37 protein-coding genes, 2 tRNA genes and 1 other annotated feature (2 of these 40 only partly in view) are annotated in these 57,671 nt (G+C 41.1%); of the genes, 27 read left to right on the top strand and 12 right to left on the bottom strand.

Features of this window, described 5'->3' with window-relative positions; genetic code table 11:
* The 8 genes from AC21OG_RS11705 to AC21OG_RS11670 all read right to left on the bottom strand — a co-directional run.
* Positions 1 to 354, bottom strand: the start of a protein-coding gene (locus tag AC21OG_RS11705; protein ID WP_487378483.1) for a hypothetical protein. The gene continues 390 nt to the left of window position 1, outside the view; the window shows 354 of its 744 coding nt (coding positions 1–354); its start codon is at positions 352 to 354; the stop codon falls past the left edge of the window.
* Between the two features lie 32 nt (positions 355 to 386).
* Entirely contained in the window at positions 387 to 3,314 is a 2,928-nt protein-coding gene (locus tag AC21OG_RS11700) for a contractile injection system protein, VgrG/Pvc8 family (protein WP_491185045.1), read from the bottom strand.
* A gap of 717 nt (positions 3,315 to 4,031) precedes the next feature.
* Positions 4,032 to 5,147, bottom strand: coding sequence for a DUF2931 family protein (locus AC21OG_RS11695; RefSeq protein WP_487378441.1), 1,116 nt, complete (start codon positions 5,145 to 5,147; stop codon positions 4,032 to 4,034).
* A gap of 48 nt (positions 5,148 to 5,195) precedes the next feature.
* Positions 5,196 to 5,597, bottom strand: a complete 402-nt coding sequence (locus tag AC21OG_RS11690; protein WP_487378440.1) for a hypothetical protein — start codon at positions 5,595 to 5,597, stop codon at positions 5,196 to 5,198.
* 284 nt (positions 5,598 to 5,881) lie between these two features.
* A complete protein-coding gene (locus AC21OG_RS11685; RefSeq protein WP_487378439.1) occupies positions 5,882 to 6,925 on the bottom strand; it encodes a DUF2931 family protein in 1,044 nt (347 codons plus the stop codon).
* 209 nt (positions 6,926 to 7,134) lie between these two features.
* Positions 7,135 to 7,557 carry a hypothetical protein gene (locus tag AC21OG_RS11680; protein WP_487378438.1) on the bottom strand — a complete coding sequence of 141 codons (423 nt, stop codon included), beginning with the start codon at positions 7,555 to 7,557 and terminating at the stop codon, positions 7,135 to 7,137.
* 17 nt (positions 7,558 to 7,574) lie between these two features.
* Positions 7,575 to 9,329, bottom strand: a complete 1,755-nt coding sequence (locus AC21OG_RS11675) for a T6SS phospholipase effector Tle1-like catalytic domain-containing protein (protein ID WP_487378437.1) — start codon at positions 9,327 to 9,329, stop codon at positions 7,575 to 7,577.
* Positions 9,329 to 12,142 carry a contractile injection system protein, VgrG/Pvc8 family gene (locus AC21OG_RS11670; protein WP_491185044.1) on the bottom strand — a complete coding sequence of 938 codons (2,814 nt, stop codon included), beginning with the start codon at positions 12,140 to 12,142 and terminating at the stop codon, positions 9,329 to 9,331. The genes AC21OG_RS11675 and AC21OG_RS11670 overlap by 1 nt, the downstream gene beginning before the upstream one ends.
* A 228-nt stretch (positions 12,143 to 12,370) precedes the next feature.
* Between AC21OG_RS11670 and AC21OG_RS11665 the strand changes: the two genes are divergently transcribed.
* From AC21OG_RS11665 to AC21OG_RS11595, 15 genes are all read left to right on the top strand, one after another.
* Positions 12,371 to 12,940 (top strand): hypothetical protein, encoded by a 570-nt coding sequence (locus tag AC21OG_RS11665; protein WP_487378432.1) that lies wholly within the window; start codon positions 12,371 to 12,373, stop codon positions 12,938 to 12,940.
* Between the two features lie 102 nt (positions 12,941 to 13,042).
* Positions 13,043 to 13,738, top strand: coding sequence for a tetratricopeptide repeat protein (locus tag AC21OG_RS11660; RefSeq protein ID WP_491185043.1), 696 nt, complete (start codon positions 13,043 to 13,045; stop codon positions 13,736 to 13,738).
* Between the two features lie 145 nt (positions 13,739 to 13,883).
* Complete coding sequence (gene tssB / locus AC21OG_RS11655) at positions 13,884 to 14,393, top strand: type VI secretion system contractile sheath small subunit (protein WP_487378430.1); 510 nt, start codon at positions 13,884 to 13,886, stop codon at positions 14,391 to 14,393.
* Positions 14,394 to 14,396: 3 nt separating this feature from the next.
* A complete protein-coding gene (gene tssC, locus AC21OG_RS11650) occupies positions 14,397 to 15,878 on the top strand; it encodes a type VI secretion system contractile sheath large subunit (protein ID WP_486548001.1) in 1,482 nt (493 codons plus the stop codon).
* Positions 15,879 to 15,916: 38 nt separating this feature from the next.
* Positions 15,917 to 16,420, top strand: coding sequence for an Hcp family type VI secretion system effector (locus tag AC21OG_RS11645; protein ID WP_486548002.1), 504 nt, complete (start codon positions 15,917 to 15,919; stop codon positions 16,418 to 16,420).
* A 225-nt stretch (positions 16,421 to 16,645) separates the two neighbouring features.
* Positions 16,646 to 17,128 (top strand): type VI secretion system baseplate subunit TssE, encoded by a 483-nt coding sequence (gene tssE / locus AC21OG_RS11640; RefSeq protein ID WP_486548003.1) that lies wholly within the window; start codon positions 16,646 to 16,648, stop codon positions 17,126 to 17,128.
* A 35-nt stretch (positions 17,129 to 17,163) separates the two neighbouring features.
* Entirely contained in the window at positions 17,164 to 19,002 is a 1,839-nt protein-coding gene (gene tssF, locus AC21OG_RS11635; protein WP_487378429.1) for a type VI secretion system baseplate subunit TssF, read from the top strand.
* Positions 18,966 to 19,994 carry a type VI secretion system baseplate subunit TssG gene (gene tssG, locus AC21OG_RS11630; RefSeq protein ID WP_487378428.1) on the top strand — a complete coding sequence of 343 codons (1,029 nt, stop codon included), beginning with the start codon at positions 18,966 to 18,968 and terminating at the stop codon, positions 19,992 to 19,994. Before tssF ends, tssG begins: the two co-directional genes overlap by 37 nt.
* Positions 19,995 to 20,152: 158 nt before the next feature.
* Positions 20,153 to 22,990, top strand: a complete 2,838-nt coding sequence (gene tssH, locus AC21OG_RS11625) for a type VI secretion system ATPase TssH (protein WP_487378427.1) — start codon at positions 20,153 to 20,155, stop codon at positions 22,988 to 22,990.
* On the top strand, positions 22,980 to 24,116 hold the full coding sequence (tssA, locus tag AC21OG_RS11620; protein WP_487378426.1) for a type VI secretion system protein TssA: 1,137 nt from the start codon (positions 22,980 to 22,982) through the stop codon (positions 24,114 to 24,116). The genes tssH and tssA overlap by 11 nt, the downstream gene beginning before the upstream one ends.
* A gap of 68 nt (positions 24,117 to 24,184) precedes the next feature.
* A complete protein-coding gene (locus tag AC21OG_RS11615) occupies positions 24,185 to 26,845 on the top strand; it encodes a contractile injection system protein, VgrG/Pvc8 family (RefSeq protein WP_487378425.1) in 2,661 nt (886 codons plus the stop codon).
* Positions 26,845 to 27,879 (top strand): hypothetical protein, encoded by a 1,035-nt coding sequence (locus AC21OG_RS11610; RefSeq protein ID WP_487378424.1) that lies wholly within the window; start codon positions 26,845 to 26,847, stop codon positions 27,877 to 27,879. The genes AC21OG_RS11615 and AC21OG_RS11610 overlap by 1 nt, the downstream gene beginning before the upstream one ends.
* A gap of 47 nt (positions 27,880 to 27,926) precedes the next feature.
* The gene (locus AC21OG_RS11605; RefSeq protein ID WP_487378423.1) at positions 27,927 to 31,193 is read left to right on the top strand and encodes a toxin VasX; all 3,267 of its coding nucleotides are present in this window, start codon (positions 27,927 to 27,929) and stop codon (positions 31,191 to 31,193) included.
* Positions 31,194 to 31,244: 51 nt separating this feature from the next.
* Entirely contained in the window at positions 31,245 to 32,330 is a 1,086-nt protein-coding gene (locus tag AC21OG_RS11600) for a hypothetical protein (protein WP_487378422.1), read from the top strand.
* Between the two features lie 129 nt (positions 32,331 to 32,459).
* On the top strand, positions 32,460 to 32,738 hold the full coding sequence (locus AC21OG_RS11595; protein ID WP_487378421.1) for a type VI secretion system Vgr family protein: 279 nt from the start codon (positions 32,460 to 32,462) through the stop codon (positions 32,736 to 32,738).
* 132 nt (positions 32,739 to 32,870) lie between these two features.
* Here the strand turns inward: AC21OG_RS11595 and AC21OG_RS11590 are convergent, their stop codons facing one another.
* The gene (locus AC21OG_RS11590) at positions 32,871 to 33,053 is read right to left on the bottom strand and encodes a hypothetical protein (RefSeq protein WP_487378420.1); all 183 of its coding nucleotides are present in this window, start codon (positions 33,051 to 33,053) and stop codon (positions 32,871 to 32,873) included.
* Between AC21OG_RS11590 and AC21OG_RS11585 the strand changes: the two genes are divergently transcribed.
* Positions 33,030 to 34,121, top strand: a complete 1,092-nt coding sequence (locus AC21OG_RS11585) for a DUF2345 domain-containing protein (RefSeq protein WP_487378435.1) — start codon at positions 33,030 to 33,032, stop codon at positions 34,119 to 34,121. The two genes, AC21OG_RS11590 and AC21OG_RS11585, sit on opposite strands and share 24 nt — an antisense overlap.
* Positions 34,122 to 34,157: 36 nt before the next feature.
* On the opposite strand, the gene AC21OG_RS11580 is transcribed toward AC21OG_RS11585, so the two are convergent.
* Positions 34,158 to 35,377 (bottom strand): IS3 family transposase gene (locus AC21OG_RS11580; RefSeq protein ID WP_487376832.1). Its coding sequence is split into 2 segments (ribosomal slippage): positions 34,158 to 35,101 and positions 35,101 to 35,377, totalling 1,221 coding nucleotides; the frame shifts between segments, so codons are not numbered across the junction.
* Positions 34,986 to 35,102, bottom strand: a sequence feature (AL1L pseudoknot). It overlaps the preceding gene by 117 nt.
* A gap of 572 nt (positions 35,378 to 35,949) precedes the next feature.
* Here AC21OG_RS11580 and AC21OG_RS11575 point away from each other — a divergent pair.
* Both AC21OG_RS11575 and hchA read left to right on the top strand, forming a co-directional pair.
* Positions 35,950 to 36,387 (top strand): MarR family winged helix-turn-helix transcriptional regulator, encoded by a 438-nt coding sequence (locus tag AC21OG_RS11575; protein ID WP_486547896.1) that lies wholly within the window; start codon positions 35,950 to 35,952, stop codon positions 36,385 to 36,387.
* Positions 36,388 to 36,440: 53 nt separating this feature from the next.
* Positions 36,441 to 37,304, top strand: coding sequence for a glyoxalase III HchA (hchA, locus tag AC21OG_RS11570; RefSeq protein ID WP_487376830.1), 864 nt, complete (start codon positions 36,441 to 36,443; stop codon positions 37,302 to 37,304).
* Between the two features lie 202 nt (positions 37,305 to 37,506).
* Here hchA and AC21OG_RS11565 read toward each other — a convergent pair.
* Positions 37,507 to 37,583, bottom strand: a tRNA-Asp gene (locus AC21OG_RS11565).
* A 52-nt stretch (positions 37,584 to 37,635) separates the two neighbouring features.
* Positions 37,636 to 37,711 (bottom strand) — tRNA-Val (locus tag AC21OG_RS11560).
* 258 nt (positions 37,712 to 37,969) lie between these two features.
* Here AC21OG_RS11560 and ftsY point away from each other — a divergent pair.
* The 9 genes from ftsY to AC21OG_RS11515 form a co-directional block, all read left to right on the top strand.
* Positions 37,970 to 39,181: a signal recognition particle-docking protein FtsY gene (gene ftsY, locus AC21OG_RS11555; RefSeq protein WP_487376828.1), complete on the top strand. Its 1,212-nt coding sequence runs from the start codon at positions 37,970 to 37,972 to the stop codon at positions 39,179 to 39,181.
* A gap of 168 nt (positions 39,182 to 39,349) precedes the next feature.
* Entirely contained in the window at positions 39,350 to 39,916 is a 567-nt protein-coding gene (locus AC21OG_RS11550; protein ID WP_487376827.1) for a methylated-DNA--[protein]-cysteine S-methyltransferase, read from the top strand.
* Between the two features lie 28 nt (positions 39,917 to 39,944).
* The gene (locus AC21OG_RS11545) at positions 39,945 to 40,823 is read left to right on the top strand and encodes a hypothetical protein (protein ID WP_487376825.1); all 879 of its coding nucleotides are present in this window, start codon (positions 39,945 to 39,947) and stop codon (positions 40,821 to 40,823) included.
* Positions 40,824 to 41,454: 631 nt separating this feature from the next.
* A complete protein-coding gene (locus AC21OG_RS11540) occupies positions 41,455 to 42,204 on the top strand; it encodes a 2Fe-2S iron-sulfur cluster-binding protein (protein ID WP_487376823.1) in 750 nt (249 codons plus the stop codon).
* On the top strand, positions 42,201 to 43,193 hold the full coding sequence (locus tag AC21OG_RS11535) for an FAD binding domain-containing protein (protein ID WP_487376821.1): 993 nt from the start codon (positions 42,201 to 42,203) through the stop codon (positions 43,191 to 43,193). The genes AC21OG_RS11540 and AC21OG_RS11535 overlap by 4 nt, the downstream gene beginning before the upstream one ends.
* Before the next feature lie 2 nt (positions 43,194 to 43,195).
* Entirely contained in the window at positions 43,196 to 45,706 is a 2,511-nt protein-coding gene (locus tag AC21OG_RS11530) for a molybdopterin cofactor-binding domain-containing protein (protein WP_487376819.1), read from the top strand.
* A gap of 150 nt (positions 45,707 to 45,856) precedes the next feature.
* Positions 45,857 to 47,344, top strand: coding sequence for an XdhC family protein (locus tag AC21OG_RS11525; protein WP_487376817.1), 1,488 nt, complete (start codon positions 45,857 to 45,859; stop codon positions 47,342 to 47,344).
* A gap of 3 nt (positions 47,345 to 47,347) precedes the next feature.
* Complete coding sequence (locus AC21OG_RS11520) at positions 47,348 to 48,145, top strand: NTP transferase domain-containing protein (protein ID WP_487376816.1); 798 nt, start codon at positions 47,348 to 47,350, stop codon at positions 48,143 to 48,145.
* A gap of 624 nt (positions 48,146 to 48,769) precedes the next feature.
* Positions 48,770 to 57,671, top strand: the 5' portion of a protein-coding gene (locus tag AC21OG_RS11515) for an immunoglobulin-like domain-containing protein (RefSeq protein ID WP_487376815.1). Its footprint extends 11,630 nt past the window's final position; 8,902 of the gene's 20,532 nt are visible here — the first part of the coding sequence; the start codon lies at positions 48,770 to 48,772; the stop codon falls past the right edge of the window.

Here is a 57,671-nt window from a genome sequence, read left to right as displayed (position 1 = left end):
TTTAGGATTATTACCTTCTATAGTTGGTAACTTCTCGTTAACCAGTTCAAATGGATAAGTGGTAAACTTCCCATCACCATACTCATAATCTATATATCTAAAAGGAACTTCATTGACCGCCAGTTTTTTATTTAGTTTATCGGTATAGCTCATTGAGTTTGTTTCATAGGTGTGGTCTGAAGATTTATATACATCTTCATTCGTATTAGGAATCATCTTGAGCTGAACTACCGGTATACTATCCCTATAACTTTGATAATCCTCTAGGTTTGTGGTTTGAGCTACACTAAATACTGGTTTAGTCATTAGGCATATTGAAATAAAGCATAGCTTTTTTTTATCTAACAAGTACATAAGTCATCCTTTAGAATTATTATATTATACTTTTAACAGCAGAAGTCGTCTTCATCTAGTGCATTATTATCGTTACGATCTTCAAATAGGTCTTCAATAGAGTAATTATCGCACTCTATCTGATCGGAGATATCCAATACTTTAATTTTGCCCTTAGAATTAACATTGCCAAGCAACTTTAACTCAACATCCTCAGCATTATCCCCAAAGACTCTAGCTGTTTGTCCATTCTCATCAAGAACTCCTTCAAACTCAGTGCCTTTGCTATGATTAATCAGTTTATAACTAACCCCTTGGTTTAGTAGCTCCTTAGGAATTAGTTTTTTTAGATCAAACGCTTTACTAAATAATCCCGATTTAGGTAACGACAGTACAGGCGCTAAAGTCTTAGCCCCAGCAACCAGCCCCTTCTTAACCGCCTGAATCTTAATCGTGCCTGGGCACACAAACTTAACCCCGCTCTCATCAATCGTTAACGACGCCCCGCCGCTAGTTTGTACCTTAATACGAGTCGGAGAGGCTACATGCACCTCACCAGACTCACTGCCTATCATCAACCCTTGTTGAGAATGCAGCTGCAGCTCACCGCCTTGCGCCTGTATCGCCAGCGGCTTAGTATTAGCACTCACATGAAAGCCTGACTTAGATGCTTGACCAGACACACCTGCAAGAGACGTTAACGTATCGCCAAGTAGCCGATAGTCACCGCCCACCATATCTGACTGAGTTAACCCAGACTGTCTCACCACACTCTTAGCCGTAAACAGCGTGTTTTGGCCTGATGCCAACAGACTGTCTTTGCTCACCAGCATCACATCAGGCGCACCAAGCGTCTCCACACCGAGCGTCTCATCCATGATCTGTGCTGACTGCTTAAACGCCTCAATCTGTTTATCTATATCTTGCCGGGACTGCAAATGGCCTTGCTTCGCCTCACTATAACTATCAGACAAGCTATAGCCTATATCCAGCTGCCTGACGCCGGCATCATTGACCCAAGCCGACTCATGACGGCTTTGAGAATGGCGTATTCCAAACGTCGATAACAAAACACCACCATCCCCTGACAGCTGTAAACCTTTATCACTTGCCACCTCAAACCCAGCACCGCGAATACTAGACTGATGATTACCAAAGCGGTGACGCAGCACCCCAAGCTCTATCACATGCTCACTTGGGGAGAACACACCCTTATCACTTGATGTCGGGGTACTGGCATTGGCTTTGTCCTGCGTATTGACTGACCACTGAAGCCCAAGCTTATGTGGCGTATCATCAAACAGCAGATTGGTTTCAGAATCACTATCCAGCCCAAACTGACTGATACCTGATATCCATCCACTGTGTGCATCATCCTCATTAATTTGAGAATGACCCAACCCCCCGCCATGCCAACGAGGGGAGGCGCCTTGCATCAGATTATAACGATGCGCCGCGCCGCTATCTTGATACGTCACATCCCGCTCATCCACATCTCCCATGCCAATACCCTCATAGAGGCTACGAGTAATCACCGGACTGTCGATATCGCCATACCAATGGCTCAGCAGCACCGCTTGCCCAAGCCTTGGGGCAAACTGCCAGCCATGTGATGCCCCTGTCGACAGCTGTAGAGATCGAAGGGGCGGGGTGTGTTTGTCATCATGATCACTGATGCCTGCCCACACAGGGGTGGTGATGACTTTATGTTGTCCGTCATCACTAATTTGTGAGTCATAGCTTGGGTCACTGGTGTCGCCACTACGTGCTTGAGTAAGACCGCTATAGGTATAGGCGGCAAAAGATAATGGGCTTGGGTAGCGGGTATAAGGGATGTCAGATGCAATCAGCTTAGCTTCTACCCATACGCCAGAGTCAGCAGCGAGCTGACATTGATCAGCGGATACCGATTGCCGCATCAGCCAAGTATGTATTGAGTGTTGGTTATGATAAGAGACACTGTCACTAGCAGGCTCTATGCCAATTAAGGTTGAGGCAAGGCAGTAAGCGGATAAGGCGTGAATAGTGGGCAAGCGGGTGATATCCACTATGTTTGCAACATGCAGTCCACGCATCGCACCTGCGGCAAGATAGTACTCACGGTGGGCGTTGTTAGCAGCAACCCACTGTTTGGCTAGTCTGGTCGCAGTATCACTACTGCCCACACGGGAGGGAGCGGCAATAAGTAGGGTTGTGTCTGCTGTGGTGAGAGGGGAATCATCCGTGGCGATACCTTCATAGAGGGTATCACTATCTAAGCCATCACTACGCACGATGACTTGCTGACTACCCAGCTGTTTATGCATTGGGTGTAGCTGGCTTATGGTGTCTTGTCCTGACTGTACGGAGGCTTGGGCGTAGCTGTAGTAACAGGTGTCCCCTAAGCTGTCATCAGGGGTGAGTAGATGCCAACTGCCAAGCTGTTGTAAAGAGTCGCCTGGTTGCCATAGGGTGTTGATACCGATATCGGCAAGTAGGCATGTAATAAAGTCCCAGTCACTGATGTCAGCTTGGGTGCGCAGGCTAAGCGGCTGAGTAAAGAGGGGGTGCTCAAGTAGGGTATCTGTCGGTTGCCAGTCAATGTCATAATCGGTCAGGATGGTGGTTATGATATCTAAGGGCGACTGGTTGATGAAGGTACGGGTGTGACACGATTGGGTCAGTAGCCAGTCAGGGCTGACGACATCAAGCTGGTAGAAGTGTAGGGGGCCGTTTGAGTGTTGGTAGTGAATGGCTTGGAGGATGCCTGTGCGGATTGTGGGCTCACGCTGTGCATCTAAGGTGGTCAGACATAGGCTGTTGCCCAGTTGCGATCGACAATCATCGGCGGTTAGAAGGTAGGTGCTATAGACAAGGATATGAGCGTGATGCGGCTGGTTAAGGGTAGATTGCCAGATAAAGGCTAGGGGATAAAGGGCAGTTTGGGGTAGGTGGTCCGTGTCTATAGTCAGTTGATGCAGACGATTGGTTTGCAGTGGCATGGGTGCGATGTCCGGTTGGGGCCGTTGTAAAAAAGTGCCAATAGCATTAATTTTTTAATTTAGCATAATACACTGTTTAACTGTACAGGATAATGGGGTAAAACGACAGTTCTTTTGAGCATAACATTAAATGAATTTGTTTTCACTCAACTGTACATCATAGTGGGCAGAATTTTAGCTTGTGGTGTAGTGAAGCGAAACCCAATTGCTTCGGTTATTTAACGTGTCATTTTGTTTTAGAGATGGAAGATATTTCTGTTTGGGCTGCTGATAATGAGATTGATAAAGACCTATGGTCTAGGTAGATTTATCCTATTTTGCATGAAGACGACTATTTGGAGTCTTTAGAGTTAGGATTACATCAAGTGATTCGGCGTTCGCAAGGATTGAGTTTTGAGTAGCTATTCACGCTTTTCGCTACTATCTGTCCGCCATCATAGGGCAGTGGTAATGGCTTGCGATGTCACTTGCTTCGCGCGCCATCTCAAGCCTGACCACAGCAGCCTATGATGCCGTACAGTATATCCGCTGCAATCGTGGCTAAACCGCATCACACGTTAACCACTGTGCGGGAAGTAAACATTTGAATAAAGTCTCTGTTCAATATCCGTTAGGTTTTACGTTTAAAGGATTATGTTTTATGGTTTGATCACCATGATTCAGACAACCTCTTACGATAATTTTTAAAAATAAAAGATAATAGGATAAACAGGTGCTTTACTTAAACCATAAGTATTCATCATCTTTTAATTCACGATAATCACTGTCGTAGAGGGGGAGCATTTGTTGCTCATCACCATTTGTAAGGTAGGCAATAGGCTCACCATTTTTTATATCCAGTACCATAGAGGCTGAGGTTGGGTTTTTATTAAAGAAACTATCAAATATGTTATAGATCTCAACATCGCCATCGGGCTGTTCTAATTGGTCAGGATGATTTTTAGTTAAAATAAAGTTTGCACGATAACGTTTGCCATCTTTCTTAAAGTATACCCGATACCACGCAGGGACTGCTTTTTTATCAGAAGGCGAAAATGAATCAAGTTCTGGCTGAACGATAAATTGCTTCTCGCCATTAATAAGAAATTCAGTATAGCCTTTGATATCCAAAGAAGAATTTAAATGCCAAGGAAACTTATTAGTATTAAAGTTTTTCCAGCGGTTGACTGGTATGTCATTGTTTTTGATTTGTTCTTTGACATAGTCTGGTGTTTTTTCGATAAAACCAGACAAATACTTCTCTTCACTTAATCCCTCAGGATCAAAGTGATTTGCCTCTGCAAAGTATTCCCATGGGATGTCTACCTCTTTGGCCTGAAACTGAGCAACCTCTTTCTTTTGCGCCCACTCTAGCCGCATAGATACAAATCCACCGGGGGATAGAGCAAAATTAATTTCTTTAAATTTCTCAGAATAAAGCTTGTCTGCAGTATCCATGCTAAGCTTTCTGTCAAATTCTTTTAATATCGCCTCTTTCGGAATTCTAGCCCTGACGTGGTAGTATTTACCCTCGATAGGAGATAACCATGTCAGGTTCACGCCATCCGGCAGATATGACCCACCGCCTGCTTGCGCTCCTGCAGAGCGCCATCCACCACCGGCATATCCTGAAAAGCCTATTCTTGAGCCATTGTCATACATCCAAAATGATTCGCCTGCGACCAACTCGGCAGGGTAATGACGCGGAGCAAATATATAAGTTTCCCAAGGGGTTTTATTGTCTTTCATAAGTTTCTCTTTGATAGATTGTATCGGTCCTTTAGAGCTAAGACATGCCGATAGGACGATGGCGATAAGCGAGACAATAGCTAACTTTGTTATATTTATATTCATATTCAGTGCTCTTTCATGTAGGCGATAAGCAATACTTTGACTTATGGCTTATTTGTCTTTAGGTACTCGCGGCACACCCGTACTACAGTCAAACTTCCTTGTACCAGCAGGCAGATTGTGCTTTCGCCAATATTTACGAATCTGAGGTGTGGTAAGCGAATTACCTTCACAATCTTTGGGTAAATAGGCTTTATCACCGTCACAAACGTAATATAATGTGCCTTTTGGCAAGTTGTTTCTCATCCAAAACTCTTTAGCCCGGCTTTTAGGAATTATATAAAAGGCTGGTCTACCAGTTACTGGATTAATATTAGTTGTGCATTCCCACAATGAGCTGCCTTGATCATTTTTTAAAGCGTCTATTTGTTCACCAAAAATCTGTCCAGTAGGCGGACATGCGGTTAGACCTAAGAGGCTGGTGATAAGTAGTGAGGCTTTAATCGCTTGCATGGTAATGTCCTTATTGTTTGATTAACCATAGATGCCTGTACGGCAAAATTAACCGATATATAGACGTATCTTTATAGGATCGACTAATAGGTCTTATTAAAAATTATAAATATAATGTTAATAGTACCTACATCACAAGAGATTAATAATTAATGAACTAATAATAAGGTGTTTTTAACAAAAATATAATTAATCATCTACAACTAAGATGATTATTTATATTCTTTGAAGGTGGACAGTACTTTATAGCTTAAACTGATAGTACAATTGGTTTAATAGGTTGGTTAATCGGAACCAAACCACTTAAACGTTTTGACATCCGTTTCATGTGTGAAAACTTGAGTAATAGTGAGGGGTTGCTTTTGTGATCCGTTAGTCAAATAAGCAATAAAGCCATTACCTTTTTCTTCAATGACTAGAGCTGCAGTAGACTGGTTGGTGCTAAAGAAATCTTTAAACTCTTGATAGACTCTAAGGTCATCATCTGGTTGTTCTGCCGCACCTTGTTTTTGCTTAGTAAATCTAATATCGAGATTGTAAAAGATTCCTGATTTTTTATAATTTATGCGTAGCCAGGCTGGAACATACTCTTGTGGAATAACCCCATTATTAGCCTGTATCTCTTTTTTGGTAATAAAGCTCATATTGCCGTTTATTGACCATATTCGGGAAGCTTCCATTTCAAAATGAGTCTTTAAGTACCAATTAAATTTAGTTGAGTAGTTTTTCCAACGTGTCAATGGAAAATTATTCTCATCTACCATCGCTTTAATGTCGTCTGGTAGTTTTTCATACTGGTCACTTATGAACTCAGCTTCAGGGTATGTTTCTGGCGCAAAGTGATGGGTAAGGGCGAAGAACTCCCATGACATTTGAATTTCTCGTGCTTGAAAGTTTGCAATTTCGGTGACTAATATGCCGCCTAAACGCAAACTAATATAGCCACCAGGGGCTAGAGCAAAACTGATAGTTGAATAGGTGATTTTTTCCGATTTTTTAAAAAGATCTGCTTCGAAACGCTTTGCAAACTCTGCCAGTATTCTCTCTCTAGGCAATGTGATTCTTGCTTGATAGTATTTATGTTCTGTGTGGGAAAGCCAAGTGAGCTGTACGCCTAGTGGTAATTTAACTAAAGCAGGTGGTGAGCCGCCAGATGCTGGTACGCCTGTAGAACGCCAACCACCCCCAGCCCTTGCTGAAAAACCAAGTCCTTGCCCTGCTTCCTCGGTATAGTACCAAAAACACTCTCCTGAAATAAGACGCACTGAGAAATGACGCGGCGCGTAGATATAAGTTGTCCATTTAACCGGGATTTCGTTGTTAGACATGGGGTTGTCCTTAAACTTTGTGATGGGCAATATGCTTGTTAAGTGTCATTGATTGTTATATATAGCAGGTTTATATAAAAAAGCTTTTTACTTCTGTGAGTTAACCTTGAATGATGTTACGGTAAAATCTATTTAATTTATTATTCGTCGGCATACCACAAAGCTAAAGGTATCAATACCTAATTTAAAGTTGTATCCGTTGAGACACACTACTCTTTAGTATGATCTATAGGAACAACCTGATTGCCTTCACATTTAAAAGCAGTGTACCGGACAATCTTTCCGCTAGTAGGGTATCTTGGAAAGTTATTATTCAATTTAAACTGAGCAATACCGCCCGGTTGCTTGGCGATAAGATTATCTTGACAATCGGTCACTTTGTTAGGTAAGTAGGCTTTGCCATCTTTACAGATAAAGTCAGTTGTGCCTTTTGGTAGGTTGTTGTCTTTCCAAAATAAATCCGCTTCCGAAGGGGGGGCTTCCATACTTAGTAAACGGCCCCTACAGTCTGAAACGAGCCCTTGATCATTTGTTAAATACTCTCCACTTCCCGATAGTGCATCACTCATATCAAAACAACCAGTCGGTATTGTAACGAAGATACTAACTAGAACAGTGTTTATTATTTTCATAATGTGGTTCCTGTTAATTAACCTTGAATAACGTTGCGGTAAAATCGATTTTCCTTATTATCTACATTCGGTACACTCACATATGGAAAGCCATTATTACTGGCACTTATATGTAAATAACGATTTTTGATAGTTAGGTCAGTAATGTAAAGTTGATGCAGGTTTCCATCGTCCCTATGCATGGTACTTTTATCCATATATCCTGTCTTACCGTCTAAGGCTAACGCTTGAGTCTTTAGCTCATTAAAAGTTGAGGATAACTCAGCAGGTACGGCATACATTTTTAGCTCATCAGCAAGATAATAGTCCGCGTAATATTTCTTGATAAATTCAAGCATGAGATGTGCAGGTATTTTGGGAAAGTCTGGCGAGACTTGTTTTCTATCCGCAATAAGTTGGTTTTTATCGCCTGTACAGCGAATAAATAATTCAGTCTCAGCCTCTTTCACGGGTGTTAATCCAGCGGCTTCTTGTGCAGCCTGCTGTTTTTTAACTTTACAGGTATCAAGCTCACACGTTGCTCCAATACATTCATATTCGGCTTTACCCGTATTGTCCGCCCAGCCTTCAGCTTTTAACGCTTGTAACATAATGTCAAAGTCCGCATATTGTTGCCCACTAAAGGCTTTGCTTTGATGTTCCAGAACTTTAAACATAAAGAGTTTGCCTAACCAATTCATCTCAGTGTTTTTGTCAGGATCAGGGTCAATGTCTCTATAACGAGTAGGCTCGTCTCTAACTTCTCGAGAAGAGCCAAACTTGGGAAGCTCATGACGGTTTTTGGTTAGGACGACTTTTTTATTGTCATCTCGTCCTCTGACGTACCATGTGTCAGTTGTATCATCAACTTCACCCAAAGTGCTTAGCCCATCACCAATATCTGTATGACAGCCAGGAATAGAGAACTCTAAACCAACCCCTGCGCGTACGGACTGACCGATATTGGTTAAATTAAACTTCTGACGAAACTCATCTCCAGCGACAATATGCACGACCTTAGTATGGTCTGCAGTTGTAAAGTTTAGCTCTTGACCTTCCTCTTCCATATCGTCATCGTGATTGGTGCCGATAGAGGACACCGTATCGAATAACCCTACAAAGTTAAAGTTGATATTTGGATAGTCTGTTAGATCAATGAATCTTTTAACCTCTGGCTTACGTCTATCCGTAAAAATTCGTTTACAGAACATCCGAGCAGTCGCTGAGCCACGGCTAAAGCCATAGACATTAAAGACAAGTTGGTTGGGTTTGTCACCTTGTTCAGTCTCATAAACATTTAAAGACGTCTGTACTTGCTCGAGTATACGCTCAAGCTTAGCTTTAGCACCTGTATCACCCATGCCAACACCCGATCCAACCCCATCATCAGCGTGATACTCCCAACCCGGTACTGGAGCCGTAGTACTTTCAGATTTTGTTCTGGTTTCGATGCCTGAGCCGTCAGTATATAGGTTCTTTACATGTGGTTTGTCGTTATCTGCGGCTCTATGTAATTGATCGACCACGGTTGGCGCTCGCGCGAAGCTAAGTGATGAACCAACCATAGGCTGTGGGTTGTATCTTTCATGCATTCTATCCGAAAGGCTTTTTGCCTGCTTTGGCGCAACTTCGTTATATAGGTCTGAGTTCTCTTTACTATTCCACGTCCCATCAAAGAAAATATTAAAGGTTAAAATGCGTACCGTAACCTCTACAGACGAATTCTCTGTTGGATTGGTTAAGTCGTCTTCACCGTTTAAGGGCTTGTCATGTTTTGTGTTGTCAGCGCTCATTATTGCTCCTCCTCAACACCACTACCACCACGCATATCTGGATAAACCTTTAGCTTGATCTTGTTAGCTCCACTAAAAATACGATCCGTTTGACCCTTTTCATCTGTGCGACCATAAAAGACCTTGCCATTCTCATCAACTATCTTATAGCGGAATCCGGGAACTGGATCGCCATCTTGATCACGGATGATAAACATCTCATCATGAGGGTCTTGATAATCCAGTATACCTTCTTTAGCAAAAGCCCCAGCAACCAGACCCTTCTTAACCGCCTGAATCTTAATCATCCCTGGGCACACAAACTTAACCCCGCTCTCATCAATCGTCAACGACGCCCCGCCGCTAGTCTGTACCTTAATACGAGTCGGGGAAGCTACATGTACCTCACCCGACTCACTACCTATCATCATCCCTTGCTGAGAGTGTAGCTGCAGCTCACCGCCTTGCGCCTGTATCGCAAGCGGCTTAGTATTTGCACTCACATGAAAGCCTGACTTAGATGCTTGTCCAGACACACCTGCAAGAGACGTTAACGTATCGCCAAGTAGCTGATAGTCACCGCTCACCATATCCGACTGAGTTAACCCAGACTGTCTAACCACACTCTTAGCCGTAAACAGCGTGTTTTGGCTTGATGCTAGCAGACTGTCTTTGCTCACCAGCATCACATCAGGCGCACCAAGCGTCTCCACACCGAGCGTCTCATCAATAACTTGAGCCGTCTCTTTAAACGCTTTTATCTGCGCATCTACATCTTGAGACGACTGCAAATGACCTTGCTTTGCCTCACTATAACTATCAGACAACGTATAGCCTATATCCAGCTGCCTGACGCCGGCATCATTGACCCAAGCCGACTCATGACGGCTTTGAGAATGGCGTATCCCAAACGTCGATAACAAAACACCGCCTGAGCCTGACAGCTGTAAACCTTTATCACTTGCCACCTCAAACCCAGCACCACGAATACTAGACTGATGGTTACCAAAGCGGTGACGTAGTACCCCAAGCTCTATCACATGCTCACTTGGAGAGAACACACCCTTATCACTTGATGTCGGTGTACTGGCATTGGCTTTATCCTGCTTATTGACTGACCACTGAAGCCCAAGCTTATGTGGCGTATCATCAAACAGCAGATTGGTTTCAGAATCACTATCCAGCCCAAACTGACTGATACCTGATATCCATCCACTGTGTGCATCATCCTCATTAATTTGAGAATGACCCAACCCCCCACCATGCCAACGAGGGGAGGTGCCTTGTATCAGATTATAACGATGCGCCGCGCCGCTATCTTGATACGTCACATCCCGCTCATCCACATCTCCCATGCCAATACCCTCATAGAGGCTACGGGTAATCACCGGACTGTCGATATCACCATACCAATGTGATAACAGAACCGCTTGCCCAAGCCTTGGGGCAAACTGCCAACCATGTGATGCCCCTGTCGACAGCTGTAGAGATCGAAGGGGCGGGGTATGTTTATCATCATGATCACTGATGCCTGCCCACACAGGGGTGGTGATGACTTTATGTTGTCCGTCATTACTAATCTGTGAGTCATAGCTTGGGGCACTGGTGTCGCCACTACGTGCTTGGGTAAGACCGCTATAGGTATAGGCGGCAAAAGATAATGGGCTTGGGTAGCGGGTATAAGGGATGTCAGCTGCAATCAGCTTAGCCTCTACCCATACACCAGAGTCAGCAGCAAGCTGACATTGATCAGCGGATACCGATTGACGCATCAGCCACGCTTGGATTGAAGAATGATGATGATAAGAGACGCTGTCACTTGCAGGCTCTATGCCAATTAAGGTTGAGGCAAGACAGTAAGCGGATAAGGAGTGAATAGTGGGCAAGCGGGTGATATCTACTACGTTTGCTACATGCAGTCCACGCATCGCACCTGCGGCAAGATAGTACTCACGGTGGGCGTTGTTAGCAGCAACCCACTGTTTGGCTAATCTCGTCGCAGTATCACTACTGCCCACACGGGAGGGGGTAGCAATAAGTAGGGTTGTGTCTGCTGTGGTCAGCGGGGAGTCATCCGTGGCGATGCCTTCATAGAGGGTATCCGTCTCTAAGCCATCACTACGCACGATGACTTGCTGACTACCCAGCTGTTTATGCATTGGGTGAAGCTGACTTATGGTGTCTTGTCCTGATTGTACGGAGGCTTGGGCGTAGCTGTAGTAACAGGTGTCCCCTAAGCTGTCATCAGGGGTGAGTAGTTGCCAACTGCCAAGCTGTTGTAAAGAGTCGCCTGGTTGCCATAGGGTGTTGATACCGATATCGGCAAGTAGGTCTGAGATGAAGTCCCAGTCACTGATGTCAGCTTGGGTGCGCAGGCTAAGCGGCTGATTAAAGAGGGGGTGCTCAAGTAGGGTATCTGACGGTTGCCAGTCAAAGTCATAATCGGTCAGGATAGTGGTTATGATATCTAAGGGCGACTGGTTGATAAAGGTACGGGTGTGACACGATTGGGTCAGTAGCCAGTCGGGGCTGACGACATCAAGCTGATAGAAGTGTAGGGGGCCGTTTGAGTGTTGGTAGTGAATGGCTTGGAGGATGCCTGTGCGGATTGTGGGCTCACGCTGTGCATCTAAGGTGGTCAGACATAGGCTGTTGCCCAGTTGCGATCGACAATCATCGGCGGTTAGAAGGTAGGTGCTATAGACAAGGATATGAGCGTGATGCGGCTGGTTAAGGGTAGATTGCCAGATAAAGGCTAGGGGATATAGGGCGCTTTGGGGTAGGTGGTCCGTGTCTATAGTGAGTTGATGCAGACGATTGGTTTGCAGTGGCATGGGTGCGATGTCCGGTTGCGTTAAGCTATATTATATTGGTGACGACTAAGTGGTAATACCATGAATACTTAGTTGAAATATATAGATACGAATTAAGTTTAGGTAAACACATTTAATAATCAATATTGAATACTTAAAATTAATTTTGTAATATTGGTTATATTGAATTATAACAATATATAATATATCTTTAAAAAGTATAGAGTTTATTGTATTTTTGTCAAGTCTATGTATAATCGAAAAATAGATTTAATTATTAAACTATATTTGAATATATTAAACTTTTACTTAAATAATGATAGTATTACTATGAATAGCAGACTTCAACCTTGTTTTAAAATAATAGTGACCCCTTTTTTATTTACAGCAACGCTTTCTCTAATGAGTTGTGGACTGTTTGGGGGGTCTGATTCTGAAAAAACATCTATGGTGATAGAAACAGAATTAAGTGCCCCAACGTTGAGCTATTTATTTGCAGATAATGAACAAGATATAGATTTTAATGATTCTGTAGATGGTTCTGAATGGCTGGAAGTTGCTCAAAAACTATATGAAGAAAAACGTTACGCTAGGGCTTTACGGGCTGCTGAAGCGTCGCTGAGTATAAGGGATTCAGAAGAGGCACGGAAAATAGCTATGCTATCAACCATTAATATAACGCAGCAGAATATGAACACCTATAAGGATAATTCAAGTTTAAGCAATGATGAAAAAGATACGATTAAAGATCAACTGACCAGAATTACAACCGCAATCAGTCAAATTGAGTATTCACAAAGTCAAGAAGAATCGGATTAAAATCAAGTAAACGGATAAAAAGTAATGAATACACAAATGGAATATCTGTTAAAGTACTCTTATAAAGCTATATTTAATAGCTTAATGGTTAGTAGCTTAAGTATGTTTGGAGTTTTAGGATATACGCAATTGGCGAATGCAGAGTTAACTATCATAGAAGAAGATCCTCAATCAAGTATCGTTAATCAATATGAACAACTTAAAGCTTCAAACGTTACTTTAGAATCCCAAGAGTTACATGATTTAATCGATCAATTAAATAAAAGAATAGAAGAAAATCCTGATGATGCACTGGCATGGGAGATGTTGGCAAAATTATATAATGAGTATGGTTATATCGATTACGCTCTATTCGCAGCCAGTGAAGCAATTGATTTGGGTGTTAAGGACGATGAACTATATTCTATATTGCTTAAAGGAAGTACGATCATAGCAGAAAATCAATTGGAATTAGGTTACGCTGAAGATATTAGTGACGAAGATTTCTCGAGACAGTATCAGTCTCAGCTTAGTAAGGTTTATGGCTCATTGTATGGGTTTAATTACGATGAGTCTCTACCAAAACCACCTGCGCCCACCCGAGCGAGATACTCTAGACGTGCATCCAATAACACGACGACAAAACGTACAACCAGATCGACAACTCGAACTACTTCAACTAGGTCTAGCACTAGACGAGTTGTTCCTCCTAAAAAAACCAATCCTCCAAGAAGAGTCAATCAGCCAGCTGCTAAACCAAAACCGGCATCACCTTCTACACAGCGACCCTCAAATGATCCCTTTAAAATATTGAGATAAATAGTCCAATATAGTTTGTAAAATGAATAAAATATGCTATTTTTAAGTTTTAGTAAATTAACATTCAAATACAACCTATTAACATATTTAAATACATTTTAGATAGAGATATTCATATATTCATAAATTAGTTAGGTAATAAATTATGGCAAATAAAGACAGTGTACAAAAAAAGTTAGCTAAGGTTCGCGCGCCTAGAGTCCATCTAACGTATGACGTTGAGATAGGAGACTCTATAGAAACTAAAGAAATACCTTTTGTTGTGGGCGTAATGGGTGAGTTTTCCGGAGACTCAACTCAAGAACAACCCAGATTCAAAGACAAGAAATTTGTTGAAGTTGATTTAGATACCTTTGATGAAGTGATGTCTGGACTTGCACCACGAGCAACCTTTAGGGTAGCTAATGAATTGAGCGAGAAGAAAGGCGAGTTTGCTGTTGATCTGTCTTTCAATAGTATTGATGATTTTCGTCCAGAAGCTGTTGCCGACCAAGTCGAACCTCTTCGCCAGCTGGTCCAAGCCCGTGAACGTTTAGCCGATCTTAGAAATAAAATTTCAGCCAATGAAAAACTTGAAGATTTATTGGATGATGTGCTGAAAAATACTGAACAAGTTAAGAAAATGGCAGGAAATAATAATAAGGGTGAGGAATAGTTTATGAGTATGCAAAGCCTACAAAGTGTCTCAACACCTGAAGCCGATTATGATTTATTAGAGGACATTGTTAACCAAAGTAACATTGCTAAGTCTGAGGAAGAAAAAATACGTGCAAAGACTCAAATCTCTGAACTTGCAAATGAGGTCATGCAAGGTACCGTCACTATTTCAGAAAATTTAGCAGCTTCTATTGACGATCGTATTGCTCAAATTGATGCTTTAATTTCGAAGCAACTCAGTACTATTATGCATGCACCAGAGTTTCAGAAACTTGAGTCAAGTTGGCGTGGTCTGCATTATCTATGTAGCCAGACACCATCTGAATCAATGCTAAAAATACGCATGTTAAATACTAATAAGAAAGAGCTTATAAAAGATTTCCAATCTTCTATAGATTTTGATCAAAGTACTTTATTTAAAAAGATATATGAAGAAGAGTTCGGTAGCTTTGGTGGTGAACCATATGCCGCCTTAATTGGCGATTTCGAGTTCACTCGTCAAAACTCAGATATTTATTTGTTAGAGCAAATGTCACATGTGGCAGCTGCTGCCCATGCTCCATTTATATCTGCAGCATCATCTGAGATGTTTGGTTTAGACTCATTTACGCATATTGGTCGTCCCAGAGACTTATCTAAGATTTTTGAAACTGCAGAATATATCCGTTGGCGTGCATTTAGAGAATCAGAGGATTCTCGTTACGTTGCTTTAACTGTTCCTAGGTTTTTAGGACGAATTCCTTACAACCCTAAGGAAGGCACTATTGTTGAAGGCTTTAATTTTGTAGAAGATGTTTCTGGCGCTGATCATAATGACTACTTATGGGTCAATGCCGCTTATGCTTTTGCTTCAAGATTAACAGCGGCTTTCTCGGATTATCGTTGGTGTGCAGCTATTCGCGGTGTGGAAGGTGGAGGTTTAGTAGAAGGCCTACCAGTGCATACCTTCAAAACAGATCAGGGGGACTTGGCACTTAAATGTCCAACTGAGATATCCATAACAGATCGAAGAGAAAAAGAGCTAAGTGATTTAGGGTTTATACCTTTAGTTCATTGTAAAAATACTAACTATGCCGCATTTTTTGGCGCACAGTCAACTCAAAAAGCTAAGACCTATCAAAACGATGACGCTAATGCAAATGCGGTATTGTCTACTCAATTACAATATATTATGGCAGTTTCACGCATTGCACATTACCTAAAAGCTATGATGCGCGATAAAGTAGGAAGCTTTTTAGCTTCAGGAAATGTTGAAACCTTTCTTAACGATTGGATTTCACGCTATGTGCTACTTGACGATGGTGCATCGCAAGAAGCAAAAGCACAGTATCCTTTACGTGAAGCGTCAGTAAAAGTTGTGGAAGTACCAGGTAAACCTGGTGTCTACAAGTCAGTGGTTTTTCTAAGGCCACATTTTCAACTCGATGAGCTTTCTGTTTCTTTGCGATTGGTGACTCAACTACCGCAATCTAGTAACAGGTAGCTTATTTTTTTAATTAAAAACTTACTAAAGGTAATGGTATGAAAGATATTTATATTCAGTTTAGAGGTAAATACAAAATTGATGGTGAATCGCGCGATAGCGAGCATAGAGGATGGCTTGAAGTCAACACTTGGGAGCATTTGATTCGCCAACCTAAGTCAGCCACTGCAAGTAGCGTTGGCGGTCATACGTCAGAGCGTTGTGAGCACTCAGACATGACCTTCATGAAAGATTTAGACTCAACCAGTCCGAAACTTTGGGAAGCCTGTTCTGCTGGTTATACTTTTGATGAGATCCAAGTTGACTTCTATCGTGCTAATGGTGATAAGCGCGTTAAATATCTTGAAGTTAAATTGAAACACGCATTGATCTCTTTCGTCAATCCATCAGTACAAGAAGAAGGTGTACCGACTGAGCAGTTTGGTCTTAAGTATGCAGCTGTAGAATGGACTTACACACAGCAAGATATCGATGGTACTGCCAAAGGTGCTGTTACCAAGAAGTGGTCTCTTGCTAATAACACAGCCACTTATACCTCGTAGGGGTAAATATTGGTGTCTTTTAAATATTCACTCTGTATATAAAGAAAGGTTTATCATAGGCCTTTCTTTTTTTTAAAATTTTTATGTGATACTAAATCTACAAATTTACGTATCAAAGACGGCAAGTGCTAATGAGACAAACTGTAGGTTCAGCAAGCCTGTCAAAATAGGTTTTTTTATAGCGTTCATTTATAAAGTTGGTATAAGGCTTGAAAGATGGGACTAATGAATAATTTAAACAATAACAACATAGGCTTTAGGCCAAATTTATTTGAACAATTATTTGATGATAAGCCAAGCCTCATTGAAGATGAAAGAGTGGTTAAACGTTTAAATATAGAAGAATTAAAAGCATCTGTTGCCCGTGACTTGGAATACCTTTTGAACACACGATCGGTTATATCCAATAAACTCGATGAGTTTGCGTTAACCAAAGCCTCTATATTGAATTTTGGCATTTTAGATTTTGTTGGGCTCAGTAGCTCAAATCCTGCTGATTGTGATTATATCTGTCGTCAAATATCAAAAACTATTGAGCGTCAAGATTCTCGACTTAAAAACGTTAAAGTTAGCTTGGATATTGCGGCAGTCGAAGTTAATCAACTATGTTTTTCCATAGAGGCATTACTTAAAGTTTACCCTTCCCAAGAATTGGTTAGTTTTGATGCCTATTTTGAACCTAGCTCGCAACGATATGAAATTAAATAGTCCTATACCGAATCATCTGATATGTAAGAGATATTATGGACAGCCTATTACCCTATTTCGAACATGAATTAAGCTTATTTAATAAGCAATCAAAAGCCTTTGCGAAAAAATATCCCAAAATTGCAAATCGTCTTTTAATGGCTCAGGATACTGTAGATGACCCTCATATTGAACGGTTAATCCAAGCCTTTTCTCTTATCAGCGCAAGAATTAATAAAAAACTCGATGATTCTTATGCTGATTTTACAGAGTCATTGCTAGAAGTTATCTATCCAGATTACCTAAAGCCTTTCCCTTCTGTATCAATCGCTCAGTACAATTTAGGCGTTAAAGCCAGCTCATTGAGTCAACCTATCTTAGTGCCTCGTCATACCAGCTTTTCAACTCAAAAAATAAAAGGTACGGCATGTCAGTTTCAATCTTCGCAAGATGTCACCTTGTTTCCTCTTGATATTGAGGATGTTTCCTTTGAAATAGGTCAAGATATTTATGATGACAAATATGGCTATCTTAATGGCTGTATAAAGATGACATTTAAATCTCTTAATGAAGGATTTGATCTCAGTACCCTTAAAGAACATCCTCTCGATCTATATATTGATGAAGATGCCAGTCAAGGTGCCAGTTTATGGGATTTGTTGAGGTATGACGTTAAACATACGGTGATTAAGGGTATTCAACGCGAAGATCAGGGAGTACATAGCATAAAGGGTACACCTTTTAAATTATTAGGATTTGATATTGAGCAACAGCTATTACCTCAAGAAAATATTAGTAATGCTGCGTCAAACTTGTTAAAAGAGTATTTTTACTTTCCGCAAAAGTTTAATTTTTTACGCCTAGATCTCTCCATGTTGCCTTCAAGGTTTAAGTTTGATAGCAAAGGAATTGAGCTCAGTTGTTATTTTAAGTTTGATAAAAAGAATAGTATCAAACTCAAAAATTTGCAACAACTGGGTCGTAATAGTATCAAATTATTTTGCACGCCTGTAGTCAATCTTTTTTCGGTATCAGCAAAGCCCATTCAGGTCAATCATACTAAAGTTTATTATGACTTGGTGCCAGACACACATTCATTGCATCAATATGAGATATATAGTGTCAAAAAAGTTATTGAATCCAAACATGTCGATAGCCAATTGGTACAACGTCAATATCACCCTTTTTATGCCCTGAATCATTTTGAACAACAAGACAAAGGGCGTTATTACCATGTCAAACGTGATAAAGATATGGCAGAGTATCATCAGGGTTATGAATACCAGATTATGTTTGTTGAAAAGAATAGAGAGTCCCACGGTGGCACAGTAAGTATGAGTACCTCTCTGTTGTGTACAAATAGGGACCTACCTTCTCAAGTATTATTTGGCCAAAGTCGCGGAGATTTATTTGCAGAAGGGGCAACTGGATTTACCAGTTTGTCACTATTGCAACAGCCTAGTAAGACAGCCCGCTTTGACTATACTGGCGACGAGCGATGGCGGTTAATATCGTTAATCAGTTTAAACTTTCTATCTTTAGCATCTCAAAATGCCGCTCTTATGAAAGAGCTGTTAACCCTTTATGATATCAAACAATCTGCTGCTAATAGGAAGTTAATAGAAGGGATTATAGCGGTAAATACTGGTGTAAAAGTCAGACGGATCCATCGTGATCCGCAGCCTGGGTATGTGCGTGGTACTTTGATAGAAATTGCTATTGATAGAAAAAAATTTGCTGAAGTGAGCATTCGTCAAGTCGCTCATTTGCTGTCCCGTGTATTTGGCTATCATGCTAGCTTGAATAGTTTTGTTGAGTTAGTTGTTATTGACGCAAGCACAAAAGAGGAGGTACATAGATGTCAGCCACGAAGTGGTCTCAATCCTCTTATTTAAAAGAGCTTTTAAATCAACCTCAACGCTATGAGTTACTTCAAGCTGTTCGGTTGATACATCATGAGTCGTTACTAGGTAACCATCCCCTAAGAGTTAAGTATCGTGCTTCTTTATCTCTCGCTTTTCCATTAGCTGAAATCGAATCAATGAAGCTGCTACCTCAAGAAGAGCTCAAAGGTAATTTAAAGAATAAAAATCATGTAGATTCTACGGGTTATAGTCATTGTGTTGAATTATATCCGTCAATTATCGGATTGACTGGTCCTATATCCGCATTACCGTCTTTATACACAGACTATTTGTCCTCTCGTGTGAATCATTCAAAAGATAAGGCTGCCCCTGAATTTTTGGATTTATTTAACCACCGCTTAACTGAGCTATATATAGATGCTAGCTGGTTCTACAACTTACCCCTTCAGTATGAGCTAAATACTAAGAAAGACAGATATCTACTAAGCTTACGTGCCCTTGCTCAACAGCCCAAAAAAGTCAACTCTATTGACAGTTTAATCGCCTATGCAGGCATGATCGTCCCTGGACGAGTGACATCTCATCAAATTTCCCATGTTTTATCAAATTTTTTGGGTATAAAGGTGGGTGTCGATGAATTTGTACCTGAATGGTTTGAATTACCTAGTGATGAGCAAACAGCAGTGGGTAAACAAAATGCTGGTCTTGGGGTATCCACATTTTGTGGCAGCCGAGTGGTGCAATATGATACTAAGATTAGAATAAAAATATTTCAATTGTCTGCTAATTATTACTTAAGATTGCTACCTAATGGAGATATGTACCAGCTAATTGTTGATTTTGTGCGTAAGTGGTGCGGGGTGATGCTAGCGGTTGAAGTGCAATTAGAGCTCGATAAAAAGTATATCAAAGCGACTTCATTAACTGAATCAAGTTTTGGTAGCTTGGGACGCGGCGGCTTTTTGATGTCAAAACCTGCAAAGCGGCACCATGACGATACTCGGTATTTATTGCCTATTTAAGAATGTGTCTCGTTCATTCGTTTTATAGATAACTGTTTGTCTTCTAGCGTAATGACGTGTTAATAGTTTTTAATGATATAAATTTGTTTGTTAAGAAGAGTTTCTAAAGTAAAATTGTTAGAATAATTAAAAGTAAAGAACTGATTAAAGGATATTGCATGAGCCAGTTAAAAGCAGTTATTACCCGTCTAAGCCCAAGTTGCCGCCAAAGCCTGCAACAAGCAGCACGATTATGCATCAATCTAGGCCATAAAGAGGTGGATGTTGTTCACCTAATATATGAATTATTAAATATCCCTCATAATGATGTGGACTATATTTTAAAATATACAAAAATTAATAAAAAAAACGTATTACATAGCTTGGAAAACAATTTAGCTATTTTTGACAAAGCCAGTGGCTCAACGCCAGTATTTAGTGATCGCTTAATGACGCTTCTTGAAGAGGCATGGCAGGTAGCCAGTACGCAAGTTAACACTACTTCTGCAAAAACACAGATACGATCTGGACATGTCTTATTAGTACTACTAAGTTTTGAAGAATATGCCTCTTTATTAAATGAACTGCCCTCTGAATTTAAATATATCGACGTTATCGCTTTAAAAGAAGATTACGAAACTCTATGCGAAGGCAGTACTGAGGCTCAGAACAATTTAAGACACGGGCAAGGCAACCTTGATAGTTCTTATCAAGATGAATCTCAAAGTAAAGATGACGCTAGCTCCGATAAGCTTGAAACCCCCGCATTAGATAAATACACCCATGATGTAACAGAGAAAGCGAAGGATGATCAAATTGATCCTGTGATTGGTCGTGAATTTGAAATTCATCAATTGATCGATATCCTTATAAGACGTCGACAAAATAATCCTATTTTGACAGGGGAGGCAGGTGTTGGCAAAACGGCTGTTGTAGAGGGGCTAGCACAAAAAATTGTAGCTGGCACCGTCCCTGATCAGCTAAAAGATGTCACCATTCGTAGCTTGGATCTAGGTCTATTACAAGCAGGGGCAAGTGTAAAAGGTGAGTTTGAAAATCGTCTTAAGCAAGTTATTGAAGAGGTTCAAGCATCGACCAAGCCGATTATATTATTTATTGATGAAGCGCATACCATGATTGGTGCTGGCGGGCAAGCCGGTCAAAATGATGCTGCCAACTTATTAAAACCAGCATTAGCACGAGGTGAGTTGCGTACTATTGCAGCGACTACTTGGTCGGAATATAAAAAGTTTTTTGAAAAAGATGCGGCGCTTTCAAGACGCTTTCAAGTCGTCAAAGTTGAAGAGCCTGATATCGATACTGCGGTGGCTATGATTCGTGGTTTGAGTCAAAAAATGCAGGATCACTTTGATATTGTTATCCAAGATGATGCTTTATTGGCTGCGGTAGAGCTATCAGCCCGTTATATCAGTGATAGACAGTTACCTGATAAAGCCGTTAGTGTGCTTGACACAGCCGCAGCTCGAGTGAGTCTGTCCAAGACCTCAATGCCAAATAAGCTAGATATGCTGCAAGCTAAAAAAACTCAATTAGAGCAGCATATTAGCAGCCTAGATCAGCAATTAGAGCGCACCGGAAATATTGAAGATAAAGAAAAACTGAGTCAACAAATTGCAGTGTTGGATGAGCAACGTCAAGAAAATGATCAGGCTATCGCAGTAATGAGTGAGGCATGGGAAGAGCAGCGTCAGCTAAGTCATCAACTTGATGAGTTAAATAAGCAGCTAACAGGGGATCTTGATGCTAATAAGAGACTTGACGTTCAAGAAGAGTATCAAAATGTAGAGCAGGCGCTAAAGCAGGCACAATTATCTTACAATCTTGTTCACTCGGTGCTTGATCGTCAGGTTATTAAACAGATTATCGCTGATTGGACGGGTATACCGCTCAATGATATGGCAGGAGATGAAAAAAACAACATTCTACAGTTGGCAGATACTTTGCAGAAGCGTGTTGTTGGTCAAGATCACGCTATTGAAGCCATCGTCAAACGTATTCACACTGCTAAGGCAGGGCTTGATGATCCAAGCCGCCCTCAAGGAATATTCATGTTAGTTGGACCTAGTGGCGTGGGTAAAACTGAAACAGCATTAGCACTTTCAGAAGTGTTGTATGGTGGTGAGCGTAACCTTATTACTATTAACTTATCTGAATATCAAGAAGCGCACAGTGTCGCCTCACTTAAAGGGTCGCCACCAGGCTATGTCGGATATGGCGAGGGCGGAGTATTAACTGAAGCGGTGCGTCGACGTCCGTATAGTGTTTTATTACTCGATGAGGTTGAAAAAGCACATCCAGATGTATTAGATCTGTTTTATCAAGTATTTGATAAAGGCGTTATGGAGGACTCTGAAGGGCGTATTATTGATTTTAAAAACACTATTATACTGCTCACCAGTAATGTGGGATCATCAACCATCATGCAGCAGTGTATCAATACTGACCCAGACAACACTGATTTTGAACTGCCTGATAGCGATACCTTAAAACAGGCAATCAATCCTCAGTTGTATAAAGCATTTAAACCCGCCTTTTTAGGACGGTTAACGGTATTACCGTATTATCCACTGACTGATGAAGCGCTTGCGTCCATTATTGGACTGAAGCTTGATAAGATTATTCATCGTATCCATGACAGCTATGATGTTGTGTGTGATATCAGTCCAGATGTCATCGAACTTATACTATCTCGCTGCTATGAGGTAGATTCAGGCGCCCGTAATGCAGATGCCATTATCAGTCATACGTTATTGCCACAACTGGCAAATGAGCTACTGAGCTATGATGAAAGCAAGCAGCTACTCACTAAAATAACCATTGATGTTGATGATCAAGATAATTTTGTTTATGTATTAGACACCAGCCCCATAGTGCCACTTAACCAGATGGCTCAACAAAGTGATGACAGTAGTAAAACAGCGGACACTTTCGAAAATACAGATAACTCAGCAGACCAGACACAGTCGGATCTAGGGGAGGTGGCAGATGACGAATAAACCACATCTAATGGACATTGAACAGCTCATAGCGCCCATTGAAGGGACAGATGCTGGGGTAGGTGAAGACTTAACCTTTGACCCCCGTATTGATGCTATTCTAGCTGCCCGCAGTGAAGATGATCCCTTACTCGCTCAAGGCGACTGGGTGACAGAGCTTAAAGTTGCCGATTGGGACTTTGTAAAAAAAGAAAGTGCAACACTATTGGCGACAATTAGTAAAGACTTAAAATTAGCATTATGGTATGTCGATGCCCTTGTATATACTGATCATCTCAGTGGAATTATCCATGGGATTACTTTTCTTCAAGCGCTCAATGAGACCTATTGGACGAGCATGCACCCCTCTTTAGATGAAGAAGACAGTATGGATATTAGAGCGGGTCTTTATTCATGGTTTGTAAAAGCACTGAGTGAGGATCTAAAGCAGCTGCCCTTATCTGATAACGATCATCACAGCTATAACTATAATACTTACTTAAGCGCGCGTAATCATGATAAACAGCGCCAACAAGATCCTGATAGTCAGACAGAAGGCTTAGCTTTAAGTGACTATCACCAAGCTATTCGAAATAGTAGCAGTAGCTGGCAACAACAGCTTATTAGCCAGCTACAAGAGATGATCGATCTGTGGACGAGCCTAACGGACCAGCTTAATGAACTTATGGGAGAGGATGCTCCTGTATTTGCTCCCGTCAGTGACATACTGACCACTCTAAATACCCATCTTAGTACGCTATTACCGCAAGCATACGAAGCTCAAGGACAACTTGCAGAAACTGATGAACAAAGCGATACCGAGTCAAACCCAGCCTCTATCGCTTCAAGTCCTCAGCAGCTAAGCCAGATAAGCCATGTCGCAGGCTTCAGCCCTAACAATCAAAACCACCAAGCCAATCGTCAACAAGCGTTAAAGCTGCTAGGACAAATACAAACCTACTTTGCAGTTAACGAACCACACAGTCCAGTCACCTTTTTATTAAAGCGTGCCATAGACTGGGCAGACATGCCGCTTGATGAATGGCTAACGCATGTTATTAAAAACCCAGACCAGCTGAGTGCCTTATCGGACATCATTGGCATAGAAAAACCACAAGACCCCAATCAGCAAAATGAGGGCTATTAAACGATGGCTATCAAAGCTCACTTAAACAAAAATATCAATGAATTTTAAAAATATTAAAGGAAGCTGTTATGGTATGGACGCAAACCAATCGTCATCTACAACTAAGCTCTGACAACCAAGACATAAACAGCAGTCTTATCAGCAGTGCCCACCTCTGTGAAAGCCTAATTGGTAGTGAGCTGCCTGATAGTGTCTGGGACATACCAGAACTTATGCCAACTATCAGTCACTATCCAAGTCCATATCACCATAATCAAACAGATCTGAGCTATCAAGCCCGTCAGATGAGCCTATACTGTGGCTACCGCTTCCAGCTTACCCTAATCCATGAAAACGCAAACCTTGACATACAAGACTGGATAGGGCAGGGCATCACCCTAACTTGGGGCACCGACAGCCATCAAATACAAACCCGTCACAGTATCATCACCGAAGCTGTATCTTTAGGTAGCAACCAAGGCATGGCCGCCTACCGCATCACCTGTGAACCCGCCCTAAGTCAACTTCGCCTAAACAGCCACAACCGCCGCCATCACCACTTAAGCCTAAGCGAGCTGATACAAGATATCTTTGCCCCCTATAGCTTTAACTACCAACTCGATGATGCCCTAAATGACATCCACATACAGCACAGCGTCCAATACAACCAAACCGATCTTGCCTACCTTACTTGGCAACTAAGTCTTTACGGTATCACAGGCTACTATCAGCACAGTGACGACAACCACACCCTGATACTCATACCACACGATAATGAAGCACTGCATCCTGACAGCAGTGACATCAGCAGCATCCTCAGCCAAAACCCAGCCAATCTTGCTGATACCCAAGACCGCATCACCGCCCTAATCCCGAACACAGCGCACCACATCACCCAAACCGACCTATACCGCTATGACAACCGCCTGACCGACCATTACACCGGTAGTCACCAAAGCGAACATAGCCACAAACAGCCAACCGCCCACACCCGATTTATCCACAGTCATACGCGGCTAAATGATGACGGCATGAACCAGCTTGCCACCCGTATCCAGCAGTGGCATAGCCAAGAGGCCAACAGTGGGCTCATAGAAGGCAACATCCGCCATCTAAGCCTACCCAGCAGCCACTACATCAGTGGTAACCCGTACCAAACAGATCCCATTAGCATCAGCGCCATTCATCATCAGATAAACAACCATCTACCCATCAACTGGCTGGGTAGTACGCCCCTAGACCCCAACACCTTACAGCCAAGCCTAGCCCAAGAAGACACAGACAGTGACCAGGTGCATCACATCACCGCACTCTATCAGCCATATCCCTACAACCACCACATCCCCTATGGAGAAGCACTGCATCACCTAGGTCGACCGCACCCCAGTCTTACAGGTCTTATGAGTGCCAGTATCATCGCCGATGACACTCAAAGCATCAGCACCGACCGCAACCACAGAGCACACATCCGCTATCACTGGCAGACAGCAGATGACAGTCAAGACGATGCCCAGTGGATACCCATATCCAGCCACCTAGTGGCGGACCACATGGGACAAACCCACCCTCTGCGACATGGGCAACACGTCCTAGTTGACTTTATCGGCGGTGATATCACCCAGCCCATCATCATAGGCAGTACCCATAACGGTCTAGGCAACGACAATGCTCAGCACAATCAAATTACTAGCGACACAGACTTTATTGATGCCACCAGCCCCGTCTGGTTTATTAACCCGACCCATGCCCACCCCATAGACGGCATCAAAACCCAAAGCATTGACACTAGCCGTACAGGGGATAGCAATAAAGACAGTGACATGAATGGCTACAATCAGCTTATGTTTGACCAGCACCCAAGCCATTCACAAAGTCAGCTATATAGCACCGCCCATCAAAGTAGCCTAACGCTTGGTAGCCTACACCAGCACACCGACCACAGCAGAGGTAGCGCTCGAGGACAAGGCATCAGCCTTGAGACTAAAGCGGCCGGCAATATCCAAGGCGCAAGTGGCGTCCACATCACAAGCTATAGCGCAGACACTCACGCCCACATGAGTCATCACAGCCATAGTAAACTACAAACCGCTGACCAACAGCAACTGGCTTACAGTCAACTCGCCGAGCAGCATCAGCCCGTTGGAGTCGCCAAAGACTCTAAAGACTCAGTAGAGAGCACTCCCTATGCAAGTATCAGTCAAGACACCAACACCCAAGCACTAGAGTCAGGACAATGGGCACAGCCGCATATCCTAATAGACTCACAACACAACCTAGCCTTATTAACGGGTCAACACAGCCAACATACCAGCACTCAAAGCAGCCACAGCCATAGCACAGATAACACCTATTACCACAGTCAAACCCAGCTTAATCAGATCGTGGCAGGGGACATTCATTACTACAGCAATAAAGCCCAGACCCACACCGCCGCTCATGGTGATGTGACAATACAAGCTCATACGGATCAGATGCGCCTAGACAGTGAGCAAGTACTACGCATCCATAGCCGAGATGAGATAGAGATTATTGCCCCCGATACGCTAAGCCTAAAAGCGGCGGGTAGTGGTATTGAGATGAGTGGGGGTAATGTGACCTTAATTACGCCTGCTCAAGCGGGATATAAAGCCAGTAAGGTGGATTGGGGCAGTGGGGGTGGGGAGAGTAAAGCGATCGCCTTACAACAAATGAAGTTTGAGGCTTGTGAGAAGTTGGGACAAGACAAAGCTAAGCAAGGTGGAGCGATCTAATGCAGCTTTTTGAATATAAAGAGTGTGAAAAATTAAAAGGAACATCGTTATATCAGAATCGTCTAAGAGAAATTAAGCAATGGTTAGAATCTGTAGAAGATAGAACATCTACCATAGCTGTACTACTTGATAGTAGCATTTATGACCCATTAGACATAATTAAAAGATGGGAATTCCGAACTAGCAGTTTGCAAGTAAATCTTTTACCTGTTATTCATCCTGAGCAACCCAAACCCTTAAAGTGGCTGATCCTAGATACCAATTTAATAATTAATGAACAAATATTGGAGTTATTAGTAGTTATAAGTATATATGAGACTCAGAAATGGCGAAATGGAGATGATAGATATGGAGTCAGTGTTTGTTTATGGAGTAAAAACACAAATATATTAAGTAAAGATTTTATATCTTCTTATGCAAAACTTGGTCGAATAAACTTACCTTCAGACAACAGTTCAAAATATAAGAAGCATTATTTGCGGTATTGGGATCCTAGAGTATTTATTCATCTAAAAAATATACTTAGTAGTAGTCAGTATCTGCTCTACAGATATAATCTGATGCCATGTATGTATATGCAACATAACTTAACTTGGGAACTAGACAATGATGTTATGGTCTCTTTAACAAACAATGATAAATCAATTATTGAAGAGTTCGAAAATATTCCCGTAAATAGTAGATTAAATATAAGTACGACGCAGAAAGAAGAACTTAAAAAAGTTGGCTTAATCAATCAGTGTTTAGTCTTAGCGTACAAACTAAATGATGAGTTAGTTAATCCAGACATTTTAAATAGTAATGAAGTCATAGAGTTAGTAAAAAAGTATATAAATATTTCTGTAAGTCAAGGCGTAAAAGAGTCAAAACACCAATATATATGGGTGTTGTTATCATTAACAGTTCATGCAAAATTTTATAAAGATAAAAGAGTGAAAATAGCTACAAAAAATAAAGGGTTGAGCTTCACAGAACAAATGCAAACAATAGACAATAAAGAATGGGAAGTAATTAAGCAGATTAGGTACGCGTAGTTTATTTTATATTTCAATATTATTTATATGATTTAAAAGGTTTCGATATGGGTATCTTAGATAGTATTTTAGGTGCAGAAGAACAGATTGACTCCACAGCAATAGATAACAATGAGAATCTTTGTCAAGATTGTAAAAACGAAGGTATAGCAGTACTACCTATTATTACTAGGAAACTAAAGCTGATAGATGATCTTACGAAGCATCCAATTTCATTAGGTTACGGTCAACAACGTCAAAGAATCACGCAAGGTTTTATATATGTATATTATGAAGATAAGAATATTTGGAATGGGTTTCAGGTAGATAAAAATAGTTGCATTAGACGTATTAATTTAGATAGTCCTCAAGATTTAGATTCAAGTGATTTTGGATGTAACGTATCGGGCCATAAAGACAAGTTACAGTTTATTACACTTAATCCAAAGTATGGTAGCAACATTTGGATTGCATATAGCATTTATCCATGGACTACAAATGTTAGAAAACAATATGCTAAAAACGGCTATAAAACTGAACAGTTGACTAAATCAGCAGAACAAATGCGTAATGAGCGTATGCTACCGTTAATATTATCATCAACACAGGTTAAAGCGAAAAACACTAGTAAAATTTCAGTTCTTGAATTAAATTTTACTCGTAAATCAATGCTAACTACTACTGGATTAAATCCAGATTTTAGAAATTTTAATTTGGAGCTTGATAGTAAGTATTTAAATGAGTTACATAGTTTTAATCCAAATGCAGGTGTAAATAGGATTGACTCTAGTATTTTTATAGAAATGGACAAAGTAGATGAGAAGGTAACGCCCGCTATAGTATTTTTAGAAGATCCAGTTGGTGATTTTGCAATTCTTAACAATCAGCGTAATTATTGTGTTGATGTTATAGAGACAATAAGACAATCAGGCATACATAAGGATATTGGTAATCCGACTCAAGAAGAATTTGAATATAAATTAACAATGGCGGGTTTTATTGATGGTATTTTAAAAGATGCTGGTATTTTAGGTAGCCAAAAATATAAGCGAAGACTAAAGTTAGACGAGTTTGAAGATTACAAGAGCATATATAAAAGTATTGAAGATTTCCAAGAAAATTTTAAAATCTTTGATAGCACAATGATTCAAAGTCTAAAAGATGATGACTGTATTTGGAAGTATATTCAAGCCTATGATTTTGATAAAGAAGATGTAGAGAGCATCATTCATCATAGAGATATGATTCTAAGTAGTTTTTTCGGTTCAGGTACAGCAGAGTTTTTTGAAGCGTTGGGTATGGATAGTGTTCAACACAATGGTGCTGAGATCAAAGTTGGTGATTGGATACTTAATACCTTGTGTAATCTACAGTCCGATCTGGTCTCAGAAATTTTAAGTCATTCTCAAAGTAATATAAACTCTGATAGGCTTTATGACGTATTGAAAGGTGATATCCAATCCTCTCTATTATTTCTTACTGAATATCTTGAGAGAAAGGGGGAAAAGTATAATGACTTATATACTAAGCTTAGAGGGTATAGAGTATCTGAAGATACTGCAAATGCTATAAGTTTACTGATTTCTCATGCGTATCAGACTGTACTAACTAATCAGCGTAAACGACAAACTGGCACTATCTCCAAAGCTAAGGTTAAAAGCATCACTATGGCAATGCAAAGCTATATGTTAATTAATAGTGGTGAGGTTGCTATACCTATAACTATGAGAGGTAAAATCCAGACAATTTTTAATAACTTAAAAGGAATTAGCGGGACGCAACTATATGAAAATTTTACCGAGAGTGTTGAAGGTAATAGATTAAGTACTAATAAACAACCCTTCGATTATCAAGACATGAGAAATAGAAGCGGCAAAGTGGCACAAACTGAAGCTTATCATACATTTACTTTTTTAGTAAGTGCTCAATATAAGAAAGGCATAATGCTTGACGCGGCCACGTTAAAAGTGCTAGGCCAAGAGTCGAAAAGACCTTTATTAAATCTAGTGGAAGCAGAAATACGTAATGATCCGACTACAAAATATCTACAGTCTGAAATTGATAGAATAAATACTCGCTTAGAGCGTATAAATACCTTAACTCCATCTGCTGGTATTGCATTGAGTGGCGGGCTTATTTTTCTACAAACTAGAGCTATGATTACTAACTTAGAATCAATGGGACGTGATGTTGCATTATCGAAGAACTGGGAGTCTGGGTCTGCGGCATTAGGTTCCATTCTTATGGTAATGAGTGCCTCTATCGAATTGTCAGCAAACATAACTCAACTTCATGCGGTTACCAAAGAATTACAGATAAAAGCGGCGCAACGTAGCCTACTAGCAGCTACTGTCGGTTTGTTTGCGGGATTTGCCGAGGTTGGTTACTTGTTTATTTACATGCACAACCGTGAAAGTGTGCCTACAGGATATATAGTTTCCAACATGATTAGTGTAGCTGCTTTCTCAGTAGCAGGCCGAGCCCTAGCTGAAGTCATGGCCAAACGCACAGGTGCTCGTCTAGGTGTGGGCATAGTGTTTAGTGAAATCGGTGGTATTGCTTTATTCGCCAACCCCTACTTTTTAGCAGGGGTAATGGTTATTGGTTTAGGTGTGAGTCTATGGTCATATTTTAAAATGAGCATATATGACGAGAGTGCTGATAATCTAAGTAATATTGACTATTGGTTAGATTATGGGGTATTTGGAAAACGGGCTTATCTAGTTGGTGAGTATCGAAATGACAACCCTTTTGCAAACTCATCGCTATCTTATTTTAATGATGCCCAGTCAGAAATCTCTGCTTTAGCACTCATCATGTCAAAAAATAATATCACAATAGAGCTTGATAATAGCATAATAAGTACTTGTACAATAGACTTAGAGATTGAATCTTATTTACCTATTACTAAAAAAGACACTATTAGCTATGAAATAATATCATTCTATCGCCCTCAAGAAATTTATGTATATTTAAATTCAGATACTTCATCTTCTTCGAAAGATAAGGAGACCATCAATGGTTCAGTGCCATTAAATAAATTACTTGCAGTTGAAACCCATGAAGAAGTTTTTGCGCGTATTGGTGATACTTCTAGTTCTAATAAAATTGAATTACCAGAAGGGCTATCAAGTTATAAATATACTCAAACAGAATACGGATATAAGCTGCTGCTTACTTTTAAAATTAACGTAACTAATTTTGAATTTGCTGGTGTAGGTTTTTCTGTAGAACTGGTATCTTATGATAGCGTATCAGGACTTTCATATACGCGTAAAAAATATGAGAGTAAAATGGCTCAGGAAAATCCTTATGTACCTATGCGCGATCGTTAAGCATATATCTGATATTTAAAATAATTAATCTTAATAATGAGCACTTAAAAGATGAAAGCTTTACCCGCCCATAACACAACCAGTATCACTTTACTACCTCGTCCTTACAGTGAGGTAGAAGATGTGCCGTCAGACCATCCTAATATGCTATATGTGGCAAAAGACGTGCGCGGCATCACGCCCTATGCAATGACCTTTAATGACGTCGGTAGTAGTATGCTTAATGAGGGCGGACTAGTAATAATTGTTTGTTTCTTAGTAATTTTTATCATCATGATACCAACACTTCTTTTTGAACTTTTTACTGAAGGTTTTATAGAGATGTTACTAGGTATAATTTCAATCATGATGTTTTTCGTTCTACCAATGGCTATGATACGCAAAGTCTCAAAGCTTACCGACAGTGACAAACCCATAGACGCCTTTGATAAAGTCAACCAACGTATATTACAATTTGATGTTAGCCGTGAAGACGGTAGCATAAAAGTCGACTATCATGGTATCAACGAGTTGCCGTATAAAGACATTCATGCCAGTGTCAAAAGCGTAAACATCGTCAGTGCGGGCGGTATGAGTAGAACCTACTTTTTACAACTCAACTGGCTAGATGACGAGCGCAATATTATTAATCAACTGGTCTCCTCATTTCCAGCGACATCAGACGCTTATGCTCGAGCACAGTGGCAGTTTATACGAAACTACATGGAAAAGGACGCAAACAGCCTACCACCAATTACACCTTTTGATCCGCCAAAGACAACTAAAGAGCATAAGCTCTATCTATATACCGACAGTATCTTACCCAGCTATGGTGTCACCCAAAACTTTAGAGTATGGCCGTGGTACATTCCTTTATTAATACTACAAGCCTACATTAAACTCGGAGGTGGTTGGATACAGTCTAAAGGACGCAACATACTAGATGAACCCCAATACCAGCAACTACGCTACCCACCAGATGCACCAAATCCATATATAGACCCAAACATAAATCCTTACCGTATTAAAGTGATTAATAACCAAAGCAAATGGTTTCTATGGCGTTGGCGAATTATATGGATATTACATACCTTACTAATACTGAGTATTATTGGGTTTTTTTACGCATTATTTTTAGGCTATCTTGATGATTACTAAAGAGGGTCAGACTAGAAGTACCTTACCCCTTTAAGATATAGTAAGTATTACTCTATTACCTCGCCCCTATAGCAATGTTCAAGATGTCGCTAAAGACCACCCAAATATACTTTGTGTTGCTAGAGTTGTTTGAGTCGTGCTCTCGTTAGCTTTATTGTTAATGACAATGCCCAGCCCATAGACGGCATCAAAACCCAAAGCATCGACACCAGCCGCACAGGGGATAGCAATAAAGACAGTGACATAAATGGCTACAATCAGCTTATGTTTGACCAGCACCCAAGCCATCCACAAAGTCAGCTATATAGCACCGCCCATCAAAGCAGCCTAACCCTTGGCGACCTACACCAGCACACCGACCACAGCAGAGGTAGCGCTCGAGGACAAGGCATCAGCCTAGAAACCTAAGCCGTTGGCACCCTTCAGGGCATCTAAGGTATTCATATCACCAGTCATCACACTACTATCTCCTCACACATAAGTCACAACAGTCATGGCAAACTACTTATCGCCGACCAATATCAGCAAGCTTATGACACCTTAGCCAAAACGCACCAGCCCGTCGGCATCAATGTCGACCTTGACAGCACCAAAGCAAAACAGTCGCAAGATAACAACAGCCATACCCCGTTTGGTAGCTTTAGTCAAAACACCAATGACAGCACAATAAATGAAGCTGGAAGATGACAACAACCACACATACTCATTGACTCTAAGCGCCATCTTGATCTGCTAACGGGTCAACACAGCCAACATACCAGCACCCAAAACAGCCACAGCCATAGCACAGATAACACCTATTACCACAGTCAAACCCAGCTCAATCAGATCGTGGCAGGGGACATTCATTACTACAGCAACAAAGCCCAGACCCACACTGCCGCTCATGATGATTTGACAATACAAGCCCATACGGGACAGATGCGTCTAGACAGTGAGCAGGTACTACGCATCCATAGCCGCGATGAGATAGATATTATTGCCCCTGACACGCTCAGTCTAAAAGCGGCGGGTAGTGGTATTGAGATGAGTGGGGGTAATGTGACTTTAATCACACCTGCTCAAGCGGGGTATAAAGCCAGTAAGGTGGATTGGGGGATTGGGGGTGGGAGTTCATTTAATTCCCTCATGCTTATGCAAGATAAGTTACAAAAAGAAGACTTTAGGATGAACTTCGGTCCTGAGACTATTGATGAAAGTTTAAAACCTGAAGCAGATTGTCCTTGTAAAACAGGAGATGTGGTTGAAACTACTGCTGGCGCTCCTGTCAATGTATTACAGGGCTGTAAAGTATTATTTGGTAGTGATGATTTGGATTTTGCAGGTAAAGGGTATTTGCCATTTGTCTTACAGCGCATGTATAACAGTCAAAACAGTAATAAAGGCTGGTTTGGACAGGGCTGGACCATACAAGGGTACGAGCAGAAGCTTGAATTAGATAGTGATAATAACCGAATATATTTAATAGACAATACAGGTAGAAAGCTTGCATTTAATCTACCTAAACCTGGTGAGTCTGTCATTCAGCCTTATGCAGGTTTAACATTGTATAGGTTGCCTAAAAATCGTCACTCGCAATCTATAAATATAAATAACAATCTCGAGAGCTTTGATTTCATTTTATATCAAGGTGTGCATTATCCTACTTCGGCAGACTATAACCTGTTTGAAGGTGCGAGCATGCAGTTTTCTCAAATTAATGCATCTAAAAGTACTATACAAATATTGCCTTCCCAGTTTAGTAATCGGTATGGTCATCGTATAAGCATTTATTATACAAGTAAAGAGTGAACCGCCCCGACTATATCGGAGAGTGGATTACTTGAGTCAGGCAACTTTGTCTGACTCACTAAGACTATCATAGTATCGTCTCTCAAACTCAAAAGGCGACACATAACCAATCGTACTATGCAAACGTGTTCTATTGAACCAATCGACCCATTCAAGAGTTGCTAATTCAACATCGCTCACACCTTGCCACTGTTGTTTTAAATACTCAATCACCTCCGTTTTATAAAGCCCGTTAACCGTTTCAGCTAATGCATTATCGTACGAATCACCTGTCGTGCCAACAGATGCAATGATACCTGAATCAGCCATCTTATCCGTATAGCGAATGGATAAATACTGAACGCCGCGATCACTATGATGGATCACATCTTTTGGGTTGTTTCTGTTTGCAATTGCTTGATTTAACGCTGCCATCACCATATCGGTGTTCATACGATTAGACACCTTCCAGCCAACAATACTACGGGCAAACACATCAATGATAAAGGCGGTATATACCCAACCACTCAGCGTTTTAACGTAGGTAAAGTCAGCCACCCATAGCTGGTTCGGTCTATGGGCATTAAAGTTACGATTAACTAAGTCGTCTGCCCGTATTTGATCATCACGAGACTTAGTGGTTATCTTACCTTTACCTCGCCAAATACCTTGCATGCCATGCTGGCGCATTAACCGCTCTACAGTGCAACGTGCAGGATGTATACCTTCGGATTTCAACTGTTTCCAGACTTTACGAGCACCGTATCGGCATTTGCTGTCCTTCCAAATACGTTTAATCTCATTAAGATAGAAGTCGTCATGCTGACTACGCTGTGAACGTTTCTCTGGATTATCGTTTAAGTCTTTTATGCGGTAGTAGGTTGATGGAGCAATCGGTAATACTCTACAGATTGGCTCGACTCCATATTGTTGTTTGTGATCGTCTATAAAATCAACCATTACTTGGGTTTGCGGTCGAGCTCCGCCTGGGCGAAAAAAGCTGCAGCTTTCTTTATAATCTCATTGGCTTGCTTTAATTCTTTGTTCTCACGTTCAAGCTCTTTGATGCGCTCGGCTTGGCTTTGAGCTTCAATATTTGCAGGAATGGTTTTATCAATGTGCTTTTTATGCCATGATCGTAGGGTCTCAGGTGTGCAACCTATCTTTGGCGCTATGGCTTTGATGGCTGACCAGGTGGATGGGTAGTCGTCTTTAGCTTCAATAAGCATACGGACGGCTCGCTCTTTCATTTCAGGGGTATAGTTTCGTGTTTTCATTGTCGTATTCTCTCAGAAAGTTAGTTCTCCGACAATCCCGGGGCGGTTCACCCTCCATTTCTTTCAACAAACAAGCTTGTTAGAAACAATATAAAGCTTAAAAAGACTATTTTAGAATGAGATAGCATATTTTAAACCTTATAACTTATTTATAGTTTTTAAATCGACTCTAATAATGAAACAATATCGTTGATAAACTGATTGGTTAACAGATTTATATGATTTTTGCAGCTAATCTCGCCATACGCTTCTATCTACCGGTTTGGACGAGACGGTGACACGAATTGTTCGATTGCTGTTACCTCGACACTCACTCAATATATAGTCACCGTAACTCGCCCATACGAGTAGGATACCGCTACTGTCGAGGCTAAACCGCTCCACGAGACAACTATTCAACTTATACATACCTAATCAGCATTGTTTGCCACTTATTACTGTGTCTAACTCTTATTAATTTATTAGTGCTTAATTTTAAATAGTCCTTTACTGCTCTGAATTTTTATAATATAGTTAACCAAGTTAATAGTTAATTAGATTAACTAATATAATCAGCCAGATAATAGGATGCTATGGATAATTCAAAACTATACAAAAACCTATGTGATTTTAGAGAAAGAACATATCGCATATTTCTTAATAGCAAAGAGAAAGCCAATTCAAGTATTACGGATGCGAGCACTCATGATGAGCATTACCTAAATTTAATATCATCATTAGGCAAATCAAATTTAGCGACCATTGCAGAAGTAGCAAATATTTCACGCCCTGCAGCAACCAAAGTTATCAAAAAATTTTTGCAAAAAGGCTACGTTACTAAGACTCTAAATAGTGAAGACAATCGAGAATATTTTATCGAGCTTTCATCATGTGCTTGTCAATACATGCAAGAGAGTGAGGCGCTATTTGCTCAAATTTTAGATGAAAAACTTTCCGTATTAACAGATACCGAAATACAAGAACTATCACGAATAATGCAAAAATTGATTACTGACAATAATTGGGAGTAATTTATCTCACGATAATAGCCCTTAACTTAATAGAAATATAGGAATGAAAAATTATGGATTTTATAAAAAAGCTATTGGGAATTGCTCCACAAAAGACAGAAGAAGGTGGGTATATCCCATCAAAACTTGCCCTAAAACTTGCAACATCTGCAACGACTGATTATGAAAAAATTTACACTGATAAACAGTATAAAGGTGCTAAGAAGATTTTAATGATTTGCACGCAAGAAAATCAGATGACCATGCAAAATGGTAAAGTATTTTCTACAGGGAATCACCCTGTAGAGATGCTTGTACCAATGTTACACCTTGATGATGCAGGTTTTGAGATTGATATCGCAACACCAACTGGAAAACCTGTGCAAATTGAAATGTGGGCATTTCCTAATGAAGATAGCAATGTCAAAACTATTTATCAAAAATACCAATCACAATTTGACAAACCTATTAATTTACACGATTTTGCCCAAAACCAACTATTAAATGATGACTATCTAGCCCTATTTATCCCAGGTGGTCACGGTGCTATGCTTGGGCTTCCTGATAATAAGGATGTTGGCAGTATTCTGAATTATTTCCATACAAACAATCACTACACATTAGCAATATGCCACGCACCAGCAGCATTTTTAGCCGCCGATTTAGATAAATCTCAAGACTTCATTTATCAAGGTTATAAGATTGCTGCCTTCCCAGACTCTGTGGATAAGCAGACACCCATGATTGGATATATGCCGGGGCATATGCCTTGGTTATTTGGGGAAAAACTTGAGAATCTTGGCGTCAAAATCGTCAATAAAAAAGCTGACAATACCTGCTATGTAGATAGAAAGCTAATCACAGGCGCAAGTCCTAATGCTGCTAACGAGTTTGGTAAATTATGTGCAGAGCATTTGTTAAAAGAGAGTAAATTATGAGTAACATTAAACAAAAAAATTGACAAGCAAACGAGATAGCCCTCAAGTCTTGTTTTGGTTCGGAAGCCTATATCACATTATTAAGTTAAAAAATTAACGTATTCAACAATTAAACCACCATCCATAAAAAAACCCCGCTACATAATATGTAGCGGGGTTGAAACTTTGTACTTACTTAAAAGGTAACATAAGTTTTGAAATATGGCGCAGCGGACGGGACTCGAACCCGCGACCCCCGGCGTGACAGGCCGGTATTCTAACCAACTGAACTACCGCTGCTAAGGTCGTCTAGCTTATTTATCCACTTGGTGTTTAAACCATCGCTATATAGTGGTGGGTGATGACAGGCTCGAACTGCCGACATTCTGCGTGTAAGGCAGACGCTCTACCAACTGAGCTAATCACCCTTAGGTCTTGCTCTGTGGGTGTGTATTATATAGATTTTCATTAGTGTGTCAAACCTTTTTTGACATATATCGATAAAAAGTTCATTTTTGTGTTTTTATCAATCTAAGGCAGGCTATTTATTACCGTTTAAAGCAGGTATGTTAAACTAGGTGATTAATCAATATCAATTTATCATACGAAAAACAAGTACGCCTAATTCTAAGTACTTATAAATTAAACAAAAAGTTTAAAAACTAATTTGAGAATAAGAGACGTTCATGAATAATGCAGATAATCCGACTCGGGTAGTAATCGATCTTGATGGCAGTTTGGATGAGTTAGACGATGATGACATTACTTTACCCGACTTACCCAGTGCGCAAGATATTCCAATTATTGAGACACCGCGAGTTGAACAAGCGAACACGCCACCAGTTAATAAGTTAGATACTGGTCCTGCCCATAACGCGGTTGATCAAACGCCACCCGTTTCAACATCAAGTCATGAAGTTAGTGCTAGTATAGATAATGAGAGTGAGCAAGATAAACAAGACAGAAAACGAGGTGGTTGGTTTTCTCGTATGAAGTCAGGGTTATCCAAGTCACGTAAGAACTTAGCTGAAGGTGTGGCCAATATCTTAATCGGTGGCAAAGAGATTGATGATGAGCTATTGGAAGAGGTAGAAGATCAGCTATTGGTCGCTGATATCGGGGTGGAAGCCACGGATAAAATCATCAAAAGTCTGACCGAACAAACAGCCCGTGGCGATTTGATTTATTCTCATTCATTGTACAAAGCCCTACAAAAAGAATTGGTTGAAATACTAGAGCCAAAGGTGGCCCCGCTAATTATTGATACGACGAAAAAGCCGTTCGTTATATTAGTGGTGGGTGTCAATGGCGTCGGTAAAACCACTACTATCGGTAAGTTGGCAAAACGTCTGCAAGCCGAAGGTAAATCGGTGATGCTTGCTGCTGGAGATACCTTTAGAGCCGCGGCAACAGAGCAACTCCAAGTATGGGGCGAGCGAAATAACATACCTGTTGTCGCGCAAGGTCATGGTGCGGATAGTGCGTCAGTTGTTTTTGATGCGATGCAATCTGCCAAAGCCAAAAATATCGATGTATTAATTGCCGATACGGCCGGACGTTTGCAAAACAAAACCCATTTAATGGCTGAGCTTGAAAAAGTAGTGCGTATTATGCGTAAATCAGACCCAGATGCACCACATGAGGGGATGATTGTACTTGATGCAGGCACAGGGCAGAATGCCATAAATCAGGTGAAAATATTTAACGATGCGGTGCCTTTAACAGGTATTACTATTACCAAACTGGATGGCACCGCAAAAGGTGGCGTGGTATTTAATATCGCCAATACTACCGATATTCCCATTCGTTACATTGGGGTAGGTGAGTCGATCGATGATTTACGTGCGTTTAGTCCTAAGCAGTTTGTGGCTGCCTTATTTGAGACGGATGAACAATAAATTTAACACCCAGTATGTCATCAATGGCGACAGTGCAAACTTTGTAAAATGGCATCATTGTGATGCCATTTTTTTTGTGTCAAGATAGTAGAGAGATCAGCTCCTGATTTTTAAGGGCAGTTGTCAATGAATCTATCACTATGTAAGGATACTTTAAAGGTGAATAAAATGATTGTAACTTCGACTGACATTGCCGGATACCCCTTAGTCTTGATGGCAGGTAGGGTGGCTGAAGCATGTGATGCACCGAAACTTTTGGCGGTCAATTGGTTAGAGGCGGGTAAAGAGTGGCAAAGCTGCAAAACGGTTGTGCAGTTGAAGAAGCAACTAGAGCTTGATGATAATCATTTTAAGTTTGTGAATAGAAATAGCCTAAGCAAAGATGATGTCACTCACACTGTCCTCTTAACAACAATTACTCAACTACAAGATTATCAAGATAGAAATCGCCGAAGTTTTGACTTACCGCTAAATATGTTATTGGGAACTGCCTTCCAACAACGTGTTTGGCAAGCATTGCAGCAGATTCCTTATGGGAAAACGATCAGCTATTCACAGTTAGCGCACAATATAGGCAAACCGACCGCGTATCGTGCGGTTGCGAATGCCAATGGTAAGAACCCGTTTAGTATTCTGATTCCTTGTCATCGTGTCATCGCAAGTAACGGTGCATTAGGGGGGTATACTGGTGGGCTTGACAAAAAGAAATTACTATTGCAAATTGAAGAGCATTAAACCTTATGCTATCTAAAAAATATATGTTATGACTGCCGTGCAAAAAGATAATAATTTCCCGCCACAAAAAATGGATGGTAGTCACCACCAGGGCGAGGATATGCCTGAAGAACCTCGAAATAAAGGGAATTTTAAACAATACGCCATTGAGCAATTCCAACCTCAACAAACCCTTCAAGCTAACGTTAATCTAAACCAAGTCAGTCAACCTGTGTCTACTCAATTTCAAGTTAATGAAAGCGGCGAAAACCTTCAAAACCAAATCAAACGCCAGCGTGAATGGGTCTATTTATCCCATTATTTGACCATTCAAGGACTTGATCCCATTCATATTATCTCCGGCCAAGATGATGGCTTTGAACCTGATTTTACCTTGGTATTTTGGGAGAATAATCAACTGGTATATATCGGTATTGAGCTGACAACATTACCAAGATTACGCACCCAGATGAGTGAAAAAGGGCTGATTGCTAAGCGCTGGTATTGGCAAGCACTGAATGTGGTCGCAAAGCAAAATATCAAAGGTCAAATTTACGATGAGGATAATGGTTATCTAACGGCTGAGCGCTTTAAGATTCCGATGAAAACCTTGTACATGCCTAAAAATAAATTTATCAAATTGAGGAAAGGTAGGACAATTTCAAGTATTACCCAACAAGATATCGATAAGGTAATGCAAAAAAAACAACCGAAGATTGAAGCGTATCAGACTAGACGGCCACTCAATCAGTTATGGTTGTTGATTCATACGGATAAGTATCAGCCAGATACCATATTGTCGTTTGAAAAAGATAAAGTGACGGGTTGTGATATTAATCTGACGCATAGCACTGCTTTTGATAATGTTCAGATTACGTGCTATCCCAGCTATAAAATACTAAATGTACAAAAAAAGACTAGTCCTTGATCTGGTACTAAATTTAACTTTTTCGTTTACTGCAACGGCTTTATCAAACTCAATTTATATCTCTATCTTTCTCTCTCTAAGTGCTTAAACCTCTATAAATTCATCAGCGAAGGTCTTTTTGAATGGGTATGGCTAATGCGGGCTTTAAAAATCTACAGTCAATAATTTAACCTGAATTCGGGATAATCAACCCATTAAAGTTAAGGTTATAGGCACTCCTTTGTTGCAAAGCAATGCATCTCATCTTTTAAAGAAACGGTCATTCATCTCTTTTAAACTTAGGAAAGGTTAGCTCCCTTCCTTTTCCAAAGGAAGGGTTGGGGATGGATTTATTAACTCAAATAAAAACAAGAGCTTACTAAGATTCTTATCCCGAATTCAGGTTAATTTAATAAGCAATAGTTATGAGGCATAAATGCCTTTACTTAAAAGCACAGGACAACAACATTTTTTATATAAATTTCAATCATATTTTCATTAGGATGACTCTAATAATTAATAAAATAAGCTCTTATATATTTGAGGAGTTAACCTTCTATAATATTTCATAAATTAAGCTTCTCTTTCATTCAATCACCAAATACCTGTTTTCAATACTTATTTTTAATCACACCTGCCAGCGGACGCCAGCATGACTACCTTAACTTTATCTATTAATAATAAAAGCTATCATTTCGATGATCTTGATCCCCGAACGACTTTACTAGACCTTTTTCGACACCACTTACACATTACAGGCCCCAAAAAAGGCTGTGATCATGGACAATGCGGTGCTTGTACTATTCTCATTAATGGTCAACGTATTAATTCATGTTTAACCTTAGCGGTAATGCACGAAGGTGATGAGATAACCACTATTGAAGGGATTGGTTTACCTGAGACTTTATCTGATTTGCAAAAAGCATTTAGAGATCATGATGCCTTTCAATGTGGCTATTGCACACCAGGTCAGATTTGTTCTGCTACTGCCCTTATTGATGAGGTTAAGCAACAGTGGCCAAGTTATGTCACTGAAGACTTAAAACAACCGAATGCGCTATTAGTCAATGAAATTGCCGAGCGTATGAGTGGTAATATTTGCCGATGTTCTGCTTACCCAAATATCATTAACGCCATATCTGAAGTGCTGCAAAAAGAACTTAAGCTTTTTGAGGATTCACATCACTTAAATAAGTTGCCTAAATCAAATGAAAGTACAGCTTCTCAATCAGGTAGCATCGGTATTACAGGTATATGGTCGCCAGCGCCCAGTCAAGCCCAATTACAAGATAATCATTCGACTAAAGCCCTTAACAATCAACACAGCACTAACAATAACCAAAGCACTAACAATAACCAAAGCAACAAGAACGCTGCTCAACGTTTAGGAGAAAACTCATGAAACGTTTTGAATATGTCCGTGCCAATGATTTAAATCCTGCTTGCGTTGCTGCCAGTTCAGAAGGCGCTGCCTTTATCGGTGGCGGTACAAACTTACTTGATCTAATGAAGCTTGAGATTGAGACACCGATTAAACTTGTTGATATTACTCAGTTAGAACTTAAACAGATTGAGCCGACATCAGAAGGAGGTTTACGTATTGGAGCCTTGGTAACCAATAGTGATTTGGCAGCTCATCCTGACATCATAACCAACTATCCAGTTCTCTCTCGTGCCATATTAGCGGGTGCGTCAGGTCAGCTACGCAATAAGGCGACGACTGGCGGTAATTTTCTGCAACGAACCCGTTGCTACTATTTTTACCAACCAGATAGTCCATGTAACAAACGACAACCGGGCACAGGCTGTCCAGCAATTGAAGGTCAAAACCGCTCACTTGCCATATTAGGTACCAGTGAACATTGTATCGCACAGCATCCCTCTGATATGGCAGTGGCTATGCGATTATTAGATGCGACGTTAGAGACCCAAAAACCAAATGGTAGCACCAGAGAAATTCCGATTAAAGATTTCTATCGTCTGCCTGATGACACTCCTCATATTGAAACAGTATTAGAACCGGGTGAACTGATCACTCATATCATACTTCCAGCGCCCATTAAAGGCATGCATACTTATGACAAGATTCGTGACCGTGCGTCCTATGCCTTCGCTCTAGTATCAGCAGCTGCAGTGATAGATAAAGATGTTACGGGTACGTTAACCACTGTACGTTTGGCGTTTGGTGGCATAGGGTCGCAGCCGTGGCGTAATGAGGCGGTAGAGGCGTCCCTTGAGGGAACTAAAGGAGCTATTCCTGATATTGTGAATGCTGCCAATATTCTTTTAGAAACGGCGAAAGGTCAGGGACAAAACGACTTTAAAATTCCACTAACCCGCCGTTTACTTAAACAAATTATCCAGCGCGCTCTTGACGCTAAGGAAGCTTAACCATGCCATCATTAAATAAAGCGTTAAATGAAGCATTCAATAAAGGAATCCTTAATTCCGAACCAAGCAAAAAAATGATCATGAATGAGCCGGTTCCGACCCTATTTGACAAAACATCGAGTCAGTTAGTTGGTCAACCTATCACTCGGGTCGATGGTTCTTTAAAAGTGAGTGGGCAGGCGCCTTATGCTGCAGAATATCATGTAGACAATATGGCTTACGGCGTATTGGTAGGCGCAACTATTGCTAAAGGTCATGTTAAAGATATTGATAAAAGCTCAGTTGCCGATATACCAGGCGTTATTAAAGTAGTGACTGATCCAAAGCATTTTATTAGAAACTCTCAGCAAGGCGGCAAAATGAAAGCGCCGACCCAAGGCACTAACGAGATTGCCTATCATGGTCAGCCGATAGCGGTTGTCATTGCTGAAACCTTTGAAGCCGCTACCGAAGCGGCTAAGGCACTTAAAGTAACCTATGAGGATCAGACGGATAAAGCGGCGTTAGATTTCAAGTCAGAGCTTAAAAACACTCATGAGATTAATGAGAAAGAAGGGTCTGATAAAAATAGTGAACAAGGCGACCCTGAAAAAAGCTTAGAGAGTGCAGCGGTTCGTTTAGACCGCATTTATACCACGCCTAGCCAAAGTAACTCGCCAATGGAGCCGCATTCATCACTAGCCCATTGGGAAGGGGATAAGCTCACTATTTATACCTCTAACCAGATGGTGGCGTTTGGAAAAAAACAAATAGCGGATGCCTTAGAGATTGATGCTGATAACGTTCATTTAATTGCACGATATGTCGGTGGCGGCTTTGGTAGTAAATTGGGTATTGCCCCTGAGTCTATCGCTGCCGCTATTGCTGCCAAAGAGCTTGAGCGTCCTGTACTGATAATGATGACGCGTCCGCAGGTGATGGAGGCAACGGTGAGACGGTCTAATACCCGTCAAAGAGTCGCCATTGGCTGTCGTGAAGACGGGGTAATAGACACCATTATTCATGAATCGATCTCAAGCAATCTTCCTGGTGAGGCATTTTTTGAGCCATCTGCCTTGTCGACACATTTTCTGTATCGTGGTGAAAACCGCAAAGTTGAATACCAAATGGTTGATATGAACTGGACGCTTGCAGGTTCGATGCGCGCACCAGGCGAAGCGGTTGGTCAGATTGCACTTGAATGTGCGATGGATGAGTTGGCTTGTCAGCTCAATATAGACCCTATTGAGCTGCGTCGTCTTAATGAGCCAGAAGAGGATCCATCAAAGCAGATCCCTTTTTCAACAAGACAGCTTATACCGTGCATTGAGCAGGGCGCAAAAGCATTTGGCTGGGATGAGAAGCATATTGCAAAACCTGCCAGTCGTTTAGAAGGCGACTGGTGGATTGGTACTGGTATGGCAGTCGCCTCAAGGGGCAATCAGCTAATGCCTGCAGAGGCTCGTGCTACCTTACAGCTAGATTCAACCAAATCTTATGGGATAAAAGCGGTGATTGAATCCGATATGACTGATATCGGTACGGGGTCTTATACCGTGTTCTCTCAGGTAGCAGCGGATCTATTAGGCTTACCTATCGACCATATTGAGATGAAACTGGGTGATAGTAATTTGCCAGCCGCTCCCGGATCTGGTGGAAGTTTTGGTGCAGCCAGTGCGGGTAGTAGTATTTATCTTGCTTGCGCCGAATTACGTGAGCAAATTGCCAAACGGGTTGGCCTGCATGCTGACACTATACAGTTGCAACAAGGTCAAGTCTCTAAAATCGGCGATCATGACGCTACACTGACAGAAACGGCAATTGAAGCGGGCAAGAATGTGCTTGGTAGTGTTCTTAATAAGTTAGATAAGCTAGATAAGTTAGATAAGTTAGACAAACTTGACAATATTGCAGAAAAAGTAGGATTGCCGATCTCATTAAATAGTGCTGATACACTGCTAAAAGAGGATTATGACTTTAGTCATGATGCCGCTTATTCACTAGCCGATATTATCGCCAAACTTGATAATCAACAACTAAGTGCAAAAGGCGAAATTGCACCCGGTAAAAACGGTAAAACCCATCGTCAAGCCTGCTATGGTGCCAACTTTGCAGAAGTTGCTGTACATCGGATTACAGGTGAGATACGCGTGAAGAATATGACGGGTGCATTCACAGCAGGACGTATTTTGAATCATAAGCTGGCCACCTCACAATGTTATGGCGGTATGGTATTTGGGATTGGCTCAGCGTTGATGGAAGAGGTCATTCATGATAAACGTGATGGAAGATTGTGTAACCATGACTTGGCTGAATATCATATTCCTGTGAATGCAGATGTCCCTCAACTTGAAGTCATCCTCGTTGAAGAAGATGACCCGTATACCAATCCGATGCACATTAAAGGGATCGGAGAAACAGCCATATCGGGTGCAGCCGCCGCTATTGCTAATGCGGTCTATAATGCGGTTGGGGTACGCGTTTATGATTTTCCTATTACTCTAGATAAGCTGATTGATCAATTGCCAGATTAAGACGCGGACGTTTTATAGCATTGGCGTTTTGACAGGGCAGGCCGTACATCACTGTACTATTTGCCCTCATTTTATCGATTAGCAGCTCTATTCAATCAATTCTAAACAGGTTTATTTTTTAATTTTAAACGCCTTAAATAAGTCGATATTATGAATCATGTTTCTGATATTTTGAAATTGGCGACTGAAGCCTTCCGCGACGGTATTGAAGCGGTACTTGCAACAGTTGTGCGTACTGAGGGTTCTGCGTATCGTAAAGAAGGTGCGATGATGCTTATCTGTGCAGATGGACGCTCAGTAGGCATGATTAGTGGGGGTTGTTTAGAGCCACATATCATTAAAAGAGCTTTTTGGATTACCCGCAATGGACCTTCTGTTCAGGTGTATCAAACGGGGGAGGATGATAATACTTATCCAAACAATACTAAGCAAAATAGTAATCGTAATACTATACGAAATGATGAAAATAGTGATTTGCATGATGACAATCACCGTGATTTAGACTGGAACCATGATTTAGAGGACCAGTATGATAGTCATAACGACGATGATATAGATCTCAATTTTGGTTTGGGTTGTAATGGACGTGTTCATGTTCTATTTGAAAGATTGGCGTCTGCGATGCCCCTGATTAACTGCATGAAAGAAGTTCGCAATAATGAGCAAACGATGCGAGTCGTTACTTTAATCCGTTCAGACGATCCGTCTCATCCTATTGGTGTTCATATTCATTTAGATGATTTTATAGCTTACTTAAAGTTTACGATTTTAAATGAAGATTTAAAACATACTCCCAGTGATCCTACCCTAATACAAGCGATTAAAACGCTATCTTCAAAAGGATCAGAGGATAATTTAATAGCTGATAATGGCTATTCTAAAAAACAGACTTCTAAAAAACAGACTTCTAAAAAACAGACTTCTAAAAAACAGGCTCAATTTGTGACTGTGAAGGGCGCTGTCGATAATAATCTAGACCATATTATTGAGACACAGTGGTTAGTGAGAGACTTGCAACCGCAAATTAAGCTGCTGATTTGCGGAGCAGGCAATGATGTATTGCCATTGGTCACGCTTGCAAAAATGCAGGATTGGCAAGTTACGGTGATAGATAGCCGTGCTCATTACGCCACTCGCGCGCGTTTTATGCATGCTGATAACGTCCTATGTTTGCCACTAGAGGATAGCGACACCCTTATTAATCTTAGCCGAAATGCTGCCGTTGCCGTTATGTCTCATAGTCTCAGTCAAGATAGAGCACGTCTAAAAGTGCTGCTTGCCAATCCACCGGCATACCTAGGTCAATTAGGTCCTAAATATCGAACAGAACGATTGATTTCTGAAATTAAAGACAGCTATCAAGGCGACATCTCGCAATTACAGCAAGGTATCGATCAACTGCATTATCCTATTGGATATAAACTTGGCGGTGATGGGCCAGAGGCATTAGCATTAGGTATCATGGCACAGATTAACGCGGTGATGCATAGTGTTGGTTTTATGACTTCAAACGATGCTACAAGTCAAGAAGACCCTTTAAACTCCAAATCAAAGGAGATTTCAAAGGAGAGTTCAAAGGAGAATAACGCTTGTGTGCCTGCCTTAAACTCTGCTTTAAACCATACTGTAAGCTTTTAATTTATGCCGAACCTAACTCACAACACTTATAAAAACCATGCCGTTATTTTGCTGGCGAGTGGTTTAAGTCAGCGTTTAGGCACTCCCAAACAGCTATTAACGCAACATGGTCAAACTTTGATTGAAGTCATGATTCGCATGGCATTGGCTACCAATCCAAAAGCTAACGTGATTGTGATTCCAGAGGGTCATTTGCCGATTAAAAGAGTCATAGATAGATTGATTGCTGATATTGAGCCTATTGAGGTTGTTTTTAATAAAGAACCTGAGAAGGGTATGGGGCATAGTCTAAGCTTGGGTATTGATGCTTTGAATACTCTAGATACTGATAATTTAGCGACTAGTCAATTAACTACCAACAACTTGGCGATTAATAAAGTTATGATTTTAGGGGTAGACCAAATTTTATTAGACACTCAACATCTAAATAATTTACTGAAAGAAAGTACTAAAGTTGTCGCCAGTCGCTATCCTAAATCTGACAAGATTATGCAGGACAATCGTTTTGATAGTCGCAATGCTACTAATCCTGTCTTAAAAACAAGTAACGACAACCCTAATTATTCTAAAGATGTCAGTTTAGATAGTAGTGAGACAGTCGTTGGTTTACCAGTAGTCATTAACTACGAGCTTCTAAAAAATTGGCAGTCAAGTTTACAGGGAGATAAAGGACTGCGTCATCAAATTAGAGCATTGGCGGCGGCTGAGGTCGCAACTATTTATAACCTTAAATTAAGTGTTGATATTGATACTCCTGAGCAGCTTAAGCTTGCAATTGATATGGGTTGGCTGGATAGTTAGTTTGCAACTCAATTGATTAATCAACTTAACCTAAACCCATTTAGTCTATTTAACTTGATTGATTTTTCCTAGTTTAATTATTCAATGTTAGAGTTTGATTTAACCCCAATTATTGTTTTATAGAGACGGTAAGTATTTGATAGTTTATAATTTTCTGCTTACTCTTATACGCTATCGTCTCTGTAATGTAATAGATATGTTATTCAATATTACTCGTAATCATTTTTAGAAGTCAGTCAACGGTTTAAATTTTAGCTACTTTCTAAACCTAATATCTCTTCCACATTAATCATTTCTTCTTATAAAAGTTTGTAGACACATTCTAAACTTTTATATGTATCTTCCTATTTATATTAAGCCTACCAACAGTTTAAGTAACACTGCCACTTCAAATATTATAGTGATTTTACCAGTTACGTTTATTTTGTTATTCCTAAAAACTCATTAGTTAGGATTTTATTAAATTATAGATTCATAATAGAATAGTATTAGATTTAGCAATATTGGGTTGTAAGCTATTTTTATATTAATTCAAACTAATATATACAATAAATGTATTAACTCCTAAGATAACAGGTAAGTTATCTTAAATTTTTAATTTGCTTTTGCAGGGACAAAACTAAAATGAAACAAATAAGTGTAAAACTCTATAATAATACTGAACAATTTGAACAAATTTTAATAACAACAAATGATAATAAACCCACTGTTATTAAAGCTATCAGAAATGCCAATTATGAGTTTTTTGATGAGTCTATCGGTGTTGCTCCTAACCATATTATTACCAAACGCAACAACAATGACTTACATGTTTCATTTGAAGTAGACGGTCAAGAATCAGATTTAATTATTGAAGACTTTTATGAAGATGAGAGTCAGGCGCTGGTTGGTATCGCCGAAGATGGTAATTATTACTACTATATTCCAGACACTGGTGAAGTCATTGATTATGTCACTCAGCTTGAAACGGGTGAGGTAGAAGGTCAAGCTTTGGGCGGCGAACCAATGGTAGCGCCACTATGGGTAACTTTAGTATCTGGTATGACACCCGGTCTGCCATGGTGGACTATCGGTCTTGGTGGTTTGTTGCTCGCAGGTGGCGCATTGGCATTAGACGATGATGACAGTAGTGACAGTGAGCCTAGACTGCCTATTGATGCTATCGATGATGGCAGTCTAGCTGAGCCAGTTTATACGGTAGCTGAAGATACTGTTCTTAATAATATTGATGTTTTATCTAATGATCTCAGTCCCAATGGCGAAACATTGGTTGTTAGTGATGCCAGTAGTCCAAATGGAACAGTGACTATTAATGAAGATGGCACTCTTAATTTTACGCCCAATCCTGATTTTTATGGACCAACAACCATTGTTTATACTATCAGTGATGGAGCAGGTGGTAGTGATACGGCGACTGTCTTTATAGACGTTACTCCAGTAAATGACCCACCAACCGCCAAAGATGATGCACTAACCACCGATGAGGACACCGCCGTTGCCGTCGTATTAGACGGTAGTGATATCGATGGCACCATTGCAAGCTACACCATCTTACAAGTACCGCCAGTGAATCAAGGCGTATTAACCTATGATGACGATGGCGATGCAGGCACCGCAGCCGTTGAAGTTACCGCCAATACGGTACTGACTCCAGAGCAAGCCGCAAGCTTGCAATTTGTCCCGGCGCCCAACTTTAATGGCCTGGTAAACCTGATTAAATACATCAGCACCGATGATGATGGTGCCATCTCACCGCCTGCCACTATTGAAATATCTGTAGTATCCGTTATAGATACGACTTATGCTGTGATAACGGGTGATAGCAATGTCGTTGAAGGTGGTGAAGCTGAGTATTCTGTTCAGCTACTTGATTATGAGGGTAATCCAGTTGTCGTAACTCAAGATACAGATCTCATTGTAAAATTTACTAATCAAACAACGGTTAATGGGGATACTGAGTATGTAGAGGGTCAAGAAATCGTTGTTACCATACCAAATGGCTCTTCAAGCTCGCCTCTTAATGTTCAAACCATTGATGATTATTTAGCGGAAGATAGTGAAGATTACACCTTAGAAATCATTGCTATTGGAAATAATGAATTTGAACAAGTAAGTACAAATGGGTTCACAGATAGTAAGGGTACTGAACATGTAGTAACAGTTACAACTACCATTACTGATGATGCCCCTGTAAGTTCTGAAGATATCGTATATGTGCGTTTATCTGGAAATGATAGTGTGGTTGAAGGTGATGCTAATAATGAGCTGAATCACACCATAGAAATTGTTGATTCTTTAGGTAATCCAGTTGCTCTATACACAGGACAACAGCTTACCGTTACTTTGGCATACAATCCAGATTTAACGTCTGCAGATGATTATTCAAGTGATAATACGACGTCCCCAAGCAAAATAACGACTGTGGTAATTAATGGAACTGATGAAGGATTGACACAATTTCCGATTACCAATACTGTGATTAATGACCTTTTAGAGGAGGGTATAGAAAGTTATACCTTATCTGTGATAGCAGTAAATGATGATAATAATAGTTTTGAATCAGTGCAGTTTAATTCTAATGATAGTGTGGTTGGTTTAATTAAAGATAATATTGATATTACCACCATCACCTTAACAGGCACTGAGTCTGTTACCGAGGGCGGTGACGCTGAATATACGGTTGAAATAGACAATGCTCCTGTCTTTGATGTAACCGTAGACATCACTTACACCTACACCAATGCGCAAACTGGTGACATTGAAACCAATACGCAAACAGTCACCATTAAAGCCGGTGAAACCTCTGCCACCTTTAAAGTCAATGCGGTAGATGATCTGCTTGCTGAGACCGATGAGAACTTCACCGTAACCATCTCTAACCCAGTAGGCGGTGGACTTGAATCCATTGTTGTCGATGAGACGCAAGATAGTGTTAACACAGTAATCGTTGATGGCACAGCAACCAATGATGACACCGTTTATGCTGTCATCACAGGCGATGCCACAGTTGATGAGGGCGACACAGCAGACTATAGCGTTCAGCTACTAGATAACGATGGTAATCCAGTCGTTGTCACCGAAGACACCCAAGTGACAGTGACCTTTAACAATGGCACCACTCAAGACACAGATACCGAATACAACGACACCAATACGATTATCGTCACCATCCCAGCAGGACAATCAAGTGCACCTATAAATGTTGAAACCGTAGATGATTACCTAGCCGATGATGGTGAGAACTATACGTTAACCATTACTGAGGTAGGGGCGAATGAATTTGAAGCCGTCAATACAGAGGGTTATACAGACAGTAATGGCGTAGAGCATAACAACAATGTGACTACCACCATCAACAGTAACACCGATACCGACAGCAGTAACGAGAACGGTTATGACAGCAATGATGTCATTACCGTTAAGCTTACGGGTAATGCCTCAGAGACAGAAGGCGATAACGTTACCTTAACGCATACCTTAGCGCTTGTTGATGCTAATGATAAACCAGTGAAGCTTTATGAGAATCAAAGCTTAGAGATTACTTTAAGCTACAGCTCAGATGCTACCAATGCCGATGACTTTACCGCTAACAGTAAGCAAACTACCGTTACCATCACAGGTAGCAAAGAGGGTGTATCTAGTGCTGATATTATCAACACCATCAAAGATGATTTACTAGGTGAGGGTAGTGAAGCCTATACCCTAACCATCACTGACGTTAACGATGTTAATAACAGCTTTGAGAAAGTCGACATTGACAATCAAGACAGCGTTACCGGTGAAATAGTTGATGAAGTAGAGGGCAGTAAAGACGTTGTCTATGCTCAAATCACTGTCGACCAAGACAGCATAGAAGAGGGTGGAGAGCTTACTTACACCGTCTCCTTAGTAGACAAAGACGGTAATTCTGTTGACGTACCAACAGGCACTGACATAGAAGTAGTGCTAAATTGGACGGGTACAGCAAGTACAGGACAAGACACCAGTGCACTACCAGATAGTATTATTTTATCTGGCACTAACAGCACCACCTTTAGCGTAGATGCAACAGATGACGTTCTAAAAGAGGGTGCAGAACCGCTTGTCGCCACTATTACTGACGTTATCGATGCAAGCAACCACTTTGAAGATGTTGCACCCCGCACCACGGATGACGCCAACGTTGCCACCAGTGAAATCGTTGATGGTACAGCAACCGCAGAAGACACCGTTTATGCTCGTATTGTCAGCAATGACAGTGCCGTAGAAGGTGATGATCTTACCCATAGCGTTGAACTAGTCGATAGCGAAGGCAATCCAGTAGTGGTTGCTGAGGGTGAAACCATCACGGTTACCCTAAGCTATAACAATGATGATGTAACGGCTAACCCAGACGGCAGCAGTGATTACACTGGACAAACCAGCGTGACCATTGAAGCGGGTCAATCAAGTGCAGTTATTACTAATAGCACTAATGATGATTACTTTAACGAAGCGGATGAGATTTATACCGTTAGCATTGATGAGGTTACTCAAGCTAATGGCACTTATGAAGCCGTTGCGGTCAGTACAAAGCCTGAAGAGAAAAGTGTTACTGGTACGATATTAAGCAATACAGATACCGATAATGAGCCTGAGAACGGCTATGACAGCAATGATGTCGTTTACGTTAAGCTTACTGGCGATGCCTCAGAGACAGAAGGCGATGACGTTGCCTTAACGCATACCTTAGAGCTTGTTGATGCTAATGGTAAACCAGTCATGCTTTATGAAGGTCAAAGCCTAGAAGTCACTGTAAGCTACAGCTCAGATGCTACCGATGCTGATGACTTTACCGCTAACAGTAAGCAAACTACCGTTACCATCACAGGTAGCAAAGAGGGTGTATCTAGTGCTGATATTATCAACACCATCAAAGATGATTTACTAGGTGAGGGTAGTGAAGCCTATACCCTAACCATCACTGACGTTAACGATGTTAATAACAGCTTTGAGAAAGTCGACATTGACAATCAAGACAGCGTTACCGGTGAAATTGTTGATGATACTGACATCACTACCATTACCCTAAGCGGTGATACCAGTGTTACTGAGGGCGATGAAGCTCAATATACGGTTGAAATAGACAATGCCCCTGTCACCGATGTGACCGTAGACATTACTTACACCTATACCAATGTCCAAACTGGTGATATCGAAACCAACACTGAAACAGTCACCATTAAAGCGGGTGAAACCACCGCTACCTTTACAGTAGATGCGGTAGATGATCTGCTTGCTGAAACCGATGAGAACTTTACAGTAACCATCTCCAATCCAGTAGGCGGTGGACTTGAATCCATTGTTGTTGACGAGACGCAAGACAGTGTCAACACAGCAATCATTGATGGTACAGCAACCGCAGAAGACACCGTTTATGCTCGTATTGTCAGCAATGACAGTGCCGTAGAAGGTGATGATCTTACCCATAGCGTTGAACTAGTCGATAGCGAAGGCAATCCAGTAGTGGTTGCCGAGGGAGAAACCATCACGGTTACCCTAAGCTATAACAATGACGATATAACGGCTAACCCAGACAACAGCAGTGATTACACTGGACAAACCAGCGTGACCATTGAAGCGGGTCAATCAAGTGCAGTTATTACTAATAGCACCAATGATGATTACTTTAACGAAGCGGATGAGATTTATACCGTTAGCATTGATAGCGTTACTCAAGCTAATGGCACTTATGAAGCAGTCGCAGTTAGTACGAAGCCTGAAGAACAAAGTGTTACTGGTACGATATTAAGCAACACCGATACCGATAATGAGCCTGAGAGTGGCTACAACAGTAATGATACTGTTTATGTACAGTTAACCGGTGATGCTAGTGTTGTTGAAGGTGATGAAGACAGTACATTAAGCCACACTATTAAGCTTGTGGACATTAATGGCAATGCCGTTAGTTTATATGAAGGTCAAAGCATAGAAGTTGATCTTGTTTATAGTAATGATGACACCGTGAATGCGGACTATGTGGGTGACCGTATTGCAGATACTATACTCATTACTGGCACAGCAGATGGCATAAGCGAGATAACCATTAGCCAAACTGCAATCGATGACATCCTTAAAGAGGGGGTAGAGAACTACACCCTGAATATAGAGGCAGTACGTGATACCAGTAGCGGTATTAAATTCGAGAATGTGGTTGTTGATACTGATAATGAAAGCGTAACGGGTGAGATTGTTGATGAAGCGTCAAATAACGCAGATGTCACGACCATTACCCTAAGCGGTGATACCAGTGTTACCGAGGGCGGTGAAGCTCAATATACGGTTGAAATAGACAATGCCCCTGTTACCGATGTGACCGTAGACATTACTTACACCTATACCAATTCTCAAACCGGTGATATCGAAACCAATACGCAAACAGTCACTATCAAAGCGGGTGAAACCACTGCCACCTTTACGGTAGATGCGGTAGATGATCTGCTTGCTGAAACCGATGAGAACTTTACAGTAACCATCTCCAATCCAGTAGGCGGTGGACTTGAATCCATTGTTGTTGATGAGACGCAAGACAGTGTCAACACAGCAATCGTTGATGGTACAGCAACCGCAGAAGACACCGTTTATGCAGTTATCACAGGCGATGCTACAGTTGATGAAGGTGCAACCGCAGACTACAGCGTTCAGCTACTAGATAACGAGGGTAATCCAGTCGTCGTTACCCAAGACACCGTTGTGACAGTGATCTTTACCAATGGCACCACTCAAGATGCTGACACCGAATACAACGACACCAATACGATCACTGTCACCATTCCAGCAGGACAATCAAGTGCCCCGCTTGATGTTGAAACGGTAGATGATTACCTTGCTGATGATGGCGAAAACTATACGTTAACCATTACTGAGGTAGACACCGATGAGTTTGAAGCCGTCAATACAGAGGGTTATACAGACAGTAATGACGTAGAGTATAACAACACCGTTACCACCACTATCAACAGCAACACCGATAGCGATAGTAGTAACGAGAACGGCTATAACAGCAATGATGTCGTTTACGTTAAGCTTACTGGTAATGCCTCAGAGATTGAAGGCGATGACGTTAGCTTAACGCATACCTTAGAGCTGGTGGATGCTAATGATAAACCAGTCATGTTTTATGAAGGTCAAAGCCTAGAAGTCACTGTAAGCTACAGCTCAGATGACACCGATGCCGATGACTTTACCGCTGACAGCAAGCAAACTACCGTTACCATCACAGGTAGCAAAGAGGGTGTATCTAGTACTGACATTATCAACACCATCAAAGATGATTTACTAGGTGAGGGTAGTGAAGCCTATATCCTAACCATCACTGACGTTAACGATGTTAATAATAGCTTTGAGAAAGTCGATATTGACAATCAAGACAGCGTTACCGGTGAAATAGTTGATGATACAGATGTCACTACCATTACCCTAAGCGGTGACACCAGTGTTACCGAGGGCAGTGAAGCTCAATATACGGTTGAAATAGACAATGCCTCTGTCACCGATGTGACCGTAGACATCACTTACACCTATACCAATTCTCAAACCGGTGATATCGAAACCAATACTGAAACGGTCACCATTAAAGCAGGTGAAACCACCGCCACCTTTACAGTAGATGCGGTAGATGATCTGCTTGCTGAGACCGATGAGAACTTCACTGTAACCATCTCCAATCCAGTAGGCGGCGGACTTGAATCCATTGTTGTCGATGAGACGCAAAATAGTGTCAATACAGCAATCGTTGATGGTACAGCAACCGTAGAAGACACCGTTTATGCGGTTATCACAGGTGATGCCACAGTGGATGAGGGCGACACTGCAGACTATAGTGTTCAGCTACTGGATAACGATGGTAATCCCGTTGTGGTCACCGAAGATACGCAAGTGACAGTGACCTTTACCAATGGTAGCACTCAAGATGCTGACACCGAATACACCAATGAACAAACTATCACTTTCACCATACCAGCAGGACAATCAAGTGCACCTCTTGATGTTGAAACGGTAGATGATTACCTTGCTGATGATGGTGAAAACTATACGTTAACCATCACTGACGTAGGGGCTAATGAGTTTGAAGCCGTGGACTTTAGTGGCTTTACTGACAACAACAACGTTGCTCATAGTAACAATGTTACCACCACTATCAACAGCAACACCGATACCGATAGTAGTAACGAGAACGGTTATGACAGCAATGATATCATTACCGTTAAGCTTACGGGTAATGCCTCAGAGACAGAAGGCAATAACGTTACCTTAACGCATATCTTAGAGCTTGTGGACGCTAATGATGATCCAGTGACGCTTTATGAGAATCAAAGCTTAGAGGTTACTTTAAGCTATAGCTCAGATGACACCGATGCCGATGACTTTAGCGCTAACAGTAAACAAACCACCGTAACCATCACAGGCACAGCAGAGGGCGTCTCTAGTGCTGATATTATCAACACCATCAAAGATGATTTACTAGGTGAGGGTAGTGAAGCCTATACCCTAACTATCACTGACGTTAACGATGTTAATAATAGCTTTGAGAAAGTCGACATTGACAATCAAGACAGCGTGACCGGTGAAATCGTTGATGAAGCTTTAGATAACACCGATGTCACCACCATTACCCTAAGCGGTGACACCAGTGTTACCGAGGGCGGTGACGCTCAATATACGGTTGAAATAGACAATGCTCCTGTTACCGATGTAACCGTAGACATTACATACACCTACACCAATGCGCAAACTGGTGACATAGAAACCAATACGCAAACCGTTACCATCAAAGCGGGTGACACCACTGCCACCTTTACGGTAGATGCAGTAGATGATCTGCTTGCTGAGACCGATGAGAACTTTACCGTAACCATCTCTAATCCAGTAGGCGGTGGACTTGAATCCATTGTTGTCGATGAGACGCAAAATAGTGTCAACACAGCAATCGTTGATGATGCAGCAACCAATGATGACACCGTTTATGCTGTTATCACAGGTGATGCCGCAGTTGATGAGGGCGACACTGCAGACTATAGCGTTCAGCTACTAGATAACGATGGCAATGCCGTTGTAGTCACCCAAGACACCCAAGTGACAGTGACCTTTGAAAATGGCACCACTCAAGACACAGATACCGAATACACCAATGGACAAACCATCACCGTCACCATTCCAACAGGACAATCAAGTGCACCTCTTGATGTTGAAACGGTAGACGATTACCTTGCGGATGATGGTGACGACTATACGTTAACCATTACTGAGGTAGGGGCGAATGAATTTGAAGCCGTCAATACAGAGGGTTATACAGACAGTAATGGCGTAGAGCATAACAACAATGTGACTACCACCATCAACAGTAACACCGATACCGATAGCAGTAACGAGAACGGCTATGATAGCAATGATATCGTTACCGTTAAGCTTACTGGTAATGCCTCAGAGACAGAAGGCGATAACGTTACCTTAACGCATACCTTAGCGCTTGTTGATGCTAATGATAAACCAGTGAAGCTTTATGAGA

This window comes from Psychrobacter sp. CX5, assembly GCF_057621535.2.
Note: the sequence above shows the minus strand (reverse complement) of the source record. Positions and strands in the feature narration are given on the sequence as shown.

Bases quoted from the DNA above. Each gene is read 5' to 3' on its own strand.
- AC21OG_RS11615 (WP_487378425.1), top strand. From the start codon at position 24,185: ATGGTATGGACGCAAACCAATCGTCATCTACAACTAAGCTCTGACAAC.
- AC21OG_RS11540 (WP_487376823.1), top strand. From the start codon at position 41,455: ATGACTACCTTAACTTTATCTATTAATAATAAAAGCTATCATTTCGAT.
- AC21OG_RS11535 (WP_487376821.1), top strand. From the start codon at position 42,201: ATGAAACGTTTTGAATATGTCCGTGCCAATGATTTAAATCCTGCTTGC.
- AC21OG_RS11645 (WP_486548002.1), top strand. From the start codon at position 15,917: ATGAAAGATATTTATATTCAGTTTAGAGGTAAATACAAAATTGATGGT.
- AC21OG_RS11685 (WP_487378439.1), bottom strand. From the start codon at position 6,925: ATGTCTAACAACGAAATCCCGGTTAAATGGACAACTTATATCTACGCG.
- AC21OG_RS11525 (WP_487376817.1), top strand. From the start codon at position 45,857: ATGAATCATGTTTCTGATATTTTGAAATTGGCGACTGAAGCCTTCCGC.
- AC21OG_RS11690 (WP_487378440.1), bottom strand. From the start codon at position 5,597: ATGCAAGCGATTAAAGCCTCACTACTTATCACCAGCCTCTTAGGTCTA.
- tssC (WP_486548001.1), top strand. From the start codon at position 14,397: ATGAGTATGCAAAGCCTACAAAGTGTCTCAACACCTGAAGCCGATTAT.
- tssB (WP_487378430.1), top strand. From the start codon at position 13,884: ATGGCAAATAAAGACAGTGTACAAAAAAAGTTAGCTAAGGTTCGCGCG.
- AC21OG_RS11680 (WP_487378438.1), bottom strand. From the start codon at position 7,557: ATGAAAATAATAAACACTGTTCTAGTTAGTATCTTCGTTACAATACCG.
- AC21OG_RS11600 (WP_487378422.1), top strand. From the start codon at position 31,245: ATGAAAGCTTTACCCGCCCATAACACAACCAGTATCACTTTACTACCT.
- AC21OG_RS11670 (WP_491185044.1), bottom strand. From the start codon at position 12,142: ATGCCACTGCAAACCAATCGTCTGCATCAACTCACTATAGACACGGAC.
- ftsY (WP_487376828.1), top strand. From the start codon at position 37,970: ATGAATAATGCAGATAATCCGACTCGGGTAGTAATCGATCTTGATGGC.
- tssA (WP_487378426.1), top strand. From the start codon at position 22,980: ATGACGAATAAACCACATCTAATGGACATTGAACAGCTCATAGCGCCC.
- tssG (WP_487378428.1), top strand. From the start codon at position 18,966: ATGTCAGCCACGAAGTGGTCTCAATCCTCTTATTTAAAAGAGCTTTTA.
- tssE (WP_486548003.1), top strand. From the start codon at position 16,646: ATGAATAATTTAAACAATAACAACATAGGCTTTAGGCCAAATTTATTT.
- AC21OG_RS11605 (WP_487378423.1), top strand. From the start codon at position 27,927: ATGGGTATCTTAGATAGTATTTTAGGTGCAGAAGAACAGATTGACTCC.
- AC21OG_RS11520 (WP_487376816.1), top strand. From the start codon at position 47,348: ATGCCGAACCTAACTCACAACACTTATAAAAACCATGCCGTTATTTTG.
- AC21OG_RS11695 (WP_487378441.1), bottom strand. From the start codon at position 5,147: ATGAATATAAATATAACAAAGTTAGCTATTGTCTCGCTTATCGCCATC.
- tssF (WP_487378429.1), top strand. From the start codon at position 17,164: ATGGACAGCCTATTACCCTATTTCGAACATGAATTAAGCTTATTTAAT.
- AC21OG_RS11590 (WP_487378420.1), bottom strand. From the start codon at position 33,053: ATGGCGCTTAGAGTCAATGAGTATGTGTGGTTGTTGTCATCTTCCAGC.
- AC21OG_RS11665 (WP_487378432.1), top strand. From the start codon at position 12,371: ATGTATAATCGAAAAATAGATTTAATTATTAAACTATATTTGAATATA.
- AC21OG_RS11530 (WP_487376819.1), top strand. From the start codon at position 43,196: ATGCCATCATTAAATAAAGCGTTAAATGAAGCATTCAATAAAGGAATC.
- hchA (WP_487376830.1), top strand. From the start codon at position 36,441: ATGGATTTTATAAAAAAGCTATTGGGAATTGCTCCACAAAAGACAGAA.
- AC21OG_RS11675 (WP_487378437.1), bottom strand. From the start codon at position 9,329: ATGAGCGCTGACAACACAAAACATGACAAGCCCTTAAACGGTGAAGAC.
- AC21OG_RS11545 (WP_487376825.1), top strand. From the start codon at position 39,945: ATGACTGCCGTGCAAAAAGATAATAATTTCCCGCCACAAAAAATGGAT.
- tssH (WP_487378427.1), top strand. From the start codon at position 20,153: ATGAGCCAGTTAAAAGCAGTTATTACCCGTCTAAGCCCAAGTTGCCGC.
- AC21OG_RS11610 (WP_487378424.1), top strand. From the start codon at position 26,845: ATGCAGCTTTTTGAATATAAAGAGTGTGAAAAATTAAAAGGAACATCG.
- AC21OG_RS11700 (WP_491185045.1), bottom strand. From the start codon at position 3,314: ATGCCACTGCAAACCAATCGTCTGCATCAACTGACTATAGACACGGAC.
- AC21OG_RS11575 (WP_486547896.1), top strand. From the start codon at position 35,950: ATGGATAATTCAAAACTATACAAAAACCTATGTGATTTTAGAGAAAGA.
- AC21OG_RS11550 (WP_487376827.1), top strand. From the start codon at position 39,350: ATGATTGTAACTTCGACTGACATTGCCGGATACCCCTTAGTCTTGATG.
- AC21OG_RS11660 (WP_491185043.1), top strand. From the start codon at position 13,043: ATGTTTGGAGTTTTAGGATATACGCAATTGGCGAATGCAGAGTTAACT.